Annotated in this window: 54 protein-coding genes; 30 read left to right on the forward strand and 24 right to left on the reverse strand. The window is 48.1% G+C overall.

The genetic code is table 11. The features are described from left to right. Positions 1–194: 194 nt before the first annotated feature. From QEZ41_RS10810 to QEZ41_RS10850, 9 genes are all read left to right on the forward strand, one after another. A complete protein-coding gene (locus tag QEZ41_RS10810; RefSeq protein ID WP_434556813.1) occupies positions 195–470 on the forward strand; it encodes a helix-turn-helix transcriptional regulator in 276 nt (91 codons plus the stop codon). A gap of 483 nt (positions 471–953) precedes the next feature. Next, positions 954–1157: a helix-turn-helix domain-containing protein gene (locus tag QEZ41_RS10815; protein WP_289411582.1), complete on the forward strand. Its 204-nt coding sequence runs from the start codon at positions 954–956 to the stop codon at positions 1155–1157. Between the two features lie 19 nt (positions 1158–1176). After that, the gene (locus QEZ41_RS10820) at positions 1177–4305 is read left to right on the forward strand and encodes a type I restriction endonuclease subunit R (RefSeq protein ID WP_289411584.1); all 3129 of its coding nucleotides are present in this window, start codon (positions 1177–1179) and stop codon (positions 4303–4305) included. 34 nt (positions 4306–4339) lie between these two features. Continuing rightward, positions 4340–5974, forward strand: coding sequence for an HsdM family class I SAM-dependent methyltransferase (locus tag QEZ41_RS10825; protein WP_289411586.1), 1635 nt, complete (start codon positions 4340–4342; stop codon positions 5972–5974). Further along, positions 5967–7259, forward strand: a complete 1293-nt coding sequence (locus QEZ41_RS10830; RefSeq protein ID WP_289411587.1) for a restriction endonuclease subunit S — start codon at positions 5967–5969, stop codon at positions 7257–7259. Before QEZ41_RS10825 ends, QEZ41_RS10830 begins: the two co-directional genes overlap by 8 nt. Before the next feature lie 41 nt (positions 7260–7300). After that, positions 7301–8656, forward strand: a complete 1356-nt coding sequence (locus QEZ41_RS10835; protein WP_196561039.1) for an AAA family ATPase — start codon at positions 7301–7303, stop codon at positions 8654–8656. A gap of 3 nt (positions 8657–8659) precedes the next feature. Continuing rightward, on the forward strand, positions 8660–9259 hold the full coding sequence (locus tag QEZ41_RS10840) for a hypothetical protein (protein WP_289411593.1): 600 nt from the start codon (positions 8660–8662) through the stop codon (positions 9257–9259). Further along, positions 9252–10265: a DNA-binding protein gene (locus QEZ41_RS10845; RefSeq protein ID WP_289411594.1), complete on the forward strand. Its 1014-nt coding sequence runs from the start codon at positions 9252–9254 to the stop codon at positions 10263–10265. The genes QEZ41_RS10840 and QEZ41_RS10845 overlap by 8 nt, the downstream gene beginning before the upstream one ends. Before the next feature lie 16 nt (positions 10266–10281). After that, the gene (locus QEZ41_RS10850) at positions 10282–10749 is read left to right on the forward strand and encodes a type II toxin-antitoxin system death-on-curing family toxin (RefSeq protein ID WP_273608430.1); all 468 of its coding nucleotides are present in this window, start codon (positions 10282–10284) and stop codon (positions 10747–10749) included. A gap of 672 nt (positions 10750–11421) precedes the next feature. On the opposite strand, the gene QEZ41_RS10855 is transcribed toward QEZ41_RS10850, so the two are convergent. Beyond that, on the reverse strand, positions 11422–12285 hold the full coding sequence (locus QEZ41_RS10855; RefSeq protein WP_289411597.1) for a YicC/YloC family endoribonuclease: 864 nt from the start codon (positions 12283–12285) through the stop codon (positions 11422–11424). Positions 12286–12416: 131 nt separating this feature from the next. On the opposite strand from QEZ41_RS10855, the gene rph reads away from it, so the two are divergent. Beyond that, positions 12417–13151, forward strand: coding sequence for a ribonuclease PH (rph, locus tag QEZ41_RS10860; RefSeq protein WP_289411599.1), 735 nt, complete (start codon positions 12417–12419; stop codon positions 13149–13151). A gap of 44 nt (positions 13152–13195) precedes the next feature. On the opposite strand, the gene QEZ41_RS10865 is transcribed toward rph, so the two are convergent. Then, on the reverse strand, positions 13196–13975 hold the full coding sequence (locus tag QEZ41_RS10865) for an exodeoxyribonuclease III (protein ID WP_289411600.1): 780 nt from the start codon (positions 13973–13975) through the stop codon (positions 13196–13198). Positions 13976–14118: 143 nt separating this feature from the next. On the opposite strand from QEZ41_RS10865, the gene pyrE reads away from it, so the two are divergent. The 3 genes from pyrE (at position 14119) to QEZ41_RS10880 (ending at position 17022) form a co-directional block, all read left to right on the forward strand. Continuing rightward, positions 14119–14763 (forward strand): orotate phosphoribosyltransferase, encoded by a 645-nt coding sequence (pyrE, locus tag QEZ41_RS10870; RefSeq protein ID WP_289411601.1) that lies wholly within the window; start codon positions 14119–14121, stop codon positions 14761–14763. Positions 14764–14798: 35 nt separating this feature from the next. Then, positions 14799–15386 carry a DUF4124 domain-containing protein gene (locus QEZ41_RS10875; protein WP_289411603.1) on the forward strand — a complete coding sequence of 196 codons (588 nt, stop codon included), beginning with the start codon at positions 14799–14801 and terminating at the stop codon, positions 15384–15386. A 268-nt stretch (positions 15387–15654) separates the two neighbouring features. Continuing rightward, on the forward strand, positions 15655–17022 hold the full coding sequence (locus tag QEZ41_RS10880) for a KamA family radical SAM protein (protein ID WP_289411604.1): 1368 nt from the start codon (positions 15655–15657) through the stop codon (positions 17020–17022). 71 nt (positions 17023–17093) lie between these two features. Here the strand turns inward: QEZ41_RS10880 and argB are convergent, their stop codons facing one another. Genes argB through coaBC form a run of 4 tightly spaced genes read right to left on the reverse strand, consistent with a single transcriptional unit; the run spans position 17094 to position 22322 of the window. Further along, positions 17094–17990: an acetylglutamate kinase gene (gene argB, locus QEZ41_RS10885; protein WP_289411606.1), complete on the reverse strand. Its 897-nt coding sequence runs from the start codon at positions 17988–17990 to the stop codon at positions 17094–17096. Between the two features lie 16 nt (positions 17991–18006). Further along, the gene (locus tag QEZ41_RS10890; RefSeq protein ID WP_289411608.1) at positions 18007–20637 is read right to left on the reverse strand and encodes a phosphomannomutase/phosphoglucomutase; all 2631 of its coding nucleotides are present in this window, start codon (positions 20635–20637) and stop codon (positions 18007–18009) included. Positions 20638–20651: 14 nt separating this feature from the next. Further along, positions 20652–21107, reverse strand: coding sequence for a dUTP diphosphatase (gene dut / locus QEZ41_RS10895; protein ID WP_289411609.1), 456 nt, complete (start codon positions 21105–21107; stop codon positions 20652–20654). Between the two features lie 15 nt (positions 21108–21122). Continuing rightward, positions 21123–22322, reverse strand: a complete 1200-nt coding sequence (gene coaBC / locus QEZ41_RS10900) for a bifunctional phosphopantothenoylcysteine decarboxylase/phosphopantothenate--cysteine ligase CoaBC (RefSeq protein ID WP_289411611.1) — start codon at positions 22320–22322, stop codon at positions 21123–21125. Positions 22323–22563: 241 nt separating this feature from the next. Between coaBC and radC the strand changes: the two genes are divergently transcribed. Continuing rightward, entirely contained in the window at positions 22564–23238 is a 675-nt protein-coding gene (gene radC, locus QEZ41_RS10905) for a RadC family protein (protein WP_289411613.1), read from the forward strand. Positions 23239–23246: 8 nt separating this feature from the next. Here the strand turns inward: radC and yacG are convergent, their stop codons facing one another. Together yacG and coaE are read right to left on the reverse strand one after the other, a co-directional pair. Further along, positions 23247–23444 carry a DNA gyrase inhibitor YacG gene (gene yacG / locus QEZ41_RS10910; protein WP_289411614.1) on the reverse strand — a complete coding sequence of 66 codons (198 nt, stop codon included), beginning with the start codon at positions 23442–23444 and terminating at the stop codon, positions 23247–23249. Further along, a complete protein-coding gene (coaE, locus tag QEZ41_RS10915) occupies positions 23437–24051 on the reverse strand; it encodes a dephospho-CoA kinase (protein ID WP_289411616.1) in 615 nt (204 codons plus the stop codon). The genes yacG and coaE overlap by 8 nt, the downstream gene beginning before the upstream one ends. 162 nt (positions 24052–24213) lie before the next feature. Between coaE and QEZ41_RS10920 the strand changes: the two genes are divergently transcribed. From QEZ41_RS10920 to QEZ41_RS10935, 4 genes are read left to right on the forward strand one after another with little or no spacing between them, the layout of a single operon-like run. After that, positions 24214–24732 carry a hypothetical protein gene (locus tag QEZ41_RS10920; RefSeq protein ID WP_289411618.1) on the forward strand — a complete coding sequence of 173 codons (519 nt, stop codon included), beginning with the start codon at positions 24214–24216 and terminating at the stop codon, positions 24730–24732. Positions 24733–24734: 2 nt separating this feature from the next. After that, entirely contained in the window at positions 24735–25517 is a 783-nt protein-coding gene (locus QEZ41_RS10925; RefSeq protein WP_289411619.1) for a FecR domain-containing protein, read from the forward strand. Then, positions 25505–27424 (forward strand): CHASE2 domain-containing protein, encoded by a 1920-nt coding sequence (locus QEZ41_RS10930; protein ID WP_289411621.1) that lies wholly within the window; start codon positions 25505–25507, stop codon positions 27422–27424. Before QEZ41_RS10925 ends, QEZ41_RS10930 begins: the two co-directional genes overlap by 13 nt. A gap of 12 nt (positions 27425–27436) precedes the next feature. Next, positions 27437–28807, forward strand: coding sequence for an MATE family efflux transporter (locus tag QEZ41_RS10935; protein ID WP_289411623.1), 1371 nt, complete (start codon positions 27437–27439; stop codon positions 28805–28807). A gap of 71 nt (positions 28808–28878) precedes the next feature. On the opposite strand, the gene QEZ41_RS10940 is transcribed toward QEZ41_RS10935, so the two are convergent. Beyond that, positions 28879–29580 (reverse strand): OmpW/AlkL family protein, encoded by a 702-nt coding sequence (locus tag QEZ41_RS10940; protein WP_289411625.1) that lies wholly within the window; start codon positions 29578–29580, stop codon positions 28879–28881. 343 nt (positions 29581–29923) lie between these two features. Here QEZ41_RS10940 and QEZ41_RS10945 point away from each other — a divergent pair, with 343 nt between their 5' ends. Then, positions 29924–30964, forward strand: a complete 1041-nt coding sequence (locus QEZ41_RS10945; RefSeq protein WP_289411627.1) for a class 1 fructose-bisphosphatase — start codon at positions 29924–29926, stop codon at positions 30962–30964. Then, entirely contained in the window at positions 30964–31401 is a 438-nt protein-coding gene (gene dtd, locus QEZ41_RS10950) for a D-aminoacyl-tRNA deacylase (protein ID WP_289411629.1), read from the forward strand. The genes QEZ41_RS10945 and dtd overlap by 1 nt, the downstream gene beginning before the upstream one ends. 26 nt (positions 31402–31427) lie before the next feature. Here the strand turns inward: dtd and holA are convergent, their stop codons facing one another. The 5 genes from holA to QEZ41_RS10975 form a co-directional block, all read right to left on the reverse strand. Continuing rightward, entirely contained in the window at positions 31428–32426 is a 999-nt protein-coding gene (holA, locus tag QEZ41_RS10955) for a DNA polymerase III subunit delta (RefSeq protein WP_289411630.1), read from the reverse strand. Between the two features lie 8 nt (positions 32427–32434). Beyond that, on the reverse strand, positions 32435–33031 hold the full coding sequence (locus tag QEZ41_RS10960) for an LPS-assembly lipoprotein LptE (RefSeq protein WP_289411632.1): 597 nt from the start codon (positions 33029–33031) through the stop codon (positions 32435–32437). Positions 33032–33144: 113 nt separating this feature from the next. Then, the gene (gene leuS / locus QEZ41_RS10965; protein ID WP_289411634.1) at positions 33145–35763 is read right to left on the reverse strand and encodes a leucine--tRNA ligase; all 2619 of its coding nucleotides are present in this window, start codon (positions 35761–35763) and stop codon (positions 33145–33147) included. Positions 35764–35874: 111 nt separating this feature from the next. Next, positions 35875–36645: a YdcF family protein gene (locus QEZ41_RS10970; protein ID WP_289411635.1), complete on the reverse strand. Its 771-nt coding sequence runs from the start codon at positions 36643–36645 to the stop codon at positions 35875–35877. Positions 36646–36759: 114 nt separating this feature from the next. Then, entirely contained in the window at positions 36760–37293 is a 534-nt protein-coding gene (locus QEZ41_RS10975; protein WP_289411636.1) for a YaeQ family protein, read from the reverse strand. 276 nt (positions 37294–37569) lie between these two features. On the opposite strand from QEZ41_RS10975, the gene QEZ41_RS10980 reads away from it, so the two are divergent. Further along, entirely contained in the window at positions 37570–38844 is a 1275-nt protein-coding gene (locus tag QEZ41_RS10980) for a bifunctional O-acetylhomoserine aminocarboxypropyltransferase/cysteine synthase (RefSeq protein WP_289411637.1), read from the forward strand. 71 nt (positions 38845–38915) lie between these two features. Next, positions 38916–39725, forward strand: a complete 810-nt coding sequence (locus tag QEZ41_RS10985; RefSeq protein ID WP_289411638.1) for a universal stress protein — start codon at positions 38916–38918, stop codon at positions 39723–39725. A gap of 12 nt (positions 39726–39737) precedes the next feature. On the opposite strand, the gene QEZ41_RS10990 is transcribed toward QEZ41_RS10985, so the two are convergent. The 3 genes from QEZ41_RS10990 to QEZ41_RS11000 all read right to left on the reverse strand — a co-directional run bounded on the left by QEZ41_RS10990 (position 39738) and on the right by QEZ41_RS11000 (position 42740). Further along, positions 39738–41321 (reverse strand): peptide chain release factor 3, encoded by a 1584-nt coding sequence (locus QEZ41_RS10990; RefSeq protein WP_289411639.1) that lies wholly within the window; start codon positions 41319–41321, stop codon positions 39738–39740. Positions 41322–41444: 123 nt separating this feature from the next. Then, positions 41445–42029 carry an RBBP9/YdeN family alpha/beta hydrolase gene (locus QEZ41_RS10995; protein ID WP_289411640.1) on the reverse strand — a complete coding sequence of 195 codons (585 nt, stop codon included), beginning with the start codon at positions 42027–42029 and terminating at the stop codon, positions 41445–41447. A 72-nt stretch (positions 42030–42101) separates the two neighbouring features. Then, positions 42102–42740: a peroxiredoxin gene (locus tag QEZ41_RS11000; protein WP_289411641.1), complete on the reverse strand. Its 639-nt coding sequence runs from the start codon at positions 42738–42740 to the stop codon at positions 42102–42104. A gap of 456 nt (positions 42741–43196) precedes the next feature. On the opposite strand from QEZ41_RS11000, the gene QEZ41_RS11005 reads away from it, so the two are divergent. Then, positions 43197–44360, forward strand: coding sequence for a type III PLP-dependent enzyme (locus QEZ41_RS11005; protein WP_289411642.1), 1164 nt, complete (start codon positions 43197–43199; stop codon positions 44358–44360). Positions 44361–44415: 55 nt separating this feature from the next. Here the strand turns inward: QEZ41_RS11005 and QEZ41_RS11010 are convergent, their stop codons facing one another. Beyond that, positions 44416–45123, reverse strand: coding sequence for an SIMPL domain-containing protein (locus tag QEZ41_RS11010; RefSeq protein ID WP_289411643.1), 708 nt, complete (start codon positions 45121–45123; stop codon positions 44416–44418). 158 nt (positions 45124–45281) lie between these two features. Between QEZ41_RS11010 and QEZ41_RS11015 the strand changes: the two genes are divergently transcribed. After that, the gene (locus tag QEZ41_RS11015) at positions 45282–46553 is read left to right on the forward strand and encodes an ATP-binding protein (protein WP_289411644.1); all 1272 of its coding nucleotides are present in this window, start codon (positions 45282–45284) and stop codon (positions 46551–46553) included. A 13-nt stretch (positions 46554–46566) separates the two neighbouring features. Continuing rightward, positions 46567–47127 (forward strand): response regulator transcription factor, encoded by a 561-nt coding sequence (locus QEZ41_RS11020; RefSeq protein ID WP_289411645.1) that lies wholly within the window; start codon positions 46567–46569, stop codon positions 47125–47127. Between the two features lie 49 nt (positions 47128–47176). On the opposite strand, the gene crp is transcribed toward QEZ41_RS11020, so the two are convergent. Continuing rightward, the gene (gene crp, locus QEZ41_RS11025) at positions 47177–47821 is read right to left on the reverse strand and encodes a cAMP-activated global transcriptional regulator CRP (RefSeq protein ID WP_289411646.1); all 645 of its coding nucleotides are present in this window, start codon (positions 47819–47821) and stop codon (positions 47177–47179) included. Between the two features lie 465 nt (positions 47822–48286). On the opposite strand from crp, the gene QEZ41_RS11030 reads away from it, so the two are divergent. Further along, a complete protein-coding gene (locus tag QEZ41_RS11030; protein ID WP_289411647.1) occupies positions 48287–48709 on the forward strand; it encodes an OsmC family protein in 423 nt (140 codons plus the stop codon). Positions 48710–48925: 216 nt separating this feature from the next. Continuing rightward, on the forward strand, positions 48926–49729 hold the full coding sequence (gene speD / locus QEZ41_RS11035) for an adenosylmethionine decarboxylase (RefSeq protein WP_289411648.1): 804 nt from the start codon (positions 48926–48928) through the stop codon (positions 49727–49729). 92 nt (positions 49730–49821) lie between these two features. On the opposite strand, the gene coq7 is transcribed toward speD, so the two are convergent. Together coq7 and QEZ41_RS11045 are read right to left on the reverse strand one after the other, a co-directional pair. Beyond that, on the reverse strand, positions 49822–50472 hold the full coding sequence (gene coq7 / locus QEZ41_RS11040; protein WP_289411649.1) for a 2-polyprenyl-3-methyl-6-methoxy-1,4-benzoquinone monooxygenase: 651 nt from the start codon (positions 50470–50472) through the stop codon (positions 49822–49824). A gap of 31 nt (positions 50473–50503) precedes the next feature. Beyond that, complete coding sequence (locus QEZ41_RS11045; protein ID WP_289411650.1) at positions 50504–50842, reverse strand: histidine triad nucleotide-binding protein; 339 nt, start codon at positions 50840–50842, stop codon at positions 50504–50506. A gap of 89 nt (positions 50843–50931) precedes the next feature. Here QEZ41_RS11045 and QEZ41_RS11050 point away from each other — a divergent pair, with 89 nt between their 5' ends. Next, entirely contained in the window at positions 50932–52407 is a 1476-nt protein-coding gene (locus QEZ41_RS11050) for an AAA family ATPase (protein ID WP_289411651.1), read from the forward strand. Positions 52408–52433: 26 nt separating this feature from the next. Here QEZ41_RS11050 and hemJ read toward each other — a convergent pair whose 3' ends face one another. Next, complete coding sequence (gene hemJ / locus QEZ41_RS11055; protein WP_289411652.1) at positions 52434–52862, reverse strand: protoporphyrinogen oxidase HemJ; 429 nt, start codon at positions 52860–52862, stop codon at positions 52434–52436. Positions 52863–53008: 146 nt separating this feature from the next. Here hemJ and argC point away from each other — a divergent pair, with 146 nt between their 5' ends. Together argC and erpA are read left to right on the forward strand one after the other, a co-directional pair. Then, the gene (gene argC, locus QEZ41_RS11060) at positions 53009–54043 is read left to right on the forward strand and encodes an N-acetyl-gamma-glutamyl-phosphate reductase (protein WP_289411653.1); all 1035 of its coding nucleotides are present in this window, start codon (positions 53009–53011) and stop codon (positions 54041–54043) included. Positions 54044–54107: 64 nt separating this feature from the next. Next, complete coding sequence (erpA, locus tag QEZ41_RS11065; protein WP_289411654.1) at positions 54108–54461, forward strand: iron-sulfur cluster insertion protein ErpA; 354 nt, start codon at positions 54108–54110, stop codon at positions 54459–54461. Here the strand turns inward: erpA and QEZ41_RS11070 are convergent. Next, the gene (locus tag QEZ41_RS11070; RefSeq protein WP_289411655.1) at positions 54458–55549 is read right to left on the reverse strand and encodes an anhydro-N-acetylmuramic acid kinase; all 1092 of its coding nucleotides are present in this window, start codon (positions 55547–55549) and stop codon (positions 54458–54460) included. The genes erpA and QEZ41_RS11070 overlap by 4 nt on opposite strands. A gap of 5 nt (positions 55550–55554) precedes the next feature. Beyond that, on the reverse strand, positions 55555–56970 hold the full coding sequence (locus QEZ41_RS11075) for a peptidoglycan DD-metalloendopeptidase family protein (protein ID WP_289411656.1): 1416 nt from the start codon (positions 56968–56970) through the stop codon (positions 55555–55557). Between the last annotated feature and the right edge of the window lies 1 nt (position 56971).

Below are 56971 nucleotides of genomic sequence, written 5' to 3' on the forward strand. Positions count from 1 at the left end.
ACATGACGCCGTTAGAGTACCGAAATGCGGCATAAATTCTCTACGAGATGACTGTGTTATAAATGGGGTATTTACACCTGTACCCTCAGAAAGCTGCACGATCTGGGCATTTATCTGCCTACTGCGTCCGTTTAACTCTTTAATAATAGCGGGGCAAACTCCTAAGAGAACTTAACAGATCAGTGAGGCTTATTTTGGAAAAAATAGAAACGATGAACCCAACCACACAATTATCCACCACATCAACACACCCAGCGCGTCAGCAGCGGATTTTGCGCTTGCCCGAGGTAAAGGCAAAAACAGGCTTTGGCCGCAGTACCATTTATGCCCCTTTTTATATAAAGAGAGGGGCCAACGGTGAATTTCCGCGATCCATTCATATTGGTGCGCGTGCCGTGGGCTGGTTAGAAAGCGATATCGACCAGTGGATTGAAACCCGCCGTATCGGTGCTGCTTATGGCCGTGGTTAAACCAATTACCTGCCAGTGATATGCATAGCAACGAGCCAACATTACCGGCTGGTTTTGCCTATAACGCGCAAAACTGGCTGGCGTGAAGCCACCGAAGGCCTAAGCCCAGATCGCGCCGCCAAAGCACTGATGGCCGCAGCGCAAAGTCAGCCTACCCGATAACACCCGTCCACGCATGTATTGTATTAAAGGCAGTATATTGGATGACTAAAAAGGCAATGAATCCTGTGTAGGCTTGTCGCCTTGCAGCGTACTGCCAGTCAACATAAGTACCTAACGATACTTGAAGTCCAACACGGACAGTACCGCTAGAGGCATTCCCGTGAACCGCTAGCATACCAACAACCAGCACCGAACGAATAACAAATACGCTCAATTATTTGGTTTTAACTCAAATAAGTTAAGAATAATCAAAATTGTGGTAGGGTAAGCAACAGTGAAAAACTCCCAAGTTTATGGTTAAGAAAACACCGTGGAGAGAGCATGATCCGCTGCCACCTAGCCCGATTAATGGGTGAGAGAAAAATGCGCATTAGCGACGTGATGCGTGAAACCGGTCTCAGCCGTACCACCGTCACGCTAATGTACAAAGAAACCGCGCTCAAGGTGGACTTAGAGGCGCTCGATAAGCTGTGTGAATTATTTAACTGCTCTCTAAGCGATTTGCTTGAGCAGGTTCCTGATTAAAACTATTACAAGGAATGTTATGGCTCCCAATACCCATAAATTCAATGAAGATAGCCGGGTAAAAATCCCTGCCATACTGCACCTGATGCGTTTAGGCTATCAGTACCTGTCACTTAAAGGGCAAAGCTGGGATCTCGACACCAATATCTTCCCTGACGTATTCAAAACCGCTATCGGCAAAATTAACCCTGGCATTGAAGATGCTGAAGCCGGTCGTTTGTTGGAAGATGTCAAACTATTGCTGGATAACGAAGACCTAGGCAAAGCCTTTTTTGAGCGCTTGTCACAGCGTTCAAATACCAAGCTGATCGACTTTGAAAACTTCAATAACAACACCTTCCATGTTGTTACTGAGCTAACCTGCCAAAACGGCGATGAAGAATTCAGGCCAGACATCACGCTGCTTATCAATGGCATGCCGTTAGTGTTTATCGAGGTGAAGAAGCCAAATAATCGCGAAGGTATCTTGGCCGAGCGTGACCGCATCAACAAACGCTTTCAAAACCCTAAGTTCAAGCGTTTTGCCAACATTACCCAGTTTATGATTTTCTCCAATAACATGGAGTACGACGACGGCGACCCAGAACCCGTCCAAGGTGCCTTCTATGCCAGTAGTTCTTACCATAAGCCGGTATTTAACTATTTTCGCGAAGAAGAAGTCTTAAACTTAACCGCTTTGTTGAAGCCGGTATCGGACGATGACGAGCTAAAAGTCTTAAAAGACAACAATCTGGAAGTGATCCGCAGTAACCCAGAGTTCCAGACCAACAAGCAACCCGAGCGCCCAACCAACCGCATCTGTACCTCTTTACTCAGCCGTGAGCGCTTAGCCTTTATTTTGCGTTACGCCTTGGCGTATGTGTCTGAGTCTGACGGGCTACAAAAACACATCATGCGTTATCCGCAGTTGTTTGCCACCAAAGCCATTGAACAAAAGCTTAGCGAAGGCGTTAAAAAAGGCATTATTTGGCACACCCAAGGCAGCGGTAAAACCGCACTCGCTTTTTATAGCGTGCGTTTTTTGACTGACTACTTCCAAAAGCAGCAAGTCATCCCTAAGTTTTATTTTATTGTTGACCGCTTAGACTTACTGCAACAAGCGCAGCGCGAATTTACCGCCCGTGGCCTTACGGTATATACCGTCAACTCGCGAGAAGATTTTGCTCGCGACATTAAAGCTACACAGGTGATCCATAACCATTCTGGCAAGCCAGAAATTACCGTGGTAAACATTCAAAAATTTCAAGACGACCCAGATGTGGTCAGCACTAAAGACTACAACGTCGCGATACAACGCGTGTATTTTTTAGACGAAGTACACCGCAGTTATAACCCTAAAGGCAGTTTCTTAGCCAACCTAAGCCAGTCAGACAGCAACGCCATTAAAATTGGCCTAACTGGTACGCCGCTATTGGGGGATGACTACAATTCACGCGCTTTGTTTGGCGACTACATTCACAAGTACTACTACAACGCGTCCATAGCTGACGGTTACACCTTGCGCCTAATTCATGAGGAGATCAGCACTCAATACAAAATTGAATTACAAAAAGCCCTTGAAGAAGCCGAAGTAAAAATGGGCGATGTCGATCGCAAACTGATTTACGCCCACCCAAGTTTTGTTGAGCCCATGCTGACTTACATCGTAAACGATTTTGAAAAAAGCCGTGGCGCATTAAACGATGCAACGATTGGTGGCATGGTCATTTGCGACAGCTCAGACCAAGCTAAACAGATGTTTGAAATCTTCAATGGCGTTTATGCCGATACACCTATTCTGCCGCAAACATCCAATTCAAATAGCCAGGTACTCGAAGTCGCTGAGCCCGCGCCAACCAGTTATGCTGAGTCTGCTAAACAAGCACAAAAGGTAAAAAACGCCGCCCTAATCCTGCACGACATCGGCAGCAAAGAAGAGCGCAAAAACTGGGTAGAAGACTTCAAAGCAGGCAAAATCGACTTTTTGTTTGTTTACAACATGCTACTCACCGGTTTTGACGCCAAACGCCTGAAAAAGCTTTACCTTGGTCGGGTGATCCGCAAGCACAACTTGCTGCAAGCGCTCACACGAGTGAACCGTACTTACAAAGATTTCCGCTACGGTTATGTGGTGGATTTTGCTGATATTCGTAAAGAGTTCGATGCCACTAACAAAGCTTATTTCGACGAATTACAGGCGGAACTGGGCGATGAGATGGAGCATTACTCACACCTGTTTAAATCTCAGGAAGAGATCAAGCAAGAAATCGAGCATATCAAAGACTTGCTGTTCCGTTTTGATACCGACAACATGGAAGAGTTCTGCAATCAGATCAGCCAAATACAAGACCGCGATACCGTGCTGGCACTCAAAAAAGCCTTAGCCGATGCTCGCAGCTTATATAACTTGATCCGTTTGCAAGGCGAGTATGATTTTCTCGATGAACTGGATTTTGCCAAGCTCAATGTGCTGTATCGTGAAACCAGTAATCACTTGGACTTACTCAATCTTAAAAACGACTTAGAAAGCGGTGAAGACACCACTAACTTGCTCAACCGCGCCTTAGAAGATGTGATTTTCAAGTTTGTAAAAATCGGCGAAGAAGAGCTAGTCCTGGCCGACAAACTGAAAAACACCCTGCGCCAAACTCGAGAAGCACTAGCTAGCAACTTTGACCAGCAAGACCCGCAATTTATTAGCTTGAAAGAAGAGCTAGAGCGCCTGTTTAAGAAGAAAAACTTAAGCGAAGTGACTCAAGATGAAATGGTGGCCAACATTGGCGCGCTGAATAAAATTCACGACCGCGTCAAAGAGCTCAACCGCGAAAACAACCAATTAAGGCAAAAATACCTAGGCGATGCCAAATACACCCGCATTCACAAGCGCTTACAAGAGCGCCAGCAAAGCCAAAGTGATATTAGCGAGTCCGAACGTAAAATTTTTGAAGCACTCGCGGGTGTAAAACAAGATGCCGACGAGCAAGTGCTCAACAACAGCCAAGTGTTGGATAACGAAAGCTACTTTGAGCGTCAAATGATGCCGCTGGTGATTGGTCGCTTTATGAAAGAGCAGCAAATCAAACTCAACGCCGACGCCTCACGTTACATTAACCACCTCGTCGTCGCGGAATATTTAAAAGAATTTAATACCGGCAGCCAAGCGTGGTAATGCGAGTAACACTGATTAGGAAGTAAGCATTAAAATGGTTGAATTAGAATTTCAGCAAAAAACCAAAACCTTAATTGATAGCTTAAAAAGCATCTGTGCTAACTATGGGTTAGGTAATGACGGTAACGAATTTAAAATCATTACCCAAACGTTTTTGTACAAGTTTTTAAACGACAAGTTCGCCTTTGAAGCAAAAAAGCTCGACGACACTATCGCTAAAGCGGAAAAGTGGGAAGAAGCCCTCGCAGCCATGTCAGAAGACGACCTCGACATGCTGCAATTGCAAATGGGCGGCGATACCGCACGGCTAAAACCGCAGCACTTTATAAGCTACCTGTTTAGCCAACAAAACGCACCGGACTTTGCCAAGCTGTTTGACGATACCCTTATCGATATTGCCATTACCAATAACGATGTATTTGCAGTAAAAACCGATGGCGGCGCAAAAGTGGTACTGTTCGACCGCATCAGCCAATACATTGCCGACGATTCCAAGCGCGATGCTTTCTGCCGCGCCATTATCAACAAATTGGTGGAGTTCAGCTTTGAACGCATTTTTACCCAAAAATTCGACTTCTACGCCACCATCTTTGAATACCTGATCAAAGACTACAACAGCAATTCTGGCGGCAAATACGCCGAGTATTTTACCCCCCATGCAGTGGCGCGCATTATGGCCGAAATCCTCGTACCACAAGCTGAGCGAGGTACCGTACGCAATGTAGCCTGTTACGATCCATCGGCAGGTTCGGGCACGCTATTGATGAATGTCGCCCATGCCATTGGTGAAAATCGCTGTAGCATCTACACGCAGGATATTTCACAAAAATCCTCCAACCTGCTGCGGCTAAACCTGATCTTAAACAACTTAGTTCACTCTATCCCGAATGTGATCCAAGGTAATACCGTTTTGCACCCCTATCACAAAGACGGTAAAGAGTTAAAACGCTTTGACTATATTGTTTCTAACCCGCCATTTAAGCTCGACTTTAGTGACTTTAGAGATGAGCTAGACAGCAAAGAAAATAAAGAACGCTTCTTTGCTGGTATTCCTAAAGCACCGGCGAAAGCAAAAGACAAAATGGCGATTTACTCGTTGTTTTTACAGCACATCATTGCTTCGCTCAAACCAAACGGCAAAGCGGCGGTGGTAGTGCCAACCGGTTTTATTACCGCCCAATCCGGTATCGACAAAAAAATCCGTGAGCACTTGGTGAAAAACAAAATGCTGGCGGGTGTGGTTTCCATGCCATCCAATATTTTCGCCACCACAGGCACTAACGTATCCATTCTATTTATCGACGCCAGAAACGATGGCGATGTGGTACTGGTAGATGCCTCAAACTTGGGTGAAAAAGTCAAAGACGGCAAAAACCAAAAAACCGTATTAACCGCCGAAGAAGAACAGCAAATTATTGATGTGTTTAACGCCAAAGAAACCATCGAAGATCTTTCGGTAGCGGTGAGTTATGCCGACATCGAAGCCAAAAACTACTCACTAAGTGCAGGCCAGTATTTTGATGTGAAAATCGAATATGTCGATATTACCCCAGAACAGTTTGCTGAAAAGATGCAGGGCTTTACCAGTAATTTAGATAGCCTGTTTAGTCAGTCTCGTGATTTGGAAACTGAGATTAAAAAGCAGTTGTCGGGGTTGAAGTATGAGTAACCTCAAGAAGCATCGATTTTGTGACCTATACACAATGTCTTCCGGGATATCGTCTACAAAAGACCAAGCTGGGCATGGCAGTCCATTCCTATCGTTCTCTGTGGTATTCAATAACTATTTCGTACCAGATGCGTTGCCCGACTTGATGGACACGTCTGATAAGGAAAAGGAGACATACTCGATAAAGGCCGGTGATATTTTTCTTACACGAACCAGCGAAGTGGTTGATGAACTCGCGATGAGCTGTGTAGCTATCAAGGATTACCCAAATGCTTCGTATAGTGGCTTTTTGAAACGACTTCGTCCAACACAAACTAACATCACATACTCGAAATTCATGGCTTTCTACCTAAGAAGCCCAATGTTCAGAAAAACCATGACGAACAACGCTGTCATGACGCTTAGAGCAAGCTTAAACGAGGCTATATTTTCATATTTGAATCTTTTGTTACCCGAATATAATGAGCAAGTAAAAGCGGGTGATCTTCTTTACCTATTAAATGAAAAAATCGAACTTAACAACCGCATCAACGCCGAGCTGGAAGCCATGGCCAAAACCCTGTACGACTACTGGTTTGTACAGTTCGATTTCCCCGACGCCAACGGCAAACCCTACAAATCCTCCGGCGGAAAAATGGTCTACAACCCAACCCTAAAGCGGGAAATACCGGAGGGGTGGAGCACAGTTCAGCTTGAAGAAATAATTGAGCGTTCGGGTACAGGGTTAAACCCAAGAGACAACTTCAAACTTGGTGCGGGCAGTAATTACTATGTAACCATCAAGAACGTGACTAATGGAAAAATTGTTCTTGATGACAAATGTGACAAAATTGATGACGAGGCTCTAAAAATTATTGATCGACGTTCTCAACTACAGCCTGGGGACGTTTTGTTCACTAGCATAGAACCAGTGGGAGTAACTTACCTGATTCAGGAAAAACCATCCGACTGGAATATAAATGAATCCGTATTTACCTTGAGACCAAATTTAAGCAGCGTTACCCCCGAATATCTATATTTATTGCTCTCATCAATGGAAATGAAAGCATTTACTAAAAACTCCTCTTCAGGAAGCGTTCACAAAGGCATAAGACATGGGGTTCTCAAATCATTTCAACTGGCGCACGGCGGAAAGACAATAGTGTACAAATTTTCTCAAATTGTAGATCCGATGCTCAAGCGGATTCACGCCTTGGACAGTGAAAGTTCTGAGCTGGTTAAACTACGCGACTGGCTTCTTCCCATGCTAATGAACGGCCAAGTCACCGTTGGGGAGGCAAACTAAAATGTTAAACCCTACACCCCACCGCTTAATTAGGAGGTAACATGAAATTTAACTTTGCACACTTAGGCGGTATTGATAAAGGCACCGTTGAGCTGGGTGATTTAACTGTGATTTGTGGCCCTAACAATATGGGCAAAACCTATATCAGCTATGCCATCTATGGCTTGTTGCGCCATTTTAAACAGTGGATTGATTTGTCGGTATCGCGTGAGCGTTTAGCACAACTCCGTGAAGAAGGCACACTGCTGATTGAATTGACGGTTTACCAAGCTAAGTTGGCAGATTACCTTAAAAATGCTTCGTCAGCGTTTTCTGATAACTTGCCTCGTTACTTCAATGTTCCAAAGGATTTTTTTAACGGTGCTAAAGCGGAGTTTAGCCATGACCAGCTAGTGTTTGACTTTACTAATGAGTTTAAACAAGCCGTGAGTTTTGGTCAGTCAGAACAGTTAAGCTTTTACAAGGCTGAGAATGAAACCGTGTTATCGGTCACTTTCCAAACCAAAAGCGGGGGTCGTGTTCCTAACCAGATTTTGGATGACGTGATTAGCGACCATATTGCCGATTGTTTGTTTGCGGATTTATTGCCGCGCCCCTTTGTGGTGACATCTGAACGCACCGGCATTGCCTTGTTCTACAAAGAGCTGGATATCAGCAAAAACGCCATTATCGAACACATTACCAGCACCGATAAAGTAACTCCCCTTGAGTTGCTAAACAGCATGCGTTCGCGGTATGCCCAGCCAATCCAAGACAATATTAACGTAGTACGTGATTACGAAAATCTATGTAAGCGGAAGAGTTTTATTAAAGAAGAAAGCGACTGCAAGCCTATTCGTGATGCACTTCAAGACTTAATGGGTGGCTCATACAAATCTGTTGATAAACAAGTGATGTATATGCCCAAAAAAGAGCGCGGCCGCGATAAGGTCGCTATACCAGTTTATGTGGCATCCTCTTCCATTAAGTCGCTTTTTTTGATTGATCTCTACATCAACTCGCTAGCCGAGAAAAACGGCATGTTGATTATCGACGAACCGGAGCTAAATTTACACCCGGATAATCAGCGTAAAATGGCGGGGTTATTAGCCCGTTTAGTCAATTCCGGTGTGAAGGTATTGGTGACGACTCATAGCGATTATTTAATCCGTGAGCTTAACAACCGTGTGATGCTTAACCTTGAAGTAGAAAACAAAGAGCAGATTATGAATTCAGAAAAAATGACTGATTTAGATCTGCTGCAACCTGCACAAATCAAAGCCTACGGCCTAAAAGGCGATCACCAGATCCATGCTGTTGAAGTAGACAAGTACGGTATCAATATGGAAGTGTTTGATAACTTAATCGCCAAAGCCAACGAGCTGGCCGATAAAATTTATTACGGTATCAAGGAGTGATGCATGCTGGTAGCGATGCAAGAAATCATCAACCCTGATGTGGTTATCGATTACGATACCGCCAAGAAACAGTTAAAACTGAAAGAAGGCGGGCCTGATAGCAAGGTAGCTGAGCTGTATATCGAGCATATACCCGACAATGCACTCGCCTTTACCTTGGATTATCAGCCTAAAAAAGATAAGCAGAAATATAAACAGCTTTCTCTCTATATAAGCTCGACTAACGATGCGGGTGTGAATAAAGGCTGTGACCTGATTATTTTGTGGCAAGATACCGAACAAAAACGGGCTTTAGTATTCGACCTAAAATCCGACAGGCTGAAGCCTAAGGATAACCAGAAGCAACTGGACAATTCAGCGTTGTTCTTAAAATACCTACTGAGCATGGCAGAAGTTCATTACGGAATAGATGCCAACGGTATTGAAATTGATAAAGCCATCGTGACTACCAATGCCAGAAACGTACGCAAAAGAACCACATACCAGCCAAATGCTGATACGGCACAGATTGGTAATTATAAAGTTGAAAGTGTGGTGGCTAATGCCTCAAAAACAGCCAGTATTTCCTTTCGGCAGTTGATCAGAGGCGCTGCAAATGGCTAAAGACCTAACCGCATCATCCCATGACCGTCAAAATATCCTTAACAACCGCTACGCTCTGCAACAAGCCGAGCAGCACTTGGGCTTGGGAGGAGTGATCTTTGAAGGTGAAACGGTATTTACCAAGGCACAGGTGGTTGCCTTGTATGACGTTACAGACCGTACTATTGAGCGCTACTTATCTAGCCATGCCGATGAGTTAAAAAGCAACGGCTACCAGGTGCTAAAAGGTAAAAAGCTAAAGGAATTCAAGACGATACTTTCTGGTACCGACATCAATGACGGTACCAAAACCACCGCGCTGGGTTTATTCAGTTTTCGTGCCGTGCTGAATCTGGGTATGCTGCTTACTGAAAGTGAACCCGCACGCCTTTTGCGTTCACGTCTGCTGGATATTGTCTTGGATGTAATGGCCGAGCGCGCTGGTGGTCATACCAAGTTTATTAATCAGCGTGATGAAAATTACCTTGTCTCTGCTCTGCAAGAAGAAAACTACCGCCAACAATTCACTGATGCATTGAATAAGTACGTAGAGGTCAATAAATGGACGTATGCACGCTTTACTAACCTGATATATCAAAGCATTTTTCATGAGAATGCTGCTGAATATAAAAAGGTTTTAAATCTGGCCGCTAAAACCAATATCCGTGAGACCCTATATTCAGAAGTGCTTAATCTGATTGCCAGTTACGAATCAGGCATTGCTCATGAACTAGAACAAGCCAGCAATAAATTAGGCCGCAAGCTTTCGCAGAAAGAAGCGGAAAGTTTGTTTGCGAGTTTTGAGAGTCACCCTCTGTTCAAACCGCTGATTTTGGATGCCAGAACTAAAATGGCCAGTCGCGATTTGTGCTTCCGTGATGCCTTACATGAAAAGCTGGAAGCTTACATTCAATCGGTACCCGAAGCTGATTTTGATCGCTTCTTGGGTGAAAAGAGCCGTTCTTTGGAAGAGCAATTGAGTGATCCAGAAACATTGGCCGTACTCAAACGCTTGAAAGATCGATAAGCAAAGGAATGTGGCTATGAGCGATTCTACAGACACAGGCTTACGGTTCTTCTATTTCGATGTGGCGCATGCGATTAGCGTTCACGATTGGATTATAGAGCATTCTGGCGGGCTAGCAGGCACCAAGGATGTTGGTCAGTTAGCCAGCCCGTTAGAGCACATACAAAATGACTGGTATTACCCAGAAATGGAGGACAAGCTGACTCACTTGGTATTCTCCATTAATAAAAACCATGCTTTTAATGATGGCAATAAACGATCATCGTTGGTGTTAGGCGCTTATTTCCTTGAATTAAACGGTTTTGACTATGTGGTAAAGCGCTTTGCCAAAGAAATGGAAAACATCGTCGTTTGGGTTGCAGATAACGTGATCGATAAGGATCTATTACGTCAGATCATCAGCTCAGTACTTTATGACGACGATTATCCAGAGTCGGTTAAGTTGGCTATATTTGAAGCGATCGAAGCCGCTAAAGATTACTAACCATTTCGTGGATCATCACGAGATGGTACGAATAGATGGCCATTTAGCATTGTTAATATTAAAATCGCACCAACAACACCCCTCCCGCTACCCGTTAGATCAGCGCCCTGTGAGGGGTTACTCTTTTTTGGGGTTTGTGATTCAAGGTTGTATTTTGAAAGAGATAAGCCCCAGTCTTAACGGCGACTGAGGCGCAGCCACGAGCCAAAACACTAGGTAAAGGCTCAACCAGCTTCAATGAGCTTGCGTGAAATTGTGGGAAGTCCATGCTGCTGCGGTGCGAGCATAAGACTGCACCTGAGTTGCGGTTAGTTTTGCCATCGTTTGTTACTCTATATTCCTAAGAAATCGTTAAAATTTGCTCACCATTGCCCACCACTGTTTGTTTATCGATTGGTTCGATAGTTGAGTGATTGAACAATCTGCAAGCAGCACGATAAGTGGAGATGGCATAAGGCGGTGGTGAGATAGATGCAAAAATCTGCTCACCAGATACCTTGACTTTTTGCTTATTGAGTCAAAAAAACAGGTCTTGCCCACCATTTTGCCCACCACTTAAACAGCAACTGGTAACGGACATCTGCAAACTGATTTGGACGGGAAAAATAAAAAATCCCTGTATTTACAAGCAAATAACAGGGCTTCTAAGGCATTCTTGGACGGGTGAAAAAACTATTCTATATTTTGCACCTGTTCTCTCATCTGCTCAATTAACACCTTAATATTCACAGCAGCCTGGGTGGTGCGGGTGTCGATGGCTTTGGAGCCGAGGGTGTTGGCTTCGCGGTTGAGCTCTTGCATCAGAAAATCTAAGCGGCGACCAACTGCGCCAGTGTCTTTTAGTGCGCGGCGTACTTCTTGGATATGGGTATTTAAACGATCAAGTTCTTCGGTTACGTCGCTGCGTTGCGCCAGTAATACCAGCTCTTGTTCGAGGCGTTGGTTGTCAATTTCCACAGCCATTTCTTGGCAACGTGCCAGAATTTTTTGCCGCTGAGCGTCGAGCATGTCTGGCACTAACGCGGTCAATACTTCCACCTCAACGCCTATTTGCGTCAAGCGTTCGTCAATCAAACGCGCCAGCTCATCGCCTTCGCGCGCGCGGTGCTGCTTTAGTTGGGCTAGTCCTTGCTTGAACAGTTCCATGGCTTGCTTTTGCAGGGCTTGGTTGTCTTGGCTTTGACTGGCGATGACTTCAGGCCAGCATAAAATTTCCACAGGATTGATCGTGGCAGGGTTTTGCATTAATTGGGCTATTTGTTCGGCCGCCTTAATGACTTGCTCAGCATAGACAAGATTGATATCAATGCTTTGTTGTTGCGCTGATTCGGTGAATTTGAGTGTGCACTCCAATTTGCCGCGGAAAATTGTTTTGCGTAGCTGTTCGCGAACAGGGGTTTCCAGTTCCCGCAGCACGTCAGGTAGGCGCAGATGGGGCTCTAAATAGCGGTGATTAACTGAGCGAATTTCCCAGGTGAGGGTGCCATTGTTGTCATTGTGCTCAACGCGAGCAAAAGCCGTCATACTCTGTGCCATATAAACCTCGTTGCTGATTCGTAAATAGGCGACAGTTTAACGAGTTTTATCTGTTCATGGGTGCTGAATGAGACGTTAGCGGGCTTTCTCTTTATACTGTGGTCAAAATATATCTGCAATAAGGTGGTTCAATGACACGTCCAAGTGGTCGCAGCGCAGATCAGCTGCGTGAAGTGAAAATAACGCGTAACTATACCTGCCATGCTGAGGGCTCAGTGTTGGTGGAGTTTGGGCAGACTAAGGTGATTTGTACCGTCAGTGTGGAAGAAGGTGTGCCGCGTTTTTTGCGTGGAAAAAATCAAGGCTGGTTAACCGCAGAATACGGCATGTTGCCCAGAGCAACTGGTCAGCGTACGCGCCGTGAGGCGAGCAGTGGTAAGCAGGGCGGGCGCACGCTAGAAATCCAACGCTTGATTGGCCGCTCGTTGCGCGCAGCGCTGGACTTATGCAAGCTGGGTGATTACACCCTGACTGTCGACTGTGATGTGATTCAAGCCGATGGTGGTACACGCACAGCAGCAATCACGGGTGCGATGGTGGCTGTGGTGGACGCATTAAACGTGATGCGCGAGCGCGGCTGGTTAGATAAAAAAGCTGAGTTACCCGTACAGCAAATGATTGCCGCTGTATCTGTGGGTGTTTATCAGGGTGAAGCTGTATTGGATTTGGACTATCCAGAAGACTCAGGCGCAGAAACGGATCTGAATGTGGTGATGACGGATGCCGGTGGTTTTATTGAGGTGCAGGGCACAGCGGAAGGCGCGCCTTTTACCAGTGAGCAGTTAACCAGCATGCTAGCTTTAGCTGAGGGTGGCCTGAAAGAGCTCTTTGCGCTTCAGCAAGCGGCTCTAAGTGCAGTAAATTAATTCATCAAGAGCGTGGGCCAAATGCCTGCGCTCTTGTTGGTAACTTACATGCTCAGCGTCCACTCGTAATCGACCTGAAATGGCGCGTGCTCAGAAAACCGCACGTTACGAAACAAGCGTGCGTTGCGTACAGTACGTTTTAAACCGGGTGTCAGCAGTTGATAGTCAAAACGCCAGCCCAGATTAAGTGCTTGCGCACCATCGCTCGTTGGCCACCAACTGAACTGGTCGCTTTCTCGATTGACTTCCCGCAGAGCATCGATGTAGCCCATGTTGCAAATAACTTCGTCCATCCAAGCACGCTCTTCGGGTAAAAAGCCGACCTTTTCTTGTGCGTCACGCCAGAACTTCACATCAATTTTTTGATGGGCAATATAGGTTGAGCTGCTGTAAATATAATCGCGGCGCTTACGGCGTTGTTTGTCTAAAAAAGGTGTCAGCTCTTGCAGAAATCTAGCTTTTTCTGCCAAAGCTTCGGTGCAGGGTTGTCCGCTTGGGAAGAGGAGGCTAGCAATGCTTATTTTATCGAAGTCAGCTTGGATAAAACGTCCCTGATAATCGCCGCTCATCAGACCCAGTGAGGTGATAATAGCTTTGGGTGGCGTGCGCGTTAAGATAGCCACACCAGCCTGGCCCGGCTGTTCAGCGCTCGTTGAAAAACAAAAAAAATCATCCAGTTGTAATGCGAGTTTTTCTACTTCATCATTAGCAGCGCGGGTATCTTGCAGGCAAATCACATCAGCGTTTTGGTTAGCTAACCAGTCGAACAAACCATTGTTTGCTGCAGCATGAATCCCGTTAACATTTATACTTATAATCCGCATGGGAAACCCCTGTCAAAAACTGCGTGATATGATAACCAAGAATTAAACTTTTAGCTAAGTAACCACTGAAATGTGGCAAAGCTGGCGAACGTAAGTTGTTTATCGTCAAATACTCCTCACAAGCTTTTTCTAAAAGGACAGCTATGCAAGCTTATCAGAAAGAATTTATCCGTTTTGCTATTGAGCGCGGTGTTTTGCGTTTTGGTGAATTTACCTTGAAGTCAGGTCGAGTGAGTCCTTATTTCTTCAATGCGGGTTTGTTTAATTCAGGTATGGCGTTGTCCAAGTTGGGTCAGTTTTATGCTCAGGCTTTGCTTGAAAGCGGGGTTGAGTATGACGTGTTGTTTGGGCCTGCATATAAGGGCATTCCTTTGGCGGCTGCAACCGCGATTGCCTTGGCTGAACAGTATCAGCAGGACAAACCTTGGTGCTTTAACCGCAAGGAAGCTAAAGCGCATGGCGAAGGCGGCACATTAGTGGGTGCGCCATTGCAGGGACGGGTGATGATTATTGATGATGTAATCACCGCTGGAACTGCAATTCGTGAGGTAATGCAGATTATTGACGGGCAAGCTGCACAGGCTGCTGGCGTATTGATAGCGTTAGATAGGCAAGAGCGTGGCAAGCATGAGCTTTCCGCGATACAAGAAGTAGAACGTGACTTTACTATGCCGGTGATCAGTATTGTGTCGCTTAAACAGGTATTAGAATATTTAGCCAAGGATGCAGAACTGAAAAAGTATTTGCCTGCAGTTGAGCGTTATCGAGAACAGTATGGTGTTGTCTAAGCCTTGACGGCATATTTTGGCTAGGGAGTGATGACATGAGGCTAAGAAAGCTTATAGGGGTTTCCATATTTGCATTGGGTGTGCCGTTCTGTGCGCAAGCCGTGGAGTATTACAGATATGTAGATGATAACGGCATCACTGTTATCAGCCGCCAGGGTGTGCCGCCTAACTATATTGGTAAGGGTTATGACGTTTTAAATGAACGCGGACGCGTGATTCGTACAGTCCCTCGTGCACCTACCGCTGAAGAGCATCAACGGATGCAAGAAGCCAAGCAGCAAGAGCAATACGATCGCCATCTGTTACGCCTGTATAGCACACCGGAAGATGTCGAACGTGCACGTGATCGTAAGCTGGTAGAAATCGATGGATTGATTGCTTTGGTGCGTGGCAACCTACATTCAGTAACATCCAACAAAGCGCAATTGTTGAGCAAAGCTGCTAATATGGAGCGTTCTGGGAAAAAAGTACCAGAGGATGTTTTGCAAGAAATTGATAAGCACGAAACAACTGAAACAAAATATTTACGAGATATTGAGCAGTACACAGAGCAAAAAGCAGACATTGAGCGGGATTTTGCGCAAGACAAGCAGCGCATTATGCAGTTGTTAGGCAAAAAATAAGTCTAAAAAAAATTGAGTCTTAACTCGAAATAACTTACCCTTCCCTGCCTTTTTGCAAAAAAGAGTGCCTTTTCGGAGTAGTTCCGAGTTGTGTGGGAAATTCCCATGTATTTGGCGCGCTAGGCAAACAGAAGTTGCCTAGGCCACATTTTTTACCTGACTTTCAGGTAATTGTCTTCCCTACGGGGGATACCCAATCCAAGCAAGTGCAGCTGTTATAGCTGCTGCAGGTTTTCTGTAATGCACTTGCGTAGAGTGGAGAGTACCCATGAATCAAGCTATAAAAATAATAGCCTCAGATGAGGCATTGACGAAAAACACAAAATTTCAAGTATATACTGAGCGGCAACTGGACAAGATTAAACCGCTACAAAAATTAACAGAAGAACAACGCTTTGAAATGCGTGTTGTTGCCAACGTACTGCCTTTTCGAGTGAACCAGTACGTAATTGATGAGTTGATTGATTGGAGCGATATACCTAACGACCCGATTTTTCAACTGACCTTCCCGCAGCGTGGCATGCTGTATCCCGAGGATTATCAGCGCATGGCTGATGCCCTACAGCGCGATGCAGAGCGCAGTGAAATCAGCGTCATTGCTAACGAAATCCGCCAGAAGCTCAATCCGCACCCAGCGGGTCAGCAAGAAATGAATGTGCCTACTTTGGATGGTGAGCCACTGCCGGGCATGCAGCACAAATACCGTGAAACCGTACTGTTTTTCCCCAGTCAGGGTCAGGTGTGTCATAGCTACTGTACCTTCTGTTTCCGCTGGGCGCAGTTTATCGGTGATAAAGAGCTTCGCTTTGCCAGTAACGAAGCGGGTAGTCTGCATGCTTATTTGGCACAGAATAAAGATGTCACTGATGTGTTAATTACCGGTGGCGACCCCATGGTGATGAAAACCCATCACTTAAAAGGTTATTTGGATGGCATGCTGCATCCGTCACTTGATCATGTGCAAAGTATCCGTATTGGTACTAAGTCACTGACTTTCTGGCCGCAGCGTTATGTCACCGATCCGGATGCCGATGAATTGCTAGCACTGTTCGAGCGTTTGGTTAAAGGTGGTAAGCATGTGGCTTTGATGGCGCACTTTAACCATTGGCGTGAGATGGAAACCCCTATCGTGCGTGAAGCGATTCGCCGTATTCGCGATACAGGCGTGGTAATTCGTGCACAAGCACCGGTAGTAAAGCACATTAACGATGACCCAGCCGTGTGGGCGCGCATGTGGGATACCCAAGTTCGCTTAGGAATTATTCCGTACTATATGTTTGTTGAGCGTGATACAGGGGCGAAACGTTACTTTGAAGTGCCTTTGATACGTACCTACGAGATTTACCGTGAGGCGATTAAGCAGGTGTCTGGTTTGGCGCGTACTGCACGTGGACCTTCCATGAGTGCTGGGCCGGGTAAGGTTGAAATTCAAGGCGTAGTGGAAATCGCTGGCGAAAAAGTGTTTGCTTTACGCTTTATTCAGGGTCGTAATCCGGACTGGGTGCAGCGTATTTTCTTTGCTAAATATGACGAGAATGCAACTTGGTTTGATGATTTAAAGCCGGCTCTGGGTGAAGATAAGTTTTTCTTTAGCGATGAGTACGATGCGATGCAAGCCGTGGCGTACGACGAATAAATAACGTTTGCGCATAAAAAAGGCCTAGGCAGTATAATAGCTGTCTAGGCTTTTTTGTATTTGGATGGTTTTTATTCGTTGGTGATCAGCGTTCCGACACCGTGATCAGTAAAAATTTCCAACAGAACAGCATTAGGCACGCGACCATCAATAATGTGCGCACTTTGCACGCCCGTTTGTACAGCATCCAGAGCGCAGCGGATTTTCGGTAGCATGCCGCCATAAATAGTGCCGTCAGCAATCAGCTCATCAACCTGTTCGGTGTTTAGACCAGTCAGCACATTACCTTCCTTGTCCATTAAACCGGCAATATCGGTCAGCAACATCAGCTTCTCAGCACAGAGTGCCTCAGCAACCTTACCTGCTACTAAGTCAGCGTTAATGTTATAAGACTCGCCGTTATCACCGACCCCGATGGGGGCAATGACGGGAATAAAGTCACCCTGCACCAGCATGTGCAGCAAATCGGTATTGATGCTGGAAACTTCACCCACCTGACCAATATCGATGATTTCTGGTTTGGTCATGGCGGGGGTTTGTCGGGTTACTTGCAGCTTGCGCGCACGAATTAGGCGTGCGTCCTTACCGGTTAAACCAATAGCGCTACCGCCGTGACTATTAATGAGGTTAACGATGGATTTGTTCACCTGTCCACCGAGTACCATTTCTACTACGTCCATGGTTTGCCCGTCAGTAACACGCATGCCGTCCACAAAACGGCTTTCTATGCTTAGGCGCTTAAGCAGTTCACCAATTTGTGGGCCGCCGCCGTGTACAACTACGGGGTTAATACCCACTGCTTTCATCAGTACAATATCGCGAGCAAAACCGGTTTTAAGTTCTTCGCTTTCCATGGCATGACCGCCATATTTGATGACCAAGGTTTTACCGACAAAGCGACGGATATAGGGCAATGCCTCGGATAGAACTTCGGCAACATGTGCAGCAGCGGCACGGTCTAAGGTCATTTATTTACTCCAAAAACTAAAAAGGCCAAGATAAAGAGGGTTCAATGGCTAACAATTGATTGCGGAAAATTTCAATGACTGCCTGCAACTCTTCTTGGCTGTCACCTTCAAAACGCAGCACCAGCGTGGGGGTAGTATTGGATGCGCGCACTAAGCCCCAGCTTTTTGGGTAGTCAACGCGCACGCCATCTAAGGTGTTTACCTTGCCTTCACCCCATTGGGCAGCGTTTAGTAGCGTGTTAATAATTTTAAATTTGCTGTCATCCGTAACGTCAATGGTTAACTCTGGTGTTGAGTGACTGGTTGGGAATGCGGCGAATATTTGTTCGCTAGTACGAGTATCCATCGCGATGATTTCTAGCAAGCGAGCCGCGCTATATAAACCATCATCAAAACCGTACCAACGCTCTTTGTAGAAAATATGGCCACTCATTTCACCGGCCAATAACGCGCCGGTTTGCTTAAGCTTGGCTTTCATCAGTGAATGACCGGTTTTCCACATTATCGGACGACCCCCATAGCCGCTGATCAGTGCCGGTAAACGGCGCGAGCATTTGACGTCAAAGATGATGTCAGCACCGGGATTGCGTGAAACCACATCTTTAGCCAGTAACATCATTAAACGATCTGCAAAAATAATTTGCCCGGTGTTGGTTACCACGCCAAGGCGGTCGGCGTCGCCATCAAAAGCGATACCTATATCGGCCTGTTGCTGCTGCACCGTCATAATCAGTTGATGCAGGTTTTCTGGCTTGCCGGGATCTGGGTGGTGATTGGGGAAATTCCCATCAACTTCGCAAAATAATGGCACCACTTCACAGCCTAAGCCTTCAAACAACTCCTGCGCGATAACTCCCGCTACGCCATTACCGCAATCGATAACTATTTTTAATGGTTTAGCTAAAGCAACATCACTACAGATACGATCAAGGTAGGCGGGTAGAATATCTAATTGTTCTACACGACCAGAACCCGTTGAGAGATCATGATCTTTAATGCGTTCATACAGCGCAGTGATGCGCTCGTTCGCTAAGGTTTCACCGTCGATAACAATCTTAAAGCCATTATAGTTGGCTGGGTTATGACTGCCGGTCACCATAACCCCAGTCGTCGCTGGCAGCGTGTGGGTGGCAAAATACAGTACGGGCGTAGGCACCATGCCTAAGTCAGTCACCTCACAGCCGGCTTCCACCAGTCCTTGAATCAGTGACTCGCTGAGTTCAGGGCCGGACAGACGACCGTCACGTGCTACAGCAACAGCCGGTTGGCCTTGATTAATGCTTTCTGCACCCACCGCACGACCAATCCAGTAGGCGGTATCACTGGTGAGTGTCTCATCGACAATGCCGCGAATGTCGTAGGCACGAAAGATGCTGCTGACGACGCTTTGCTGCGTTAAGTCGAAGCTGTTATTAGTGGCTTGATTTAAGCCAAACGGATCAAGTTCTTCGTCCAAGATATCGATGTCTAATATTTCATCTTCAACCAAGATACTACTGGTTTGTAAATGATCTTGCGCAAAGCTTGGTTGCGCTGCAGCAGGTTGCTCTTCGCTAAAACTCTCTGCCTGTTCAGATTCGACTGGTGTCGGTGTTGGTTCAGGTGGCTTGGGGGCGGAGGGCTGGCTTCTTTTTTGGGCGGCTGTATGTGAAAGCGAGACTGCTAAGGCTTGCAGTGCAGGGGTGCGTAGCATGTCCGCATTGAAGCTTTTACCCATTTGCCACTCCTGCAGTAACTGACTGAATTGGCGGCAGTCTTTGTCCGTTTGTGTGCGTAAGCCAAAATAGGCAACAAATAACGCAGCCAGACCACTGATTAAGGCAATAGCTAAGGCGCCAGCAGCTAAAATAAAGCCCGTGTTGCTGGTCAAAGACTTGTTTGTTTGAGTAAGAGTTAATGTCCACTGAGGGTGAGCAGTAGTTAGGGTTTTGCTGGTGAAGCTACCAGATACCTGTCCCTTACTGGCAATAGTGAGCTGGGGAGCGTTGGGTAGTTTTTGCTGCAAACTGATTTGCAAGTCGTGGCTACTGAGGTTAGGTAGGGTTTTGCTTAGCAGTGCTGCATCATAGGTAATTAACACTGTACCAATGGCGCGCTTGCTGGTTGGAGCAAGCACGGCAGTGGCTTGATAGATATAACGTTTGTTATCCGCAATAAAAAACTCAGGTGCAGGTTTGTTACCACTTTCAGCGCTGTTGATAAGATCTAAAGCAGCGTAATTGATGGGTGCGGCTCGTTGATTGTCTAAAGCTGCTTGACCGCGCGGACTGATAAACAAATCAACGACGCTGGCTCGATAGCTCAGCTGTTGGGCAAGAATCTGTATGGCTTGTTCGTCCTTGCTATGTAATGCAGCGATTACGGCAGGGTTTTCGGCAATGGCTTGTGCATCGTTGTTAATTAACTCAACGCTTTGTTTGACGCTGGATAAAAAAGCTTCTGTCCAAGCTTGGGTGTATTTTTGCTGCTGTTCATCGAGTGCTTCTGTCTGTGACCAAAGCAATAGGGCGGTGGCACCCGCAATGCCCACTATGCATAAAAATAGGCCTATGAGTAGATGGGTGTTGCTCTGTGGCTTTTTGGTTTTTTCCGGTGCGATAACGTCCGTATTTTGCGTGTCTTTGATCTTGCGCTTAAAGAGCTTCATAGTGTCCCCTTAATTTATGCTTTACCCGTGTGCCCAAAACCACCAGCGCCACGCTCGCTCGTAGCAAATTCTTGTGTGATGGCCAATTCTGCCTGCACAATAGGGACCAAAACAAGCTGGGCAATGCGCTCACCTACATCGATGGTGAACGTGTTTTGTCCTCTGTTCCAGCAAGACACCATCAGCTCGCCTTGGTAATCCGAGTCAATCAGACCGACCAGATTACCCAAAACAATACCGTGTTTATGGCCTAAACCTGAGCGGGGCAGTATCACAGCAGCTAGGCCAGAGTCTTCGATGTAAATCGATAATCCAGTGGGAATCAACTGGGTTTGCCCAGGTTGTAGCTCAAGAGGCTCTTGTACCATAGCGCGCAGATCTAATCCGGCAGAGCCGGGGGTGGCATAACTAGGTAGTGGAAACTCATCGCCAAGGCGTGGGTCGAGGATTTTTGTTTGTAGGTTGTACATGTCCGGTTAGCCCGTTTAAAGTTTTTTGCTAATAAATTCAATTAGTTGCTGTGCTATTTTGCTCTTTGAGGTTTGTGCAAAATGCGTTTGCTTATGTTGGCGATCGATCACTGAGATGGCGTTTTCGTCACTATTAAAGCCGATAGCTGTGTTGGCAACGTCGTTAGCCACTATCAGATCAAGGTTTTTGCTTTTTAGTTTACCGGCAGCATAGTGCAAAATGTTCTGGGTTTCTGCGGCAAAGCCCACACAAAAAGGACGATCACTTCGTTTAGCTAGAGTTGCGAGAATATCTGGGTTACGTATCAGACGTAAAATTAAACCATCATCCGTATCGGTGTCTTTTTTAAGCTTATGTTCGGTATAAATTTCTGGGCGGAAATCAGCCACTGCGGCTGCGGCAATCAGAATATCGCAAGGCATAGCCGCTTCGCAGGCAATTAGCATTTCTTGAGCGCTGGTTACATTGATGCGCTCGACTCGATCGGGAGTCGTTTGTTGTACTGGGCCAGTGACCAAGGTGACGCGTGCGCCGGCTTCCACAGCAGCCTGAGCAATAGAAAAACCCATCTTGCCGGAGCTGTGGTTGGTAATGTAACGCACTGGGTCGATAGCTTCTTGCGTAGGACCTGCGGTAACCAATACGTGCTTGCCAGTTAGAGTCAGACGCTGAAAGTTATCCGCAGCAGCGTGAGCAAGTTCATCAGCCTCGAGCATGCGACCAAAACCAAGATCACCGCAGGCTTGGCTACCCGCAGCAGGGCCAAGAATGCTGTAACCGCGCTTTTGTAAGGCTTGGATATTGTCTTGTGTTGCTTGATCACGCCACATGGCTTGATTCATCGCCGGAGCAATCGCCAGTGGCGCATCGGTGGCAAGAACCAAGGTGGTTAGCAAGTCATTGGCATTGCCCAGCGCAAGCCGAGCGATTAACTCAGCCGTTGCTGGCGCGATCATCACTAAGTCCGCCCAGCGCGCCAGTTCAATATGTCCCATAGCCGCTTCTGCGGCCGTATCGAGCAGATCCAGATGCACCGGGTGGCCAGATAAGGCTTGCAGCGTCAGTGGGGTAATAAATTCGCGTGCCCCGCGCGTCATGACCACGCGCACATCGGCGCCATGATCTTTGAGGCGGCGTACTAGGTCAGCACTTTTATAAGCTGCGATACCGCCGCCAATTCCAAGAATAATTCGTTTGTTAAACAGCCGTTGCATGGTTTTATCTAATAGTTCAGGAAGAAAATGGCAAAGTGAAATTACCGGCCTAAGATAGCATATAAAGTATGAAATGAATGTTGCTGATTAAGGGCTCACTGTTGCTGTATTTGTTGGCGCTGCTGTTGGAGCGCAACTCTACGTGTGATTGGAGCTATACAGGGGTTCAGGGTTGATTTACGAAAAGGCTGTTGTGACATTCGCAAGCGCATAATGCATTTAATCGCAAAGGAGTGTGATAATGAGTATAAAGCTATGGCCTGAACAGGAACGTCCACGTGAGAAGCTGCTTGCCCATGGTTCGGTGGCTCTATCAGATGCAGAATTGCTGGCTATTTTTTTACGTACCGGCGTGCGGGGCTGTAGCGCAGTTGAGTTAGCGCGCAGGCTTTTGGCCGAGTTTGGTGGCTTAAGGCAGTTGCTAGAAGCCGATATTGATGAATTCACGCAGCACATGGGCTTAGGGCCGGCTAAGTACGCACAGTTACAAGCAGTGCTGGAAATGGGACGACGCCACCTTGCTGCCACCATTGCGCGCGAGTCAGCACTGGAAAGCCCGCAGGCGGTGAGGGATTTTCTTAAAGCGAAGTTGCGCCATGAGCCCCACGAGGTGTTTGCCTGCTTATTTATGGATACCAAGCATCGAGTTTTGGCCTTTGAAGTGTTGTTTTACGGCACGATTGACGGTGCTAGCGTGTATCCACGTCAAGTCGTAAAGCGCGCACTGGCGCATAATGCGGCAGCACTTATTCTGACTCATAACCACCCATCTGGAGTATCTGAGCCCAGTCAGGCGGATAAAATTCTGACCGAGCGTTTAAAAGAGGCGTTGGCGCTGATTGATGTGCGCATTCTGGACCATTTTATTGTGGGTGACGGTGAACCTTTATCTATGGTAGAGCACGGCTGGATGTAAGCAGCTAACTAGTACTGCTCATCACCATAGTCAGAAGATAAATCGTTAAGGTCAGGCTCGCCGGGAATGCTGTGTTCTTCGTTAGCCCAAGCGCCAAAATCAATTAGTTTGCAGCGTTCACTACAAAAAGGGCGATGCGGGTTGTCTGTGCTCCAGACCACTTGTTTCTCGCATTTTGGACAAGCGACACTCAGTGGCTTAGTCATGAGGGTTCTCCAGAAGCTGTAAATATTTTTTGTGCAATTGAGCGACCTGCAGTTCGAGTTCGTTTAGGTTGCCATGATTGGATAAAATGTCGTCCGCATAGCCTAAGCGTTGTTCGCGTGGCATTTGTGCGGCCAGAATAGCCTGCACTTGCTCTGTACTCACCTTGTCGCGGGCTAGCGTACGCTCAACCTGTATGTGGGTTGGCACGTCGACCACAATGACGCGCTCCACTCTTTGATGCTGGCCTGATTCTATCAGTAGGGGCGAAACCAGCAAGGCGTAGGCTGAGCGTGCCTGCGCAAGGCTTTCTTCAATGGCCTGACGAATCAAGGGATGTAATAACTGCTCCACCCACAGGCGCTGCTCGGCATCAGTGAAAATAAGCTCGCGTAATGCAGCTCTATTAAGACTGCTGTCAGCATGCAGTATTTTTTCGCCGAAGTGATTGACCAAAGCCTGCAGCGCCGGTTGACCTGACTCGACCACCCAGCGTGCGGCATCATCAGCATCTACTGTATGGATCCCAAGCTTGGCAAAAGCCTTGGCTGCCGCGCTTTTACCGCTGCCAATCCCGCCGGTTAAACCTATCACCCAAGGTGCTTGCATAGTTGTCTCTCAGTATTAATAGGCGACACAATACAAAAATATGACAGCAGGGTCACGTCTTGCTGATATTTTGTGCGCAATCACTGTCTTCTGCGATGCAATAAAGTATTCTTAGTCACGAAAAATAACGCCTAAGACGTTTTACTTAACCGGGAAATCATTATGCGTAGTTACCGTAAATTCTTACCTATTTTCTTTGCTGTGTTCTTGCACATACCGCTAACTAGTGCTGCAGAGTCGCCTGTGCTCGAAGGCAATGAACGCCAGCAGTATCTTGACTCAATCATGCGGTTGCAAGCCATTCAGGATGAACGTAGCGCTCTGATAGCGCAGATAAATTTGCTGCTAAAAGAGCATGCACTGCTGTCGGGTTATCAGGTCGGCTATCGCAATCCACAAGACATAGTTTACAGCATAAGCGTGGTAAAGCATGGTGAGTTATCGATTCGCGAACAGACGCGTACCGTGCAAACAGGGCAGCTGCAAGTGCGTTCGCGCACCATTAATGTATTTGGTATGAGCTCATCCTTTGGTTACGACTGTTTTGCTAACAAGGTTGACTGCATCATCACGCACTCAAGCAGTTCAACACCGCTATTGCGCATTGCTCGGCAGCCCAATATTGCTCAAGAGCTTGCCCAAGCCTTGTCCTATCTTGTGCGTGATATGCAGCGCAGTTAAGCATGCCAAAAATTAAGGAGAAACACATAAAACGAGGAGCAGTGCTGGCGCTGTTTTTTATTGTGTCCGGGGTGTTGAATGTTGCCCATGCCCAGCCGTGTGAAGCTATTGCAACGCTGCAACGCATCGAAGGAATCGTTAAAGTGCAGCCCGCGCAGGCTGCATTTCCTTTGCGCGATTTACAAATTCCCCATGGGTTATGTGCCGGCGATAAGGTTTTTACGCTAACCAATGGTAAGGCCTTAATTATTTATGACGCAGGCGAGCTGGTGCTGGATAACAGCAGCAAAGTAACCATTATTCAGGCGCAACAATTGAATCTGGATGAAGGCAGCGCAGTGTTTGAAGTGCAGCGCCAAGCTAAAGAACAAGAGCTGCAGGCGCATACGCCTTTAATAGTGATTGGTGTCAAAGGCACAAGGTTTTTATTGACCAGTCAAGACAAAAACACTCAAGTGGCACTGATTCGCGGTTTGATTGAGGTGCAGCGCCAAGACAAGCAGGAAATGGCGTATTACCAAACCAAACCGAACTCTGACGTGTTGGAGCTTAGCGAACAAGAACGCCTTGAGTTTGAGCGGTTTGTTAAAAGCCGTGGACAGGAGTTTGCTCAGTTCGCCGAGCAGCGTCGTGGCGAGTTCTCCGCTTTTGTCCACGCCATTGCTCTGCAAGAGGGTTTGCAGCTATCACTGAGTGAGCGCGATGCAAAAAACATTGCCCTTGAGGCGCCCATCAGCGACGAGCTTGAGCAGCAACACAACGAACTGGCGCAATGGTTGAATTAAAGCAACTGCTGCGTGGCAAGCTGGTTTTATATGGGTTGGCGTTTCTCTTACTGCTGCTGGTGTATGCGGTTGCACAAAACCCTCGACCTCTGGTGCAGTCATTGGCGGGTGAGCTATCCGATGTCTATTACAGCTTCAATTCGCGTCAGCCCCCGCCTGAGCTGGTGTTTCTTGAAATTGAAAATGATAGTGTTCGCCAGTTTGGGCGTTGGCCATGGCAGCGCAAGATTTTGGCTGAAGGGTTGCAGCGTTTAGAGCAGGCTGAAGTGATCGGGCTGGATATGCTGTTCTCTGAGGCGACTAGAGCACGTCACGATTTAGCACTTACGCAAACCTTGGCGCAATTGCCGGTTATTGGCGGGCTGTTTCTTAATGGACCGATGAGTTCTGCGCTGGATAAGGCGGCTTGGAACACCTTGGCTGACTCGGCTTTATTAGGTGCTCAGCATAGCGGCCTTATTGCTAGCGAGCGTATTGAATTGCCGACGCAGCACATTCGCGAGGCGCTGCCGTTATTAGCGGCGCTAAATATCACTGCCGATGAGGATCAGCTGTTTCGCCATTACCCTGTTGCGTTTCAAGTGCATGATTTGGTGTTGCCTAATCTGGCGGTGCAAATGTGGCGCTTAGCCAAGCAGCAAGATGTGCAGCTTAGCGCCGAGCATGCATCGCTAGGCGCACAGCATTTACCCGTGGATGCGCAAGCGCGACTGCGTTTGAATTTTTACTCTACCGACAGCTGGCAGCGCATAACCTTTGCTGAATTGATGCAAGACGACTGGCAGGCAGAGCGTGTTGCCGGACGCATTGTGCTCGTGGGTATTAGCGAGGCGGGTGTCACTGATATTCGTGCCACTCCATTAGGGCAAATTCCCGGTCCGTTGATACACCTAACCTTGCTGGGGAATTTATTAGATGGCAGTTTGTTGACGCCAATTAATGGGCTGCAGCTGTTTTCTTTGATGTGTGTGAGCCTGTTAATAGGTATCTGGACATGGCAATTGAGTTTGCCCGTAATCAGAATTGCAGTGTGGGGTTTGCAGGCGGTTGTTCTATGTGTGCTGGGTTTGGTGGCGTACAAGTATTTTAATCTATGGTTGGAAGTGTTTTATCCAATCGTTCTGCTGTTTTTGTGGTTGGTGCTGGGCGAGGCTTGGCTATTTAGAATCAATACAGCAGAGACGCGGTATCTGCGTAATGCTTTTAGTAGTTATGTGGCGCCCACCTTGGTGAATAAACTGGTGCAGCGGGGTGAGGATTTGCATTTGGGCGGTCAGCGCCAGCAAATAACCGCTTTGTTCACGGATTTGCGCGACTTTACCCCGACCACCGAAGCGCTGGATACTGAGGTGTTGGTACAACACCTTAATGCGTATTTTGGTTTAATGATTAACCGATTGCATCGCTATCAGGGCACGCTGGACAAGTTAATCGGTGATGCAGTGATGGCGCTGTTTAATGCGCCCTTAGCTGATGAGGACCATGCTTATCATGCCTGCCTAGCTGCTGCTGCCATGATGCAAGCGTTAGAGAAGTTTAATCGCCGCTGGCCCGATGACCCGATACGCCAGCTACGCATGGGTGTCGGTATCAATACCGGCGAAGCCATTGTCGGCAATATCGGCGCGGCTGGGCGTTTTAACTACACAGCCATAGGTGATGCCGTTAATATTGCTGCACGTTTAGAAAGCGCGACCAAGGAAGTGCAGCAACAGTGGCAGCAACTGCCAGCAGCGCAGCGTCCTTGTCAGCGAGTTGATATCCTTATTGGTGAAGCCACCTATGATGCGGTTAAAGATAGGTTGCCTTGTTATCCCATCGAAGGTTTAGTCCTGAAAGGTAAAAGTCAGCCTTTGCCCGCTTGGGTATTAGATTGGCAAAAGATGGTGCGGGACTCTGTTTTATAATCTGTAGTGTTCATGAATCAATCACCTAGAAATCAATCCTTTCTAACGCGCTGGCAAGCAGTCTTATTGGATGCGTGGCAGCACGACCAGACGCGTAAACGCCTGTGGGCGTTAGCCATTCCCATGATTCTCAGCAACCTGTCGGTGCCTATGGTGTCGCTGGTGGATACTGCAGTGATTGGGCGTTTGCCCCATGCCTATCAATTGGGTGCGGTGGCAGTGGGCGCAAGTCTCTATACCTTGCTGGTGTGGGTCTGTGGTTTTTTGCGTATGGCCTGTACCGGCTTTACCGCGCAGGCAGCGGGACAAAAAGACTTTGCACTGTTGCGGCTGATTCTGTGGCAAAGCCTGATTTTGGCCATGCTGCTTACTGTGCTGCTCGTGGCTGGCGCAACATCCTTAACCGACGCGGCGCTGCAGTTAATGAATGCCAGTCCTGATTTGCATGCTACAGCGCGCGAGTATTTTCAGATTCGCTTATGGGGTTTGCCAGCGGCTTTGTTAATGCATGTGCTAGCCGGTTGGTTGTTGGGTGTGCAGAACGCACGGGCTGCTTTGTGGATGTTGTTAGCGGCGAACCTGACTAACGTAGCTTTGGATATTTATTTTGTGCTGGGCTTGCACTGGGAAGTAGCGGGTGCAGCGCGGGCTTCCGTGATAGCCGAATGGCTGGGTGCGATAACGGGCTTGTTTTTGGCGGCAAGGTATTTACGCGCTCATCCCGCGGTGACGGTTTGGGGGCGATTGCTCAGCTGGTTGCAGTGGCGTCCTTTGCTGGCGGCCAATCGAGATATTTTACTGCGCAGTTTGGCGCTGCAGGCGGTGTTTTTTATGGTCACAGTGCAGGGTACGCGTTTGGGCGACAGCGTCGTGGCTGCTAATGCTTTATTGCTTAATGGCTTGATGCTGACTGCCTTTGCGCTGGATGGTTTAGCTCATGCTTTGGAGGCGTTAACCGGACATGCATTAGGCGCGCGCGATGGGTTGGCGCTAAGGCGGGCGTTATTGTTGACCTTGCTTTATTCGTTGCTGGCGAGTCTGGGTTTTGCGCTGCTGTTTATGTTGTTCGGTGAGTATTTTGTCGCGCTGCAAACCAGCATGGCGCAAGTGCGGGCAATAGCGAAAGAGTACTTGCCGTATTTGGCGTTATTGCCGTTGATTACGGTATGGAGCTATGTGCTGGATGGTTTGTTTATTGGGGCGAGTAAAACCCGAGAGATGCGCAATGCCATGTTGCTAGCGGTGCTGCTCTGTGCGCCTGCGGCTTGGCTGTTACAGCCTTTGGGTAATCACGGCTTATGGTTGGCGTTTTTGGGCTTTATGCTGGTACGGGCGTTGTGTTTGCTGCCCGCGACTAAGCGGTTGTTGCTGGCTGCTGCTTAAGTTGTGGTTTAAGTTCGTACATAAAAAAACAGGCGCACGAAGCGCCTGTTTTTCGGAGGGTTAGGTTCAGATTAGAACTTGTAACCGATACCTGCCATGTAAACCCATGGTTTAACATCTACGTTTACTTTGGCGCGAACAGGAACACCAAGATCAACATTATTCACGTAAGCTGTGGTGTCAATATCAATGTAACGAACTTGGGCGTTCAGCATAATGTTGTCGGTGAGCATATAGTCAGCGCCAATCTGCGCTGCCCAACCCCAAGAGTTATTTACACGAAGATTTCTATAACCATTGCTTTTAGCACTGCTACTTACTTTTTCATCAAAGAACCAAGTGTAGTTAATACCGGCACCAACGTAGGGCTGGAAAGCCGAGCCGCTAGCCATTGGGTAGTAAACAGCACTTAGGGTCGGAGGTAAGTGCTTTAAAGTACCTAGCTTACCGTCAGCAATACCACCTAACCCTGTTCCTTTCCCTTTAACTTCATGCTTGAACGGGGTGGCAGCTAATAACTCAACACCAATGTTGTCAGTAATCATATAGGCAAGGTTTAAACCAAGCTGAGTGTCATTGTTGAGCGTAGCTTTACCGCCTAGATTGGTGCCACCAAGTGGGCCGCGATCAATTTTTACGCCCGAAGTGCTCTCGTTAGTTGACACATGCACCGCACCAGCACGAACCAAGATGTCGCCCGCTTGGTGAGCGTAGGCTGAAGGTGCAGCAACCGCTGCAGCTAATAAAGAAGTTGCTAATAGTGTTTTGCGCATAATGTTCTCCATAATGCATTTCGTTGTGTGTGAGTGTCGCTAAGTGTCAGATAAGTTGTCGAGTGAGCTTTTGATGCATGTCAACAAATGCTTTAGTTGCATGCGAGCAGCAACTGGCTAGATATTTGCGTGCTATGTGGGCTCATAAATAATGCGGGCGGTATTCTAGACGGTATCTTTAGACTGTAAATCTATGCTATTCAATAATAGGCATTGGTTCACAGGCTGAGTAGTAAAAATGAGACTTCTCTGTGTTTATGTAGGGCATGCAGCGATCTAAAAGCAGCAAAATATTTACTAAAGCGTTAAACTGTCAGCACAATTTTTCACACTGAGGCCGGTTATGTCTTCTCGCACAAGTCTAAGTCGTTTTCTTATTGAGCAAACACGCTCGCACCAAACACCCGCTGAATTACGTTTTTTGATCGAGGTTGTTGCGCGCGCCTGTAAAATGATTAACCACCAAGTATCTAAGGGTGCGCTGGGTGGAGTACTGGGTAGTCTGACCTCGGAAAACATTCAGGGTGAAATACAGAAAAAACTCGATGTGCTGTCCAATGAGATTCTGTTGGAAGCTAACGAGTGGGGCGGTCACTTGGCTGCTATGGCTTCTGAAGAAATGGATGAGCCGTATCAGATTCCCGGTTGTTTCCCTAAAGGCTCTTACTTGCTGGTGTTTGACCCACTGGATGGTTCGAGCAACATTGATGTGAACGTCTCTGTAGGAACCATCTTCTCGGTACTTACCTGTCCAGAGCGTGAAGATATTTGTGGTGACTTGGCAGATGACGCGTTTTTGCAGTCAGGCTCGAAGCAAGTCGCCGCCGGTTATGCCATCTATGGACCACAAACCATGCTGGTACTAACGCTTGGTAATGGCGTTAAAGGTTTTACGCTAGATACCGAGTTGGGCTCGTTTATTCTGACCCACGACAATATGCAAATTCCTGAGCAAACTGCAGAGTTTGCCTTGAATATGTCGAACGAGCGTCATTGGCAACCGCCGGTGAAACGCTATGTGGATGAAATGCGTGCCGGTGAAGAAGGGCCGCTAGGAAAAAACTACAATATGCGCTGGATTGCCGCCATGGTTACTGATGTGCACCGTATTTTGGTGCGCGGTGGTATATTTATGTATCCGTGGGATAAGCGTGAGCCAGATAAGCCCGGTAAATTGCGCTTGATGTACGAAGCTAACCCTATGGCGATGATTGTCGAGCAGGCCGGTGGTGCAGCTACAAACGGCTATGAGCGCATTATGGACATTGAGCCTAGCACTTTGCATGAGCGCGTAGCGGTTTACATGGGCTCTAAAGAAGAAGTGGAGCGCATTACCCAGTACCACCTTGAGTGGGCACCGGAAAACCCGGATCTCATTAAGTAATGAAAGCTTTGCTGCAACGCGTGTCCAGCGCCAAAGTAGAGGTAGCTGGGCGCGTGGTGGGTGAAATAGACCAAGGACTGTTGGTGCTGGTGGGTATAGAGCCGCAAGACGGTACTGAGCAATTGCAAAAAATGCTCAAAAAACTGTTTAATTACCGTGTGTTTGCTGATGAACAAGGGCGAATGAATTTATCAGTCAAAGATATTCAAGGTGGTGTGTTGCTGGTTTCTCAGTTTACCTTGGCGGCTGATACAGGCAGCGGCTTGCGTCCTGGGTTTTCTACGGCAGCAGCACCTGAGCAAGCAGAGCGTTTGTTTGCTGAGTTAGTGACTATGGCGAAAGCGGCACACGCTCATATCGAAACAGGTGAGTTTGGTGCCAATATGCAAGTCAGTTTAACCAATGATGGACCGGTCACTTTCTTGCTGGAAGTCTGAACGGCGAATTTTCTTTTGCCTACACCCTAAAACTTTAACAACAGCTGCTCTAAGCTTAACCAAGCACTGCCCGGTGCTTGGCCTTTGGCTTGCTCATCAATAAGCTGCGCATCTTGCAGTAGCTTTTGCCAATGCTGGGCTGGATGACGTTGTAAGGCTTTTTGGATAATGGGCTTGCGTGAAGCAGGCCAGACTCTATTGGTCACTTGCTGCATAGATTGGCCTTGCTCAATTTGCGCCGCAAACAAGCTGAGTTGACGAATATCTCGTGCTAAGGCCCATAAGATAACCGGCACTTCATTGCCCTCGGCGCGCAGACCGCTAAGGATACGCAAACTGCGCGGGGTGTCACTTGCCAAAGCCGCATCCACAAGGGTGAAAATATCATAACGGGCGCTGTCGGCAATTGCATTTTGCACCGTGGCGCTATCCAAATGCTTGGCATCGGTAAGTAAAGTGAGCTTTTCAATTTCCTGCGCGGCGGCCAGTAAGTTTCCTTCAACGCGGTCGCTGATCAGTTCTAAAACCTCTGTGTCAGCACTCAAGCCTTTTTGTTTTAGGCGCTGGTTAAGCCATTGCGGAAGCTGTTCTGGGGTAATCACTGGGATTTGCACAAAGCCGCAGAGTGGGCTGTCTTGTAGGGCTTTGGCCCACTTGGTTCGTAGTGTGTTGCCATCTAAACGCGGCAGGCTAATCAGCAGCACAGTATCTTCTGCAGGTCGTGCTAAGTACTCTTGCAGCACAAGAGCGCCTTGGTCGCCGGGTTTGCCGGAAGGGATGCGTACTTCTAAAATGCGCTTTTCGGCAAAGAGTGACAGTGTAGCGCTGGCCTCGCGTAGCTGGTTCCAGTTAAAGCTGCGCTCAACGCTAAAAACCTGTCGTTCTGTATAGCCCTGCGCGCGGCAGGCTTGGCGCACGGTATCGCTGGCCTCTTGTTGCAGCAAAGGGTCGTCGCTGCTGATGAGGTAAACGGGCAGTAATTGTTTTTTTAACTGCCCGCTTAGTTTTTCTGGATAAAGGCGCATGGGCTAATTTAATTGGCTAAGGGTTCAAGATTTAGCTCTTGTTGCAAGCGATCTAGTTCTTGCTGTTTTGCCTCAGCGTCTGCATCGGCTCGTGCCTGTGCGGTGGTTCTTAGTGCTTCGAGCTGTTCAGGTTTGATGGCTTGCAAGCGCATCATCAGCTGCATAACTAGCTCATTACGCATTTCGTTGCGTAACAGCGTTGCTTCTTCGTTGGAGGCGGAAACATGGTTTTGGTTAAAGGATAAAACGCGCTGTACTTCGGCGGTGCCGGTCATTAAATCAGGCAAGTCGCCAGCACGAATAGCGTAGTCAACCGAGCTGGTGAGCATGTGTTCAGCACTGCGTGTACCAGCGGTATAGCTGACCACGCGTTGTGTATGTTGCTCACGCTGCAAATAAAGCGTGAAAGGTGCTGTTGCGTTTAGTTCAACACCCTGAGCTTCAAGGCGCGACTCTAAGGCTTTGGCCAGCGGTGCGCGACTGTCTGCGGACTTAAACTGCAGTTCTTGCAATGCAAAATCAAAACTACCCATGCCGCGCAGATGAAAACCGCAGGCGGTAAGCAGAAGGGTGAGCGCTATGGTGGCTAAGTGTTGGATGCGCATAGAGTACCTAGAGTGTTGAGGAGTAAAAAATGAGTGTTATTTGCAGGAGTGGCGTCTTGTGACTGAGGTGGACGACTCGTGCAAATAACAGGTTCTAAATTAACTACAATTGACTAGTTAGCCACTATATTAACCAGTTTTCCGGGTACCACAATGACTTTACCTACGGTCAGGCCTTCGGTGAAGCGTTGCACGTTTTCGTTATTGCGCGCGCGCTCTTCGATCTCTTCACGACTGGCGCTAGCAGGCACTTCAATATGCCCGCGCAACTTACCGTTGACCTGTACTACCAGCGTTAAACTGTCTTGCACTAAGGCCGTTTTGTCGGCCACTGGCCAGCGGGCGTCAATAATAGGTGTGCTGTGTCCCAGCGCTTGCCAGATTGCATGGCAAATATGCGGAGTAATAGGGGCTAGCAAGAGCGCCACGGTTTCCAGTCCCTCTTGCAGCAGCGCACGGTCTTGCTCGCTGGCGTGCGGGGCTTTTTCCAGCGCGTTCATCAGGCTCATCACTTGCGCAATGGCGGTGTTGAACTTGTGGTGTTCGCTGATATCACGACTGGCATGTTCAATCGCTGCATGAATCGCGCGGCGTAACTCTTTTTGCTCACCTGTCAGGTTGCTGGTATCGAGCGCGCCGCCCAAACCCTGGCTGACATGCTTGTGGGTTAAGCGCCACACCCGACGCAGAAAACGGCTACCGCCTTCCACGCCAGTGTCAGACCATTCCAAGCTCATTTCCGGCGGTGCGGCAAACATCATAAACAGGCGGCAGGTGTCCGCGCCGTACTGATCGATCATGATTTGCGGGTCCACACCGTTATTTTTTGACTTGGACATTTTCTCGGTGCCACCGATGACCACTGGCTCGCCATCACTTTTCAGGACTGCGCCCGTGGCTTTGCCTTTGGCATCGTAGGTGACCTCCACCTCGTCTGGGTTGTACCACACGCGTGCGCCGTTGGGCTGCAGGCGGTAATAGGTATCAGCAATCACCATGCCTTGTGTAAGCAGGTTGGTGAAAGGCTCATCGCTGTCGAGCAAGCCTTCGTCGCGCATCAGTTTGTGGAAGAAGCGCGCATATAATAGGTGCAAAATCGCGTGTTCAATCCCGCCAATATACTGATCAACCGGCAGCCAGTGGTTGGCAGCGTCTTTATCGACCAGGCTGTGCTTGCTTTGCGGTGAGGCGTAACGGGCGTAGTACCATGAGGACTCAACAAAGGTGTCCATGGTGTCGGTTTCACGGCGGGCATCAGCGCCACAGTTGGGGCACTGGCACTGGTAAAACTCCGGCATTTTCGCCAAGGGATTACCGCTGCCATCAGGGATGACGTTTTCGGGTAACACCACAGGCAGCTGATCTTCAGGCACCGGCACATCGCCACAGCTGGGGCAATGAATAATCGGAATGGGACAGCCCCAGTAACGCTGGCGGCTAATGCCCCAATCGCGCAGACGGAATTGGGTTTTGCGCTCACCGCTGTTATTGGCTTCTAAATCCGCAACAATGGCGTCAAAAGCAGCTTGGAAGTCTAGGTTGTCATACTTGCCACTGTTAACGGTGACGACACCAGTTTTATCCGCGTACCAGTCTTGCCACTGGCTGCTGCTAAATTGCAGCTCAGGGTTGGTGGAGCGGAATACCTGCACAATCGGTAGCTGATACTGATTAGCAAATTCAAAGTCACGCTCATCGTGGGCGGGAACCGCCATGACCGCGCCTTCGCCATAACCCCAGAGGACATAGTTGGCGACATAAACGGCGAGTTTATCGCCTGTGAGCGGGTGAATCACAAACTGCCCAGTGGGCATGCCTTTTTTCACCATGGTTGCCATGTCCGCTTCTGCGGTGGAGCTGGTTTGGCACTCGGTAATAAAGGCGGCGATGTCTGGATTGGTTTTGGCTGCACGTTGCGCTAAAGGGTGCTCGGCAGCGACGGCGACGTAAGTGGCGCCCATCAGGGTATCGGGGCGGGTGGAGTAGACACGCAGCTGGCCGTCGATGCCGACGCTGTCTGCGTCGTAATCAAAGACGATATCGGCACCAAAGCTTTTGCCGATCCAGTTGCGCTGCATGGTCTTGACCTGCTCGGGCCAGCCGTCCAGCTGGTCTAGGCTGCTGAGCAGTTCTTCGGCGTAAGCGGTGATCTTGAAGTAGTACATGGGGATTTCGCGCTTTTCCACCAAGGCTCCGGAACGCCAGCCGCGCCCTTCGATCACCTGCTCGTTGGCTAGCACCGTGTTATCGACGGGGTCCCAGTTCACCGTGCCTTTTTTCTGATAAATAATGCCTTTCTTATACAGGCGTGTGAACAGCCATTGCTCCCAACGGTAGTAGTCCGGCTTGCAGGTGGTGAGCTCTCGTGACCAATCTAGCGCCAAACCCAATTGGTTGAACTGCGCTTTCATGTAGTCAATATTTTGGTAAGTCCAGGCAGCTGGCGCGACTTTGTTTTGAATCGCGGCGTTTTCTGCCGGCATACCGAAAGCATCCCAACCCATAGGCTGCATCACGTTTTTACCCAGCATGCGCTGGTAACGGCTGATCACATCGCCAATGGTGTAGTTACGCACATGCCCCATATGCAGGCGGCCACTGGGGTAGGGGAACATGGACAGGCAATAAAAGGTTTCTTTGCCGGGCTGTTCGGTGACTTCAAATGATTTGTTTTCGGCCCAGTACTGCTGAGCTGAAGTTTCGATGTCGCGAGGTAAATACTGTTCTTGCATGATATGTTTTATGTGCTTAAAGTGGCCAAAAAGAATTTGCCTAGCATACATTAACCAAGGGGTCTGAGGGAAATACAGTGGTTCTGGGATGCCTTGGTATGGTGCGGGCGCTTAATTGTTTTTTAGAAATTGGTGCAGGTAAAGTTTTTGCCCAACCCATTCATTGAGCAGCAGCGAATTTTGCCAAAATGCTTTGCTTTCAGGCAGTAGTCCAAAAGCGGGTCTTTGGTGCGGCACGCTGAAAAAACCCATCGGCGCGCTGATTACTTCAAAACCATGCTGCTCAAAGCTCCAGCGGGCACGCGGCATATGCCAAGCATCGGTCACGAGGACGATTTTTTTAATGCCCAACGGCTGCAGTGTTTTGGCGCTGTATAATGCGTTTTCCCAAGTGGTGCGGCTTTCGCCTTCTAGCCAATGGGTTTCAATGTTGAAATCAATGGCTAGCGTCTCACTGCCAATTTGCGCCTCACTAGGTGGCTGGCCGAAGTGCAGACCGCCGCTGATTAAAATCGGTAGTTCAGAAGTTTTAGCCAGGCGTGAGGCATAGCGTAAACGTTGTTGAGCAAACAACGATGGCTGGTCAGATCCCCAAGCGTCATCAGCCAGTTCGCGCCCGCCACCCAGCACCACAATCACATCGGCGTGCTGATCGAGCTGCTCTAATTGTTCAGCAGTCAGCGCGGCTTCGGTTTCTATATGGCGCGCGAAATGCTCGACGCTCGACGGAATGCTCAGCACGTAAAAAGCTGTCAGGGTAAGCAGGAAAATAAAACTCGCTAAGCGTGGCAGATGTTTGCGCAGCATCCAGCTCAGTAAAAAAAGAAGTATGAGTCCCGATGGTGGAAAGCCCAGCTGCTTAATAATGTAACGCCATGTCATCAATCTGTTCCTAAAGATGTATCGTCTGCGTATTCTACCTGAATGCTCGTGTGCAACACTATTCGGGATTTATTAGGTAGTTATGGCTGGCCGTTATTTTCAAAATCTAAACTACTAAATGAGCTCTTTTATCACTAACTCACAGGTCTGGTTTTCGGCGGCAATATAAACCGTATCGCCGCTAATGCTGAGCGACCAGTTCATGGTGCGCTCAGTCAGTGAGGCGAGGGTTTGAATTTGCTGCCAGTCAAATTGGTAAAACTGCACATTTTTAAAGGGGTGCAGCTTGTTCTTGTTCTGTTCCCACCAAACATTGGATTTACTATTGAAGCTATACACCTTAACCCCAGTAGCAATGCGACTGGCTTTTTTTATGCGATCGGCTGTTGGCTCGCCTACGTCAACCCATAACGCAATCTGGTCATCAAGCGTCTTCACCCAGATATCAGGCTCTTCGACCATTGAGAGACCTTTGGTAAAGGTAATATGCTCCTGCGCGTTTAAGCAGTAGGCCACCACTCTTACCATCATCCGTTCGAGGGTTTCCGATGGGTGTAGGGCAGCAGTGAGATGGGCAGAGTCATAATAGTCGCGGTTGAAGTCAGAGAGAGCGATATGCAGCTTATAGATGGTCGGCTTGGTGGCCATAAGAGTAATCTCAGATAATTAAGTCGTGCATCATAACAAAAAGAGCAGCCCTGTCAGGTGTTACACAAATCAAGGCAGAATCAATGTGTTGGAGCCCGAAATTTGGGTGATAAATACTTAGAACAACACAGTAAGTGTGTTCTACAAAACACGTAACACTGCTGAAATGCGTTAAGCGTATAGAGCTAAAGACAATGGCTGTTTACTTGACCCATAGCGCGGGTCTAGGCATGCTTGACGGCTTCACTTTAACACCCTACGCACTGAGAAAGTCTTATGAAATTAGAAACCCTTGCGATTCATGCTGGCTACAAATCTGACCCCACCACTAAATCCGCTGCAGTTCCTATTTATCAAACCACCTCCTACACCTTTGATGACACTCAGCACGGCGCTGATTTGTTTAACCTTAAGGTGCCTGGTAATATTTATACTCGCATTACCAACCCCACCAATGATGTGTTAGAGCAGCGTGTGGCAGCGGTTGAGGGCGGTGTAGCAGCACTGGCGGTCGCTTCCGGTATGGCAGCGATCACTATGAGTATTCAGGCTATTGCTCAGGTGGGCGACAATATTGTTTCGGTCGCTAAGCTGTATGGCGGTACCTATAACCTATTTGCACATACCTTCCCGCGCCAAGGTATTGAGGTGCGTTTTGCACCGCATGATGACATTGCCGCATTGGAAAGCTTGATTGATGAAAACACTAAAGCTGTATTCTGTGAAAGCATTGGTAACCCATCCGGAAGTTTAGTGGATATTGAGGCTTTGGCTGCAGCAGCGCACCGTCATGGTGTGCCGTTAATTGTAGACAACACGGTAGCCTCACCCGCATTGTGTCGTCCGATTGAGTATGGCGCAGATATCGTGGTTCATGCACTGACCAAATACATTGGCGGTCATGGCACGACCTTAGCAGGTGCTATTGTGGACTCAGGTAAATTCCCTTGGGCAGAACACAAAGAGCGTTTCCCGCTGCTTAATACGCCCGACGCGTCTTACCATGGCGTGGTGTATACGGAAGCCTTTGGTCCGGCGGCCTTTATCGGCCGTTGCCGTGTAGTGCCTTTGCGTAATATGGGCGCTGCTTTGTCGCCTTTTAATGCCTTTTTAATTATGCAGGGCTTGGAAACCTTAGCGCTGCGTATGGAGCGTCACTGTGAGAACGCGCAAAAGGTTGCTGAGTTTTTAGCCGCCCACCCACAGGTAGAGTGGGTTAACTACGCAGGATTACCGGATCATCCTGAGCATGAGTTGGCGAAAAAGTACTACGGCGGTAAGCCTTCGGCCATTCTGTGTTTTGGTATTAAAGGTGGCGAGGCGGCGGGTGCACGCTTTATTGATGCCCTGCAAATGATTTACCGCTTAGTGAATATTGGTGATGCGAAAAGTTTAGCTTGTCACCCAGCCAGTACAACGCACCGTCAGCTGTCGTCTGAAGAAATGGCAACAGCGGGTGTGAGCGCTGACTTAGTGCGCTTATCCATTGGTATTGAACACATCGATGATATTTTAGCCGACCTGAGCCAAGCGCTTGAGGTGGCTAAGTAATTAGCTTATGAGCGCAGCGTATGGGGTTGTCCCGTGCGCTGAGCTTTACGCGTATTAAGGTGAATTAAGTAATGGCAATTAAGCATATTATGGTGGCGCATGACTTGAGTGAGCATGCGCATATTGCTTTGCAGCGAGCGTGGCATTTGGCTCAGCAACATGGTGCACGGCTGACTATTTTGCATGTAATGGAAGGTCATCTCCCGCCCGCGGTACTCAAGCAAAACCAAGCTGCCGCAGAAGAACTTATCGGGCAACAAATTAGCCGACTGAACGCTCAGGCGGAGCTAATTGTGGTCATTGGTCGTCCAGCGCAAAGCATAGTGGCGCAACAGCGTGCCCGCTCGGTTGATTTGCTAGTGATGGGTGATCATCATCAGGACTCGCCGCAGTATTTTACCGGTACGACGTTGGAACGTGTCTTACAGCGCAGTTCAGCGCCGGTTTTGTTAGCCGTCAGCGCAGAGCCTGCGGTGTACCAACAGGCTTTGGTGCCGATGGATTTCTCCCGCTGTGCTTGTAATGCGCTGCATGCCGCTTATGCCTTGCTACCTGAATCAGCGACTATCCATGCAGTACATATTTTAGAGCATGCGCACATGCATGCCTGTGATACGGACGAGCATGAATGGCAGGAAGAACTGTTTGCCCAGCTGATTGTGGATGAGCAAAAGAAAATGCCAGCGCAGGGTCCAGCGATTAGCCATGCGTTGCATCAGGGTGAGCTACACAGCTGCTTAAGCGAAATTCTCGCGCAACAAAAACCACAGCTTTTGGCTGTAGGTAAGCATGGTCGTGGAGTGTTGGCGGACGTACTGCTGGGTAGCTTAGCGCAGTATTTTCTTGAGCATCCGCCTTGTGATGTGTTACTGGTGCGCTAACTTGGCGCTTTGTTAATGGTGCTCACGGGTGGCGTGGAATTCTATATCCGGCCAGCGCTCTTCCATCAGATTAAGGTTAACGCGAGTGGGCGCTAGATAGGTTAAGTGCCCGCCACCGTCAATGGATAGGTGCTCGTGGGCCTTATCCATAAACTCATCTAGTTTTTTCTTGTTATCACTGGTTACCCAGCGTGCCGAATAGACGTTGATGGGTTCGTACAAACACTCGACTTTGTATTCTTCTTTTAGGCGGCTAGCAACCACATCAAACTGTAGAACACCCACCGCGCCGAGAATAATATCGTTGCTGCGCTTGGGGAAAAATACCTGTGTGGCGCCTTCTTCAGCAAGCTGCTGTAAGCCCTGGCGTAACTGCTTGGATTTGAGTGGATCTTTTAAGCGTACACGGCGGAACAGTTCTGGCGCAAAGTGCGGAATGCCAATAAAGTTCATCTCTTCACCGGCACTGAAGGTATCACCAATTTGAATGGTGCCATGGTTGTGCAAGCCAATAATATCGCCCGCATAAGCATCTTCAAGGCGTTCGCGGTCGCTGGAGAAAAAGGTTAGGGCATCAGAAATCTTGATGTCTTTTTTAATGCGCACATGGCGCATCTTCATGCCTTGCTCGTATTTGCCCGAGCAAACGCGCATAAAGGCAATACGGTCACGGTGGCGTGGGTCCATATTGGCCTGAATTTTAAATACGAAGCCGCTAAATACTTCCTCAGAAGGCAGTACTTCGCGCTCTTGCGTCATGCGGGAGAGCGGTGCTGGTGCCCAATTAACAAAAGCATCGAGCACATGGTTCACACCGAAGTTGCCCAGCGCCGTACCAAAAAACACAGGAGTCATTTCACCGCGTAAGTAAGCATCGTGGTCGAACAGATGACAGGCACCCTGTACCAGCTCTAACTCTTCTACATAGTCATCGTAGCGATCGCCCAGCAGTGCGCGCGCCTCAGTACTGTCCAGTCCTTGAATGATTTTTTCTTCAGTACGCTCGTGACCATGACCGGCGGTATAGACATATATACTGTCGTCGGCGAGGTGGTAGACGCCTTTAAATTCACGGTAGCAGCCAATCGGCCAAGTAATAGGCGCAGCTTTAATATTAAGGACTTCTTCAATCTCATCCAGCAACTCAATGGGGTCGCGGATGTCGCGGTCCATTTTGTTGACAAAGCTGATAATGGGCGTGTCACGCAGGCGACACACATTCATCAAAGCGATTGTACGTGGCTCTACCCCTTTACCGCCGTCGATCATCATCAGCGCACTGTCTACCGCAGTAAGCGTGCGGTAGGTGTCTTCCGAGAAGTCTTCGTGGCCGGGGGTGTCGAGCAGGTTGATCATGTGCTCGCGATAAGGGAATTGCATCACTGAGGTGGTAATAGAGATACCACGCTGCTGTTCCATAGCCATCCAGTCTGAGGTGGCGTGACGGTCGGATTTGCGTGATTTAACCGTACCAGCTACGCTGATGGCTTGCCCCATTAACAGCAGGCGCTCGGTAATGGTGGTTTTACCGGCATCCGGGTGGGAAATAATGGCAAACGTACGGCGTTTGGCAACCTCAGCAGCATATCGACTCATATAGGGTGGACTCTAAATTTAACCAGTGAAAATAGCCGCGCATTATAACGGCTTTAGGCCGTTGACGCATACAGGCTTGCGCAGAGACTTTGTCAAAGGCTAATACTGAGAGTGATTCACTGCTTATGCTGAGTGCTGTAAAGGCTGGGCGCGATGCTCTTGCAGTTGGTACAGCCAAGCAAAACCCTGCTCCCAACGATGATGGCCGGACTGCACGTTGATGTGTCCCACGTTGGGCAAAATTACCGCGGCACTGCCCCAGTGCTCAGCAAATAGCAGGGCGCGCTGAGCATCTGCTGCATGATCGTTGGTAGAGCCTACGAGTAGGCTAGGAAATGGCAGGCGCTGGGTGGGCATAGGCGCAAAGTTAAGCAGAGCAGCAGGACAGTCTTGACGCTCAACATCGGCTGGCGCAACCAACAAAGCACCGCGCACTTGTGCCAAAAGTTTGGCTGCTGCTTGCAATGCCCAATGTGCAATTGTTACACAGCCCAGACTATGAGCAATGAGCACCACAGGGCGCGAATCAGCGGCAACTGCTTGCTCAAGCTGATCAATCCATGCCTGACGCTGCGGCAATAACCAGTCGTCCTGTTCAACGCGGCTGCAATCAGGCAAAACCTGCTGCCAATGAGACTGCCAGTGTGCAGCGCAAGAGCCTTGCCAGCCCGGTACAATCAGATAACGCACTTGGGTTTCATTGCGCATCAGCGCTCTCCTTGGCAGTGCCCACACCTGCACGGCAATTTTTGGTGGCGTGCAGAGAGGCGGTTTGCTTGCTTAGCGGTTTGGTTGTGGAGTGAGGCGCAAGTAAGGCTTCACGGCGCGATAACCTTTGGGGAAGCGCTTTTGCAATTCAGCCTTGTCCTGAATCGAAGGCACAATCACCACCTCTTCACCGTCTTCCCAGTTTGCTGGTGTGGCAACTTTGTAGTTATCAGTCAGTTGCAGGGAGTCGATTACCCGCAAAATTTCGTGGAAGTTTCGACCCGTGCTGGCTGGGTAAGTGATGGTCAGGCGCACTTTTTTATTTGGATCAATAACAAAGAGCGAGCGAACCGTTAGCGTGTTATCAGCGTTAGGGTGAATTAAGTCATACAGCTGAGAAACCTTACGATCGTCATCGGCTAAAATGGGGAAGTTAACCACGGTGTTTTGTGTTTCGTTAATGTCCTTAATCCACTCATGGTGTGAATCCACTGGGTCAACGGATAAAGCAATGGCTTTAACGTTGCGCGCCGCAAATTCATCTTTAAGCTTGGCAGTAAAGCCTAATTCCGTGGTGCACACAGGTGTGAAGTCGGCTGGATGCGAGAATAATACGCCCCAGCTATCGCCTAGCCATTCGTGAAAGTCGATCAAGCCTTCGCTGGAGTCTTGCTGAAAGTTTGGTGCGATATCGCCTAGCTGAATACTCATTGTCATTACCTCTGTCGTGAATCAGTGGGGTTACTATGCTCTATTCTTGGTTATGCTTAAAGGAATATAAAGCTGTTTGCTTATAGCTAAATAGAATATAAGCAAAGACAGCTGCTTGTAATACGTGCTAGTGTTGAGGGTGATTTAAGCTGTACCAGCAGTAACGCAGGAAATAAGGCGGTGAAAAATCAATACGCTGCACTGTTGCATTTGTAGCGTAAACCCCATAAAGTTCGCGGCGAACGCTCATGCTGAAACGATCCATCCGGCTCAAGTACTGACGACGAGAGGTTGGCGGTTTTACCGCTGTTACTCCTCGGCGACATGCCTTGGGAAGTAGGCGAACCAAAGTGGGGAAACGGATTAAGCGTTCTATTTCACCCCTTTTTTCGACTTACAAAACAGACGTTCCATGTGGCCACAGCTACATCTGGCGTTCTGTTCGGAGGAATTGCTATGTCCATTCGTGTGGAAGACTACTTCGCACCCGCAACTTTTGCGAAAATCAAAGCCTTTGCTGATCAGCAAGAAACCCCTTTTGTCGTGCTCGACCTAGATACCATCGGCCGTGCTTATGATGAGCTGGAAGGCAATTTTCCTTACGCCAAGATTTACTATGCGGTAAAGGCGAACCCGGCGGTAGAAATTACTAAGCTGTTAAATGACAAAGGTGCAAACTTTGATATTGCCTCGATCTATGAGCTGGATAAGGTATTGGCCTGTGGTGTAAAGCCTGAGCAAGTCAGTTACGGCAACACCATCAAAAAAGCTCGCGATGTGCGCTATTTTTATGAGCAGGGCGTGCGTATGTTCGCTACCGACTCAGCGCAAGATTTGCGCAATATTGCCAAAGCCGCGCCGGGCTCAAAAGTCTATGTACGTATTCTGACCGAAGGCTCTAGCTCTGCGGACTGGCCTTTGTCACGCAAGTTTGGCTGTCAGCCGGATATGGCGATGGACTTGTTAGTGCTGGCGCGTGAGCTGGGTTTGGTTCCCTACGGCATTTCTTTCCACGTGGGTTCGCAGCAGCGAGAAATCGGCGTTTGGGATGCAGCCATCGGCAAGGTCAAACATATCTTTACCCGCTTGAAAGCTGAAGACGGTATTGAGTTGCAGATGATTAATCTGGGCGGTGGTTTTCCAGCCAATTATCTGACCAAAACCAACCCGTTGACCGCTTACGCGGAAGAAATCACCCGTTTTTTACAGGAAGACTTTGGCGACAATATGCCGGAGATCATTCTTGAGCCAGGCCGTTCGTTGGTGGCCAATGCCGGCGTTTTGGTCAGTGAGGTGGTGTTGGTATCGCGCAAATCCCGTATGGCGATTGAGCGCTGGGTGTTTACCGACGTGGGTAAGTTTTCTGGCCTGATTGAAACCATGGATGAGTCCATTAAGTTTCCGATTTGGACCGAAAAACAAGGCGAGCTGGAAGATGTGATAATTGCTGGGCCGACCTGCGACAGCGCGGACATCATGTATGAAAACTACAAATACGGTTTGCCGCTTAACCTAGCCAGCGGTGATCGGCTGTACTGGTTGTCTACCGGTGCGTACACCACCAGTTATAGCTCAGTTGAGTTCAACGGCTTTCCGCCGTTAAAACAGTTCTGCATTTAATCTAAGCACCACGCCAGCAACCTTCTATGCAACAAGAAGGTTGCTGCTTGGCTTCTTAATGGATCACTTCGATCATCCCGTCAGCGATCATTTTCAACTCGCTGGTGCCTGCTTCAATCTCTGGCGTGCTGTAGGACTCATCGGCTTGCGCTTTCATCACCATCGCCGAACGGTACGTGGGTGGTTGATAGCCGCCTTGGCTATTTAAATTAAGATTCACTAATTTGTAATCTTTACCGCCTAGCGCCGCGCTGGTGAGTTTGGCGCGGGCGGAAAAGGCATCAATGGCTTCACTGAGCAGCTGGTTTTCATGCTCAACCCGTGTTGCGCTGGCAATAGCAAAGCGCATACTGGCCATATTTAAATCCCGTAGCAGCTGTCCTGTCAATGTGGACAGTTGTGCAAAATCAGTGCTTTCTAGGCGCAGTTCAGCGCGTTCGCGCCAAGCAATGATTTTCTGTGATTTGTCCTGATGCACCGGTTGACTATGCCGGCTTCCCAAGGAGATTTTTACCTGACTAGCTTGTTTGCTACGGGCGATCGCTTGATTGAGCTTTTGCGTAATCTGTTCTGCCAAGCGCGCTGCATCGCTGTCCTGCTCTTCGGTATATAGCACAACCTGCATTAAATCATGCGGCACTTCAACACTGGCTTCCGCGCGCAGAGAAACTTGGTTGTAATGGGTTTGTGCCAATGCTGTATTGGCGGTCAATGCTAAGGTGAAGCAGGTCGCGAGATTGAAAATGGTTTTTGGTTGATACATAACTGGCTCTCTATTTAGTTTTTCAATATGAGGCGGTTTTGCTGAATAGGTTCCTCAGAACTGAGACTAAGAGTCGCAGTTGCTGCAGCACCTATGTTTAGCAAGGTAACCTCTTATACACTAGGAGTGCTAATGTTTTTAATATCCGAAGGACTGCTATGCTAACACCTAGCCATTTGCTTTCAGCGAGTAAACAAAACCTGTGGCGGTTAGTATTAATTCGACTTGTGGTGTTCTGTTCGCAAGCAGGGACTTTAGGTTTTGTTTATCTAAATGATTGGTTTGCGCTGGCATGGACACAGTTGGTGATGCTGTTGTCATTGTCAGTCGCGGTGAATGTGCTGACAGTGCTCAGACTGCGCGGCACTTGGCCGGTAACCGAATTGGAATTTGCAATTCAGTTGGCGTTTGATCTGCTTATTCATAGCGGACTGTTGTATTACACAGGCGGTTCGACCAACCCCTTTGTTGCCTATTATTTGGTGCCACTGACGATTGCCGCGGCTACTTTGCCTTGGTTTTATTCGGCTTTTTTGAGTGGCTTGGCGCTGACAGGTTATACAGCGCTGCTTATTTGGTATCGACCGCTGCATATTGTCGGCGAGCAGATTAATGAGCTGTTAATCAGTTTGCACTTGTTTGGCATGTGGGCCAATTTTGCGTTATCCGCTGCATTTATAACCTTTTTTGTGACTAAGATGGCAGCCGCAGTGCGTGAGCAAGAAGAGTTTCGTGCGGCAAGACGCGAAGAGGGTATGCGCGATCAGCAACTGCTTGCGGTAGCTACTCAGGCGGCTGGAGCCGCGCACGAATTAGGTACACCACTATCAACAATGAGTGTACTGTTAACCGAATTACGCCAAGAACATAAGCATGAACCTAGCTTGCAAGAAGATATTGCCCTATTACAAGAGCAGGTTTTGCTCTGTAAAGAAACCCTGCAAAATTTAGTGCGCGCCGCTGAAGCAGATCGGCGTTTTGCTGTAGAAGAGCAGACGGTAGTGCACTGGTTTGAAAAAGCCTTAAACCGCTGGCATCTGATGCGGCCTGAAGCTAACTATACCTATAGCTATGAAGGTGTAGGCGCTGTGCCTAAGGTAATGCCGCCTGCTGATCTAACCCAAGCGCTATTAAATTTGCTCAATAACGCCGCCGATGCTTGCCCGGAAAACCTATCTATTCGTTTAACTTGGGATAGGCAATGGATTCATTTAACCATTCGCGATTATGGCGATGGCGTGCCCTTAGAAATTGCTGAGCAGCTAGGCAAGCCTTTTATTACCACTAAGGGTAAAGGTTTGGGCTTAGGCTTGTTTTTGAGTCAAGCCAGCGTTAATCGCGCCGGCGGCACGGTTAAGTTATACAACCAAGAAGGCGGCGGCACCTTGACTGAGCTGTGTTTACCGCGCTTGCAGACAGATTTGTTTTAATTAGGAGTGAGTTATGAGTGAAGAAATACTCTTTGATGGTGATGAACATCCGCATTTGCTATTAGTGGATGATGATCCCACCTTTACGCGCGTGATGGCGCGTGCGATGACCAGGCGTGGATTACGTGTTTCAATCGCTAGCTCTGCAGACGAGGGTTTGATGTTGGCGAAGCAGGATTCGCCGGAATATGCGGTGTTGGATCTAAAAATGGAAGGCGACTCGGGGTTGGTGTTGCTGCCCAAACTATTGGAGTTAGACCCGGAAATGAAGGTGCTGATTTTGACGGGTTATTCCAGTATTGCTACTGCGGTTGAAGCCATTAAGCGAGGTGCGCAAAATTATATGTGCAAACCAGCGGATGCAGATGATGTGTTAGTAGCTTTGCTGTCTGATCGCGCAGAAATAGAAAATCTGGTGCCTGAAAACCCTATTTCTGTGGACCGTTTGCAGTGGGAGCACATTCAGCGGGTGTTAAATGAAAATGACGGTAACATTTCTGCTACGGCGCGTGCGTTAGGTATGCACAGACGAACATTGCAGCGCAAATTACAAAAACGTCCCGTTAAGCGCTAGCAATAAAAAAGGCATAGCGAAAACTATGCCTTTTTTGTATGCGGTTGGCTTAGCGAGTGCCGAAAACCACCATGGTTTTTCCGCGTACATGAACGAGTTCTTGCTCTTCAAGGTTTTTAAGTACACGGCCAACCATCTCTCTTGAGCAACCGACAATACGGCCAATTTCTTGGCGTGTGATTTTAATTTGCATGCCGTCAGGGTGGGTCATGGCATCAGGCTGTTTGCATAAGTCTAATAGTGTACGAGCGACACGCCCAGTCACATCAAGGAAGGCTAGGTCACCGACTTTACGTGTGGTGTTGCGCAAGCGCTCAGCCATTTGCTGGCCCAAGGTGTAAAGAATTTCAGGATCTTGTGCAGCGATTTCCTTGAATTTGGTATAGCTGATTTCTGCAACTTCGCACTCGGTGCGTGCGCGCACCCAAGCGCTGCGTAATAGCTCAACGTTATTGGGATTAAAGACGCCCAGCTCACCAAAAAAATCGCCTTGGTTTAAGTAGGCGATAATCATCTCTTTGCCTTCGTCATCCTCAATTAGGATCGTAACAGAACCTTGCACAATAAAAAAAAGTGACTCACTGCGGTCACCGGCATAAATTATTGTGCTTTTGTTGGCAAAGCGTCTGCGGTGGCAATGGGCAAGAATCTTTTCGATATTTTTAATTTTTGGTGGAAGATTGATAGCGACCATGCAAAACCTCAATGAATGTAGCCAAGCAAGGAATTGCTTTTGGCAGGCAATAACTTAAGTTTGGGAAATTGGTAGACCATGCTCCGAAGTACTACGTCTTTACTTGGACTAAAATCTAGTCAAGATTCAAATATTACATTTACTTTAACTAAACGAATCTGACATACAAATAGGGCTTTCGTCAAGAAAATGTATTTTTAAAATAGAGTTATGTGAATTGCTGTTAAGACTCTAAGCTAGACTAAAGCAATATACTTAGTATTGCTGTAGGGCAATTAAATGCGATTCTAAGTTGTTTTTAGATTTAGGAAGCCTCTGAATAACTACCTGCGTAGCTACCACTGCGTTAAAAACGTACTCAAAATGCTCATTTACTCGGTGTAAACTGCGCTTTTTCGCACGTTTTTGCCTTGTGTTAGCGTCCTCGGTAACGTTATTCAGAGGTTCCTTAGGGAGAATTAAATAATGCAGGCACGAGTTAAGTGGGTAGAGGATACGATTTTTATGGCTGAGTCAGGTTCTGGTCATCTGGTGATTATGGATGGCCCTCCAGAAGCAGGCGGCAAAAACCTCGCGGCCCGACCTATGGAAATGCTGTTAATGGGACTTGGCGGTTGCAGCAGCTTTGATGTGGTGAGTATTCTGCGCAAGTCACGCCAAGATGTGCGTGGCTGTGAGCTAGAAATTAAAGCTAAGCGTACTGATACAGAGCCCAAGGTGTTTACTGAAATTGACTTGCACTTCGTGGTCACCGGTAGCCAGTTAAAAGAAACTGCGGTAAAGCGTGCGGTAGAACTGTCGGCAGAAAAATACTGTTCCGCGTCCATTATGCTAGGGCGTGCGGGTGTAGTAATTAGCCACAGTTTTAGCATTGTTGAGCAGGGTTAACGGTATAAGCCGGTGCATTGAAAATATAGGTAGCGCTAAAACAATATGCTTTGCATAATGGCGCGCCTTTTTATAGCACCAATCCCGGTGCGACAACCAGAATCGCAATTGCGAAGAGGTGAAAACCGCCCTACGCAACTGCTGCCAATACAGTGCAGCAATTGACAGGCATGCAGAAATAATGCGGCTTTGCCGTACCACCAAGAGGGTCTAGCTTTGACCAATAAACTTAAGTTACACGGGTTTAATAACCTGACCAATACGCTGAGCTTTAACATCTACGATATTAGCTATGCGCGTACTCCCGCCGATCAGCAAGCCTATGTGGCCTATATCGATGAAGAGTATGATGCCGAACGCCTGACGCAAATTTTGACTGATGTGGTCGAGATTATTGGCGCGAATATTTTAAACATTGCTCGTCAAGACTATGACCCTCAGGGTGCGAGTGTGACCATCCTAATTTCTGAGGAGCCTGTTGTTCCTACAGAAAGCCAGATGGCTGAGTCGCCTGGCCCGCTGCCGGAAACAATTTTGGCACACTTGGATAAAAGCCATATCACCGTGCATACCTATCCTGAAATTCACCCGATTGACGGTATTGCCACGTTCCGCGTGGATATTGATGTCTCAACTTGCGGCGTCATTTCGCCCTTGAAGGCGTTGAACTACCTCATCCACCAGTTTGATTCAGACATTGTCACCATCGATTACCGCGTGCGTGGTTTTACCCGCGATGTGGAAGGGCGCAAGCACTTTATTGATCACGAGATTAACTCGATCCAGAACTATTTGTCAGAAGACACGCGCGCCAACTATCAAATGACAGATGTGAACGTGTACCAAGAAAATATGTTCCACACCAAAATGCTGTTGAAGGACTTTGAGCTGGATAACTATTTGTTTGGTGAGGCGTCGGAGAATCTTTCTTATGAGCAGCGGCGCGATGTGGAAGAACGCCTGCGCCATGAAATGCTCGAGATTTTCTATGGCCGCAATATGCCTAAGCTGAATCGTTAAATTTTCAGTGTTTTGTTAAGTAACAAAGAAGCTGCCTATATTCGCACGCTCTGTATTGGTGCAGAGTTAGGCAGCTTTTTTGTGGCGCTGTATTAGATACGGTACGTAGAGGCGGTCATCAGCTTAGCTAGCAAACTCATGCCTGCTTTAACTGGTGTCGGGAAGCGATAACCACCGGCAGCAATGGCATTGGTTGAGTGCTCCTCTTCATCAATACGCATTTGTTGCAAAATTGCGCGGCTTTTACCGTCGGTCATGGGAATTTGACCGAGATGATCGTCCAGATGCTTGCATACTTGATCTTCGGTTGCAGCAACAAAACCTAGACTGATCTTATCGCTAATAGCTCCAGCGCCCGCACCTATGGCAAAGGATAAACCATAGAAGATTGGGTTGAGCACGCTGGTATGACTGTCCAGTTGTTTAAGGCGCTCTTCACACCAAACCAAGTGGTCAATTTCTTCGGCAGCCGCCTGTTCCATCGCTTCACGTATTTCTTCGCGGCGCGCGGTCAGTGCTTGGCCTTGGTAAAGTGCTTGCGCGCATACTTCACCAGTATGATTAACCCGCATTAAGCCTGCGATGTGCTTTTTGTCTGCAGCATCAAGGCTGGTATCCTCGCTATGTGCTAGGGCAGGTGAGGGGCGCGCTGGTTGGCAACTGGAAGGAATTAGCGTGCGTAGTAAGGCATCGGCTTGTTGCGTTAAGCGATCGGCCAGAGAGTAGTGACGCTGTGTAGACATAACTTAAAACCTTTTGTGTTGAAAATGCTATTTAGCCGGGCGGCCAAGTCAACTGACGCTGACCCAGTACATGCATGTGTATATGATAAACAGTTTGCCCGCCAAGCTCGTTACAATTCATCGTTACTCGGTAACCTTGCTCGCAGCCTAGTTCGTTGGCTAAACGCTGTGCCGTGTATAAAATATGCCCAGCCAGCTCACGATCAGCTTCAGTTAAATCGTTTAAGGTGCTGATGTGTTTTTTGGGGATAACTAAAAAATGTACCGGAGCTTGCGGCGCGATATCATGAAAAGCTACAACGAGTTCGTCCTCATAAATTTTCTTGGCTGGAATTTCACCGGCGGTAATTTTACAAAATAAACAATCCATCAATTTACCCCTGTCCAAATAAAATACCCAATGAGTTTAACTACCTATGGCCGTTTGAGCCAGACAGTTTAGTTAAAAGGATGTTAGCAATGAAAAACGATATCAGAGACTTGCAGTTAGTGCTCGATGGAAAGGTGCGTCTAGTAGCTATAGAGTCATGGGATGAATTAAGGGTGTTGGAAACGCTAACCTCTGTGGCGGTGCAGCGCGGAACTAGCTTGGTGGTTTGGTCAATTACCGAGGGTATGCGCAGAATGGACTTTAAGGGCAGTCGCATAGAAAATGCTCATGAGGTGGAAGCGGCTTTGCGTTATGTAAAAGCTGATTTGCAAGACGGCATGTACGTTTTTTTTGATTTGCACCCTTACTGGCAAGATAACCCTTTGATTGTGCGTTTAATTAAGGATATTGCGATAGCAGAGGGAGTGCATAAGCCAACGCTAATTTTAGTATCCCATGCGTTAAAACTACCGGTTGAAGTACAGCGCTATGCTGCACGTTTTAACTTAGCATTGCCCAGCGAAGATGAACTGCTAGCCATTGTGCGCGAGGAGGCGGCCAACTGGAGTCAGAAAAATCGTGGCGTGCGTGTGCGCTCAGATAGTAAAACAATGCAGCAAGTAGTTAAAAACCTGCGTGGTTTAAGCCACGCGGATGCGCGTATTTTAGCGCGTAGCATTATTTGTGATGATGGTGCTATCACACAAGAAGACTTACCGGAACTTAATAAGGCGAAATTTCAGCTGCTGGAACTGGAAGGTGTGCTGACCTATGAAGCCGATGTGGCGCGTTTTGCTGATGTCGGCGGACTAGTTAATCTTAAGCGTTGGCTGGCAGAGCGTCAGGCTGCGTTTATGGCCAATAATATGCAGGATATGCCCAAGGGTGTGTTACTGCTAGGTGCGCAGGGTAGTGGTAAAAGTTTGGCAGCCAAAGCCGTAGCAGGGTTATGGGGTTTGCCTTTATTGCGCTTGGATTTCGCCACGCTGTATAACAAATTTTTTGGTGAGACAGAACGCAATTTACGCGAGGCCTTGGCTTTAGCTGAGGGGATGTCACCCTGTGTGCTCTGGATGGATGAACTAGAAAAGGGTTTGGCTACCGGTGAGTTGGATGGCGGGGTTAGTCAACGAATTTTAGGCACCTTACTAACCTGGATGGCAGAGCGAAAAACGCCTGTATTTGTGGTGGCTACGGCGAACGTAATCAAGCGCTTACCGCCTGAGCTAATGCGCAAGGGTCGTTTTGATGAGATATTTTTTGTTGATTTACCAGAGCCTAAAGTACGCGAAGAAATTTTCCGCATTCACCTTGAGCGGCGTGAACTGGCGTTGCAGTATTTCAACCTACCGGAACTGGCGATGCTGACAGAGGGCTACTCGGGCGCTGAAATTGAACAAGCGGTGGTCTCTGCGTTGTATGCGGCGCAAGCACGGCAAGTGGATGTAGGGCAGCAGTTGCTCGTGGAAATGCTGCAGCGTACAGTACCATTAGCTGTATTGATGGCTGAGGAACTAACAGCTTTGCGCAACTGGGCCGCTAATCGTACTGTGCATGCAGGCTGATGAATTCACTACGCTACAGCGTCTATTTAAAAGCTGGGCTTTAAGATGGCTAAAAATACGATTGCCAACAAGAAAATGACCGGCAGTTCGTTATACCAACGGTAAAATACATGGGATTTGCTGTTAGCTTGGGTGGCAAAGCGCTTGAGAAACATGCCCAGTGAAAAATGATAAACAATCAGCAAGCAACCAAGGGTGATTTTTATATGCATCCAGGGCATTTTGAGTAAGGCTGGATTAATGTACAGCATGCTGACAGCAAAAATTACCGTGGCAACCATGGAGGGGTGCATAATACCGCGGTAAAGTTTGCGCTCCATAATGCAAAAACGCTCGTGACTTACTTGGTCATCGCTAGAAGCATGATAAACAAAGAGTCTAGGCAGATAAAACAAGCCGGCAAACCAGCAAATTACCGCGATGATATGTAAGGCTTTTAGCCAAAGATAGGTCATTAGGTGTAGCTCCAGTACGAAATTTAAAGCAAATCCCTAGGGATTAATTGCGCTGCTAACTTGGGAATTTTGTTACTATAGTAGTACGTTGTAACTCAGTATTCATCTTGCAAACATAAATTTTGTTCAGAGCTTGAGGTGTGGTGATGATAAAGGTCGCTATTGTCGGGGGTACCGGCTACACAGGCGTGGAGCTGTTACGCATTTTGTCGCAGCATCCGCAGGCGCAGGTAGAAATAATTACCTCGCGTACCGAAGAAGGCGTATCCGTGGTGGATATGTACCCAAATTTACGTGGCTACTATGATGATCTAAAATTCAGTAATCCCAGTGCGCAAGAGCTAGGAACCTGTGACGTCGTATTTTTTGCCACTCCGCATGGCGTCGCGCACGGCATGGCCGCAGACATTCTGGCAACCGGAACCCGAGTGATTGATCTGTCGGCTGATTTTCGCTTAGAGGATATTGCACTGTGGGAGAAGTGGTACGGCCAAGCCCATGGCGCACCGCAGCTAATGAGCCAAGCGGTTTACGGCTTACCTGAAGTGAATCGAGAGAACATCAAAGGTGCGCGCTTAATCGCTGTCCCCGGCTGTTACCCTACCGCCGTGCAACTGGGTTTCTTACCCTTAGCCGAGCAAGGCCTGTTGAATGGCCAGCATTTAATCGCAAGCTGTGTTTCAGGGGTTAGTGGTGCGGGTCGCGGAACCAAGCTGGGCTCATTATTCTGTGAGGCCACCGAGAACGTAATGGCTTACGCAGTGAACGGACACCGTCACTTGCCTGAGATTGAGCAAGGTCTCTCACGTGCAGCTAAGAAAGCTATGCAAGTTACCTTTGTGCCGCATTTAGTGCCGATGATTCGTGGGATTCACGCCACGCTCTATACCGCTGACATTGATCAAACTATTGATGTGCAGCAGCTGTTCGAACAACGTTATGCTAGCGAACCCTTTGTCGATGTGCTGCCTGCAGGAATGCTCCCGCAAACGCGCAGCGTTAAGGGCTCTAATATGTGCCGCATTGCTGTGCAACGCCCACAAAATGGCAGCAAAGTGGTGATTTTGTCGGCCATCGATAACCTCGTGAAGGGCGCTTCCGGTCAAGCCGTGCAGAATATGAATATTATGTTTGCTCTAGATGAAAAGCTGGGTTTGCACGCTCCTGCATTAATGCCATAAAATCAGTGCAGATACTTGACTAATTTGATAGGATATACAAAAGTTTTTTAGTGAGACATAAACTATGAGTGTTGAATCATTCGAGCCAACAGCGGCAATGCATTTTACCGAGGTCGCTGCCCAGAAAGTTAAGAGCCTGATTGATGAAGAAGGCAATGATCGTCTGATGCTGCGTGTATTTATTACAGGCGGCGGATGTTCCGGTTTCCAGTACGGCTTTACTTTCGATGAAGAACTCGCTGAGGATGATACGGTCGTGTATCGCGAAGGCGTTAGACTAGTAGTTGATCCTATGAGCTTTCAGTATTTAGCAGGTGCTGAGGTGGACTATACCGAAGGTCTAGAAGGCTCGCGCTTCATTATCAATAACCCTAACGCCACCACCACCTGTGGTTGCGGTTCGTCCTTCTCCGTCTAGGCTGGGTAAATAGCGCCTAATATTCTAGGTCCTTGGGCGCCAGTCACCTCGGGCAAGTTAGCAGGCTGCTTGGTTAAACAACAGTAAGCGAGCCAAGCAAAAGCCATGGCTTCCATCCAGTCTGCTGGCACACCCTGTTCGTCGGTTACGCCGACCTTAGTGTTGGGCAAATGCGCGCTGAGTCGTTTAAGCAAATAACCGTTGTGCGCGCCACCACCACACACCCAAAGCTCCTGCACAGCCTGTGAGTGTTGCTGAACGGCTTGACTAATAGCTGTAGCGGTTAGCTCTACCAACGTACACTGCACATCAGCGGTAGATAGTTCAGGAAAACTGCTGAGCTGTTGTGATAGCCAAGGTAGGTTAAATAGCTCGCGCCCAGTGCTTTTAGGTCCTTGTTGATGGAAGAAATCAGCCAGTAGCAGCTGCTGTAAAAGCCTCTCAGAGAGCACACCCGATGCAGCCCATGCGCCATTATTGTCGTATAACTGCTGTTGATGCTGCTGTATCCAAGCATCGAGTAACGCGTTGCCAGGACCGCAATCAAAGCCGGTGGTAGGTAAGTTAGCGTTTAAAAAAGTAATATTACTAAAGCCGCCGATATTGACGATCGCTTTGCTGCGTGCGTCTGGCTTAAACACCCATTCATGGAAGGCTGGGACAAGCGGTGCACCTTGACCACCTGCAGCGATATCACGTTGACGGAAATGACTGACGACACTGATGTTGGTAAGCTCGGCTAACAAAGCGGGAGCACCAATTTGAACGCTGAAACCTAATTCTGGATGATGACGAATAGTTTGCCCGTGACTGCCAATGCCCGTGATATCAGCTGCTGTAAGATTTTGCTGTTGTAACAGTTGCTTCACACCTTGAGCAGCGAGTCTGGCCCACTGTTGTTCAGCCAGCGATAGGCGTTCAAGTTCGTTATGTGTGGGGGAGCAAAGTTGTAAAAGCTCTTGGCGAAGCTCGGAGGGAAAATCGAGATAGGTACTATCGATGAGCTGTATCGTGCTGTTTATTTCCACTAGGCATATGTCAAGCCCATCCAAACTGGTGCCTGACATTATGCCTATGTATTTGAGCACCGAACTTACTCTTTATCAGCCATCGCAATCTGCGCATTGCTTTGTTCAAGCATAGCTAGATGAGGAGCTGCTTGTTGCTTGAAACGAGCAAGCTCGTTTTTTGGAATAGGGTCTGCTGCGGGCAGCGTATGGCTGAGTGGATCAACGTGTGCGCCATTAACCTGAAATTCATAATGCAGGTGTGGTCCCGTCGATAAACCTGTGGTTCCAACGTAAGCAATAACCTGCCCTTGTTTGACTTGTGAGCCACTGCGGATACCTTTAGCGAAACCTCTAAGGTGAGCGTATACAGTGCGGTATTTGTTGCCGTGCTGAATAATTACTGTATTGCCATAACCACCACGGCGGCCCGCCACAATTATTTTACCGTCCCCGGTGGCTTTTACGGGTGTGCCTATAGGGGCAGCATAATCCACGCCTTTGTGTGCACGAATAGTGTTGAGTACTGGATGTTTGCGGCCTAGGTTGAATCTTGAACTAATGCGGCTAAAATCAACAGGGGTGCGAATAAAAGCTTTCTGTGTGCTGCTGCCTTTGTCATCGTAATAGCTTGTATAGCCTTGTTTGTTGGTATAACGAACAGCGGTATAGGTTTTGCCTCTGTTAGTAAACTGGGCGGCTAAAATATTGCCACTGCTAACGACCTTGTCATCTATTTTTTTCTGCTCGTAAACAACACTGAAATTATCGCCTTTTCTCAGGTCTTGCGCAAAATCGATGTCGTAGCCAAAGATGTTAGCCAGATCCAGAGTGAGCTTGTAAGGCAGACCAGCTTCTTTTGTTGCGCCGAGCAGGGTTTGCGAAATGGTGCCAGAAACCACTTTATGCTCTGTTGATGTTTGCTTAACCTGCTCGCTAAAGCTATAGGTGTCGCTGGCAGCGGCTTGAGTAATATGAATGCTTTTTAGTGGGCTGATATCACTGGCTAATTCTTTAAGTGTACGGTCAGGGTTGAAGGTAAAAACCAGTTTTTGATTGATCTTCAGATTGGTAAAGCGCTTGGCTTTAGGATCTTGCTCAAGAATTCCCATCAAAACAGCATTGCTTAGACCCACATTGGAGAAAATACTTGATAGCGTATCACCGCTTTTAACCACTACGATTTGCTGGGTATCTTGGTCAACTTCAGCCGTGGGGGTCAAGGGCTCGTCGGTAGGTTCGTCTTCAAGGCTGTAAGTGTCTTCAATGCCGGCGAACTCAGTGTCGGTATCGATGCCGTCAAAAAACTCAGTTTGTTGGTCAATGTAGGAGACTTCTTCAGAGGACACATCAAGAAAAGTTTTCTTGGCTTCAACTTGGCGCGAGGGGTAAACCATCAAAGTAAAACACAGTAAAGCTGTGATTCCGCTGGCTGCAAGTAGTCTATTTTTTGGATAAGACAACTCGCCCGTAGGCTCGGTGGAAATATGTTCTGTAGTCATA

This window comes from Thiopseudomonas acetoxidans, from assembly GCF_030362935.1.
GTDB lineage: Bacteria > Pseudomonadota > Gammaproteobacteria > Pseudomonadales > Pseudomonadaceae > Thiopseudomonas > Thiopseudomonas acetoxidans.

Excerpts from the sequence above, each read along its gene's own strand:
- QEZ41_RS11045 (WP_289411650.1), bottom strand. The coding sequence starts at position 50,842 with ATGGATTGTTTATTTTGTAAAATTACCGCCGGTGAAATTCCAGCCAAG.
- crp (WP_289411646.1), bottom strand. The coding sequence starts at position 47,821 with ATGGTCGCTATCAATCTTCCACCAAAAATTAAAAATATCGAAAAGATT.
- QEZ41_RS11050 (WP_289411651.1), top strand. The coding sequence starts at position 50,932 with ATGAAAAACGATATCAGAGACTTGCAGTTAGTGCTCGATGGAAAGGTG.
- rph (WP_289411599.1), top strand. The coding sequence starts at position 12,417 with ATGACACGTCCAAGTGGTCGCAGCGCAGATCAGCTGCGTGAAGTGAAA.
- radC (WP_289411613.1), top strand. The coding sequence starts at position 22,564 with ATGAGTATAAAGCTATGGCCTGAACAGGAACGTCCACGTGAGAAGCTG.
- argC (WP_289411653.1), top strand. The coding sequence starts at position 53,009 with ATGATAAAGGTCGCTATTGTCGGGGGTACCGGCTACACAGGCGTGGAG.
- coaE (WP_289411616.1), bottom strand. The coding sequence starts at position 24,051 with ATGCAAGCACCTTGGGTGATAGGTTTAACCGGCGGGATTGGCAGCGGT.
- QEZ41_RS10855 (WP_289411597.1), bottom strand. The coding sequence starts at position 12,285 with ATGGCACAGAGTATGACGGCTTTTGCTCGCGTTGAGCACAATGACAAC.
- QEZ41_RS10985 (WP_289411638.1), top strand. The coding sequence starts at position 38,916 with ATGGCAATTAAGCATATTATGGTGGCGCATGACTTGAGTGAGCATGCG.
- QEZ41_RS10995 (WP_289411640.1), bottom strand. The coding sequence starts at position 42,029 with ATGCGCAATGAAACCCAAGTGCGTTATCTGATTGTACCGGGCTGGCAA.
- QEZ41_RS11000 (WP_289411641.1), bottom strand. The coding sequence starts at position 42,740 with ATGAGTATTCAGCTAGGCGATATCGCACCAAACTTTCAGCAAGACTCC.
- QEZ41_RS10980 (WP_289411637.1), top strand. The coding sequence starts at position 37,570 with ATGAAATTAGAAACCCTTGCGATTCATGCTGGCTACAAATCTGACCCC.
- QEZ41_RS10930 (WP_289411621.1), top strand. The coding sequence starts at position 25,505 with ATGGTTGAATTAAAGCAACTGCTGCGTGGCAAGCTGGTTTTATATGGG.
- QEZ41_RS10815 (WP_289411582.1), top strand. The coding sequence starts at position 954 with ATGATCCGCTGCCACCTAGCCCGATTAATGGGTGAGAGAAAAATGCGC.
- pyrE (WP_289411601.1), top strand. The coding sequence starts at position 14,119 with ATGCAAGCTTATCAGAAAGAATTTATCCGTTTTGCTATTGAGCGCGGT.
- QEZ41_RS10970 (WP_289411635.1), bottom strand. The coding sequence starts at position 36,645 with ATGACATGGCGTTACATTATTAAGCAGCTGGGCTTTCCACCATCGGGA.
- hemJ (WP_289411652.1), bottom strand. The coding sequence starts at position 52,862 with ATGACCTATCTTTGGCTAAAAGCCTTACATATCATCGCGGTAATTTGC.
- QEZ41_RS10835 (WP_196561039.1), top strand. The coding sequence starts at position 7,301 with ATGAAATTTAACTTTGCACACTTAGGCGGTATTGATAAAGGCACCGTT.
- QEZ41_RS10845 (WP_289411594.1), top strand. The coding sequence starts at position 9,252 with ATGGCTAAAGACCTAACCGCATCATCCCATGACCGTCAAAATATCCTT.
- QEZ41_RS10820 (WP_289411584.1), top strand. The coding sequence starts at position 1,177 with ATGGCTCCCAATACCCATAAATTCAATGAAGATAGCCGGGTAAAAATC.
- QEZ41_RS10890 (WP_289411608.1), bottom strand. The coding sequence starts at position 20,637 with ATGAAGCTCTTTAAGCGCAAGATCAAAGACACGCAAAATACGGACGTT.
- QEZ41_RS11005 (WP_289411642.1), top strand. The coding sequence starts at position 43,197 with ATGTCCATTCGTGTGGAAGACTACTTCGCACCCGCAACTTTTGCGAAA.
- QEZ41_RS10960 (WP_289411632.1), bottom strand. The coding sequence starts at position 33,031 with ATGCGCATCCAACACTTAGCCACCATAGCGCTCACCCTTCTGCTTACC.
- QEZ41_RS10975 (WP_289411636.1), bottom strand. The coding sequence starts at position 37,293 with ATGGCCACCAAGCCGACCATCTATAAGCTGCATATCGCTCTCTCTGAC.
- QEZ41_RS10920 (WP_289411618.1), top strand. The coding sequence starts at position 24,214 with ATGCGTAGTTACCGTAAATTCTTACCTATTTTCTTTGCTGTGTTCTTG.
- QEZ41_RS11020 (WP_289411645.1), top strand. The coding sequence starts at position 46,567 with ATGAGTGAAGAAATACTCTTTGATGGTGATGAACATCCGCATTTGCTA.
- dut (WP_289411609.1), bottom strand. The coding sequence starts at position 21,107 with ATGTACAACCTACAAACAAAAATCCTCGACCCACGCCTTGGCGATGAG.
- argB (WP_289411606.1), bottom strand. The coding sequence starts at position 17,990 with ATGACCTTAGACCGTGCCGCTGCTGCACATGTTGCCGAAGTTCTATCC.
- QEZ41_RS11030 (WP_289411647.1), top strand. The coding sequence starts at position 48,287 with ATGCAGGCACGAGTTAAGTGGGTAGAGGATACGATTTTTATGGCTGAG.
- QEZ41_RS10940 (WP_289411625.1), bottom strand. The coding sequence starts at position 29,580 with ATGCGCAAAACACTATTAGCAACTTCTTTATTAGCTGCAGCGGTTGCT.
- QEZ41_RS10935 (WP_289411623.1), top strand. The coding sequence starts at position 27,437 with ATGAATCAATCACCTAGAAATCAATCCTTTCTAACGCGCTGGCAAGCA.
- QEZ41_RS11075 (WP_289411656.1), bottom strand. The coding sequence starts at position 56,970 with ATGACTACAGAACATATTTCCACCGAGCCTACGGGCGAGTTGTCTTAT.
- QEZ41_RS11010 (WP_289411643.1), bottom strand. The coding sequence starts at position 45,123 with ATGTATCAACCAAAAACCATTTTCAATCTCGCGACCTGCTTCACCTTA.
- QEZ41_RS10850 (WP_273608430.1), top strand. The coding sequence starts at position 10,282 with ATGAGCGATTCTACAGACACAGGCTTACGGTTCTTCTATTTCGATGTG.
- yacG (WP_289411614.1), bottom strand. The coding sequence starts at position 23,444 with ATGACTAAGCCACTGAGTGTCGCTTGTCCAAAATGCGAGAAACAAGTG.
- QEZ41_RS10880 (WP_289411604.1), top strand. The coding sequence starts at position 15,655 with ATGAATCAAGCTATAAAAATAATAGCCTCAGATGAGGCATTGACGAAA.
- dtd (WP_289411629.1), top strand. The coding sequence starts at position 30,964 with ATGAAAGCTTTGCTGCAACGCGTGTCCAGCGCCAAAGTAGAGGTAGCT.
- QEZ41_RS10990 (WP_289411639.1), bottom strand. The coding sequence starts at position 41,321 with ATGAGTCGATATGCTGCTGAGGTTGCCAAACGCCGTACGTTTGCCATT.
- QEZ41_RS10865 (WP_289411600.1), bottom strand. The coding sequence starts at position 13,975 with ATGCGGATTATAAGTATAAATGTTAACGGGATTCATGCTGCAGCAAAC.
- holA (WP_289411630.1), bottom strand. The coding sequence starts at position 32,426 with ATGCGCCTTTATCCAGAAAAACTAAGCGGGCAGTTAAAAAAACAATTA.
- QEZ41_RS10840 (WP_289411593.1), top strand. The coding sequence starts at position 8,660 with ATGCTGGTAGCGATGCAAGAAATCATCAACCCTGATGTGGTTATCGAT.
- coaBC (WP_289411611.1), bottom strand. The coding sequence starts at position 22,322 with ATGCAACGGCTGTTTAACAAACGAATTATTCTTGGAATTGGCGGCGGT.
- leuS (WP_289411634.1), bottom strand. The coding sequence starts at position 35,763 with ATGCAAGAACAGTATTTACCTCGCGACATCGAAACTTCAGCTCAGCAG.
- QEZ41_RS10875 (WP_289411603.1), top strand. The coding sequence starts at position 14,799 with ATGAGGCTAAGAAAGCTTATAGGGGTTTCCATATTTGCATTGGGTGTG.
- QEZ41_RS10945 (WP_289411627.1), top strand. The coding sequence starts at position 29,924 with ATGTCTTCTCGCACAAGTCTAAGTCGTTTTCTTATTGAGCAAACACGC.
- erpA (WP_289411654.1), top strand. The coding sequence starts at position 54,108 with ATGAGTGTTGAATCATTCGAGCCAACAGCGGCAATGCATTTTACCGAG.
- QEZ41_RS10925 (WP_289411619.1), top strand. The coding sequence starts at position 24,735 with ATGCCAAAAATTAAGGAGAAACACATAAAACGAGGAGCAGTGCTGGCG.
- QEZ41_RS11015 (WP_289411644.1), top strand. The coding sequence starts at position 45,282 with ATGCTAACACCTAGCCATTTGCTTTCAGCGAGTAAACAAAACCTGTGG.
- QEZ41_RS10830 (WP_289411587.1), top strand. The coding sequence starts at position 5,967 with ATGAGTAACCTCAAGAAGCATCGATTTTGTGACCTATACACAATGTCT.
- QEZ41_RS10825 (WP_289411586.1), top strand. The coding sequence starts at position 4,340 with ATGGTTGAATTAGAATTTCAGCAAAAAACCAAAACCTTAATTGATAGC.
- coq7 (WP_289411649.1), bottom strand. The coding sequence starts at position 50,472 with ATGTCTACACAGCGTCACTACTCTCTGGCCGATCGCTTAACGCAACAA.